This window comes from Bacteroides sp. AF32-8BH (genome assembly GCF_003435205.1).
In the GTDB taxonomy this organism is placed as follows: Bacteria; Bacteroidota; Bacteroidia; order Bacteroidales; family Bacteroidaceae; genus Bacteroides; species Bacteroides ovatus.
Map to the genome: position 1 here is coordinate 5,460 of NZ_QVLZ01000026.1, position 57,671 is coordinate 63,130.

65 protein-coding genes and 5 tRNA genes (1 of these 70 only partly in view) are annotated in these 57,671 nt (G+C 41.7%); 2 read left to right on the top strand and 68 right to left on the bottom strand.

Annotated features, from left to right (window positions below):
• Positions 1-187 (top strand): hypothetical protein (locus DWZ47_RS31055; RefSeq protein ID WP_394815354.1); only part of this gene is annotated, 187 nt, incomplete at its 5' end.
• Positions 188-608: 421 nt separating this feature from the next.
• On the opposite strand, the gene DWZ47_RS18060 is transcribed toward DWZ47_RS31055, so the two are convergent.
• From DWZ47_RS18060 to DWZ47_RS18135, 16 genes are all read right to left on the bottom strand, one after another.
• A complete protein-coding gene (locus DWZ47_RS18060; RefSeq protein ID WP_004307507.1) occupies positions 609-956 on the bottom strand; it encodes a hypothetical protein in 348 nt (115 codons plus the stop codon).
• 1,284 nt (positions 957-2,240) lie between these two features.
• Positions 2,241-3,245: an aldo/keto reductase gene (locus DWZ47_RS18065; protein WP_004307509.1), complete on the bottom strand. Its 1,005-nt coding sequence runs from the start codon at positions 3,243-3,245 to the stop codon at positions 2,241-2,243.
• 86 nt (positions 3,246-3,331) lie between these two features.
• Complete coding sequence (locus DWZ47_RS18070) at positions 3,332-4,819, bottom strand: MBOAT family O-acyltransferase (protein WP_004307510.1); 1,488 nt, start codon at positions 4,817-4,819, stop codon at positions 3,332-3,334.
• A complete protein-coding gene (locus DWZ47_RS18075; protein WP_008646306.1) occupies positions 4,806-5,723 on the bottom strand; it encodes an SGNH/GDSL hydrolase family protein in 918 nt (305 codons plus the stop codon). Before DWZ47_RS18075 ends, DWZ47_RS18070 begins: the two co-directional genes overlap by 14 nt.
• Positions 5,710-7,110 carry an SGNH/GDSL hydrolase family protein gene (locus DWZ47_RS18080; protein WP_004310861.1) on the bottom strand — a complete coding sequence of 467 codons (1,401 nt, stop codon included), beginning with the start codon at positions 7,108-7,110 and terminating at the stop codon, positions 5,710-5,712. Before DWZ47_RS18080 ends, DWZ47_RS18075 begins: the two co-directional genes overlap by 14 nt.
• Positions 7,111-7,225: 115 nt before the next feature.
• Entirely contained in the window at positions 7,226-7,519 is a 294-nt protein-coding gene (locus DWZ47_RS18085) for a PG0541 family transporter-associated protein (protein WP_004307513.1), read from the bottom strand.
• 12 nt (positions 7,520-7,531) lie between these two features.
• A complete protein-coding gene (locus DWZ47_RS18090) occupies positions 7,532-10,690 on the bottom strand; it encodes an efflux RND transporter permease subunit (RefSeq protein WP_004310863.1) in 3,159 nt (1,052 codons plus the stop codon).
• Positions 10,691-10,804: 114 nt separating this feature from the next.
• The gene (locus DWZ47_RS18095) at positions 10,805-11,842 is read right to left on the bottom strand and encodes an efflux RND transporter periplasmic adaptor subunit (RefSeq protein ID WP_004307515.1); all 1,038 of its coding nucleotides are present in this window, start codon (positions 11,840-11,842) and stop codon (positions 10,805-10,807) included.
• Between the two features lie 33 nt (positions 11,843-11,875).
• On the bottom strand, positions 11,876-13,222 hold the full coding sequence (locus DWZ47_RS18100; RefSeq protein ID WP_004310868.1) for a TolC family protein: 1,347 nt from the start codon (positions 13,220-13,222) through the stop codon (positions 11,876-11,878).
• A gap of 55 nt (positions 13,223-13,277) precedes the next feature.
• Positions 13,278-13,928: a TetR/AcrR family transcriptional regulator gene (locus tag DWZ47_RS18105; RefSeq protein ID WP_004323670.1), complete on the bottom strand. Its 651-nt coding sequence runs from the start codon at positions 13,926-13,928 to the stop codon at positions 13,278-13,280.
• A gap of 349 nt (positions 13,929-14,277) precedes the next feature.
• Complete coding sequence (gene hutH / locus DWZ47_RS18110) at positions 14,278-15,777, bottom strand: histidine ammonia-lyase (protein ID WP_117514043.1); 1,500 nt, start codon at positions 15,775-15,777, stop codon at positions 14,278-14,280.
• Entirely contained in the window at positions 15,774-16,403 is a 630-nt protein-coding gene (locus DWZ47_RS18115) for a cyclodeaminase/cyclohydrolase family protein (protein ID WP_004310872.1), read from the bottom strand. Before DWZ47_RS18115 ends, hutH begins: the two co-directional genes overlap by 4 nt.
• A 42-nt stretch (positions 16,404-16,445) precedes the next feature.
• Complete coding sequence (gene hutI, locus DWZ47_RS18120; protein ID WP_004310874.1) at positions 16,446-17,699, bottom strand: imidazolonepropionase; 1,254 nt, start codon at positions 17,697-17,699, stop codon at positions 16,446-16,448.
• Between the two features lie 109 nt (positions 17,700-17,808).
• A complete protein-coding gene (gene ftcD, locus DWZ47_RS18125) occupies positions 17,809-18,711 on the bottom strand; it encodes a glutamate formimidoyltransferase (protein WP_004323668.1) in 903 nt (300 codons plus the stop codon).
• Between the two features lie 165 nt (positions 18,712-18,876).
• On the bottom strand, positions 18,877-20,874 hold the full coding sequence (locus DWZ47_RS18130; protein ID WP_117514045.1) for a urocanate hydratase: 1,998 nt from the start codon (positions 20,872-20,874) through the stop codon (positions 18,877-18,879).
• 377 nt (positions 20,875-21,251) lie between these two features.
• On the bottom strand, positions 21,252-21,896 hold the full coding sequence (locus DWZ47_RS18135; protein ID WP_004307524.1) for a DUF6563 family protein: 645 nt from the start codon (positions 21,894-21,896) through the stop codon (positions 21,252-21,254).
• 318 nt (positions 21,897-22,214) lie between these two features.
• Here DWZ47_RS18135 and DWZ47_RS18140 point away from each other — a divergent pair, with 318 nt between their 5' ends.
• Entirely contained in the window at positions 22,215-24,029 is a 1,815-nt protein-coding gene (locus DWZ47_RS18140) for a MutS family DNA mismatch repair protein (protein ID WP_008646315.1), read from the top strand.
• Between the two features lie 151 nt (positions 24,030-24,180).
• On the opposite strand, the gene DWZ47_RS18145 is transcribed toward DWZ47_RS18140, so the two are convergent.
• The 52 genes from DWZ47_RS18145 to xerC all read right to left on the bottom strand — a co-directional run.
• Positions 24,181-24,723 carry a hypothetical protein gene (locus tag DWZ47_RS18145; RefSeq protein ID WP_004323765.1) on the bottom strand — a complete coding sequence of 181 codons (543 nt, stop codon included), beginning with the start codon at positions 24,721-24,723 and terminating at the stop codon, positions 24,181-24,183.
• A 112-nt stretch (positions 24,724-24,835) separates the two neighbouring features.
• The gene (locus tag DWZ47_RS18150) at positions 24,836-25,231 is read right to left on the bottom strand and encodes a hypothetical protein (RefSeq protein ID WP_117514074.1); all 396 of its coding nucleotides are present in this window, start codon (positions 25,229-25,231) and stop codon (positions 24,836-24,838) included.
• 147 nt (positions 25,232-25,378) lie between these two features.
• Positions 25,379-25,882, bottom strand: coding sequence for a 50S ribosomal protein L17 (rplQ, locus tag DWZ47_RS18155; RefSeq protein ID WP_004307527.1), 504 nt, complete (start codon positions 25,880-25,882; stop codon positions 25,379-25,381).
• Positions 25,883-25,885: 3 nt separating this feature from the next.
• Positions 25,886-26,878 carry a DNA-directed RNA polymerase subunit alpha gene (locus tag DWZ47_RS18160; RefSeq protein ID WP_004296325.1) on the bottom strand — a complete coding sequence of 331 codons (993 nt, stop codon included), beginning with the start codon at positions 26,876-26,878 and terminating at the stop codon, positions 25,886-25,888.
• Positions 26,879-26,889: 11 nt separating this feature from the next.
• Positions 26,890-27,495 carry a 30S ribosomal protein S4 gene (gene rpsD / locus DWZ47_RS18165; RefSeq protein ID WP_004296326.1) on the bottom strand — a complete coding sequence of 202 codons (606 nt, stop codon included), beginning with the start codon at positions 27,493-27,495 and terminating at the stop codon, positions 26,890-26,892.
• Positions 27,496-27,613: 118 nt separating this feature from the next.
• Positions 27,614-28,003, bottom strand: coding sequence for a 30S ribosomal protein S11 (rpsK, locus tag DWZ47_RS18170; protein ID WP_004296327.1), 390 nt, complete (start codon positions 28,001-28,003; stop codon positions 27,614-27,616).
• Between the two features lie 11 nt (positions 28,004-28,014).
• Entirely contained in the window at positions 28,015-28,395 is a 381-nt protein-coding gene (gene rpsM / locus DWZ47_RS18175) for a 30S ribosomal protein S13 (protein WP_004296328.1), read from the bottom strand.
• A gap of 33 nt (positions 28,396-28,428) precedes the next feature.
• On the bottom strand, positions 28,429-28,545 hold the full coding sequence (gene ykgO / locus DWZ47_RS18180; RefSeq protein ID WP_002558051.1) for a type B 50S ribosomal protein L36: 117 nt from the start codon (positions 28,543-28,545) through the stop codon (positions 28,429-28,431).
• An 8-nt stretch (positions 28,546-28,553) separates the two neighbouring features.
• Positions 28,554-28,772 carry a translation initiation factor IF-1 gene (gene infA, locus DWZ47_RS18185; RefSeq protein ID WP_002558052.1) on the bottom strand — a complete coding sequence of 73 codons (219 nt, stop codon included), beginning with the start codon at positions 28,770-28,772 and terminating at the stop codon, positions 28,554-28,556.
• Position 28,773: 1 nt separating this feature from the next.
• Positions 28,774-29,571 carry a type I methionyl aminopeptidase gene (map, locus tag DWZ47_RS18190; protein ID WP_004296329.1) on the bottom strand — a complete coding sequence of 266 codons (798 nt, stop codon included), beginning with the start codon at positions 29,569-29,571 and terminating at the stop codon, positions 28,774-28,776.
• A gap of 15 nt (positions 29,572-29,586) precedes the next feature.
• A complete protein-coding gene (gene secY, locus DWZ47_RS18195; RefSeq protein WP_004296330.1) occupies positions 29,587-30,927 on the bottom strand; it encodes a preprotein translocase subunit SecY in 1,341 nt (446 codons plus the stop codon).
• Between the two features lie 4 nt (positions 30,928-30,931).
• Positions 30,932-31,378, bottom strand: a complete 447-nt coding sequence (rplO, locus tag DWZ47_RS18200; protein WP_004296331.1) for a 50S ribosomal protein L15 — start codon at positions 31,376-31,378, stop codon at positions 30,932-30,934.
• A gap of 32 nt (positions 31,379-31,410) precedes the next feature.
• Positions 31,411-31,587 carry a 50S ribosomal protein L30 gene (gene rpmD / locus DWZ47_RS18205; RefSeq protein ID WP_004296332.1) on the bottom strand — a complete coding sequence of 59 codons (177 nt, stop codon included), beginning with the start codon at positions 31,585-31,587 and terminating at the stop codon, positions 31,411-31,413.
• 9 nt (positions 31,588-31,596) lie between these two features.
• The gene (gene rpsE / locus DWZ47_RS18210) at positions 31,597-32,115 is read right to left on the bottom strand and encodes a 30S ribosomal protein S5 (RefSeq protein WP_004296333.1); all 519 of its coding nucleotides are present in this window, start codon (positions 32,113-32,115) and stop codon (positions 31,597-31,599) included.
• Positions 32,116-32,120: 5 nt separating this feature from the next.
• On the bottom strand, positions 32,121-32,465 hold the full coding sequence (rplR, locus tag DWZ47_RS18215) for a 50S ribosomal protein L18 (protein ID WP_004296334.1): 345 nt from the start codon (positions 32,463-32,465) through the stop codon (positions 32,121-32,123).
• A gap of 21 nt (positions 32,466-32,486) precedes the next feature.
• On the bottom strand, positions 32,487-33,056 hold the full coding sequence (gene rplF, locus DWZ47_RS18220) for a 50S ribosomal protein L6 (RefSeq protein WP_004296335.1): 570 nt from the start codon (positions 33,054-33,056) through the stop codon (positions 32,487-32,489).
• Between the two features lie 15 nt (positions 33,057-33,071).
• A complete protein-coding gene (rpsH, locus tag DWZ47_RS18225) occupies positions 33,072-33,467 on the bottom strand; it encodes a 30S ribosomal protein S8 (protein WP_004296336.1) in 396 nt (131 codons plus the stop codon).
• A 52-nt stretch (positions 33,468-33,519) separates the two neighbouring features.
• On the bottom strand, positions 33,520-33,819 hold the full coding sequence (gene rpsN, locus DWZ47_RS18230) for a 30S ribosomal protein S14 (RefSeq protein ID WP_004296337.1): 300 nt from the start codon (positions 33,817-33,819) through the stop codon (positions 33,520-33,522).
• A 5-nt stretch (positions 33,820-33,824) separates the two neighbouring features.
• Entirely contained in the window at positions 33,825-34,382 is a 558-nt protein-coding gene (rplE, locus tag DWZ47_RS18235; protein ID WP_004296338.1) for a 50S ribosomal protein L5, read from the bottom strand.
• Entirely contained in the window at positions 34,382-34,702 is a 321-nt protein-coding gene (rplX, locus tag DWZ47_RS18240) for a 50S ribosomal protein L24 (RefSeq protein WP_004296339.1), read from the bottom strand. Before rplX ends, rplE begins: the two co-directional genes overlap by 1 nt.
• A gap of 19 nt (positions 34,703-34,721) precedes the next feature.
• Entirely contained in the window at positions 34,722-35,087 is a 366-nt protein-coding gene (gene rplN, locus DWZ47_RS18245) for a 50S ribosomal protein L14 (RefSeq protein WP_004296340.1), read from the bottom strand.
• A gap of 2 nt (positions 35,088-35,089) precedes the next feature.
• A complete protein-coding gene (rpsQ, locus tag DWZ47_RS18250) occupies positions 35,090-35,359 on the bottom strand; it encodes a 30S ribosomal protein S17 (RefSeq protein ID WP_004296341.1) in 270 nt (89 codons plus the stop codon).
• The gene (gene rpmC / locus DWZ47_RS18255) at positions 35,356-35,553 is read right to left on the bottom strand and encodes a 50S ribosomal protein L29 (protein ID WP_004296342.1); all 198 of its coding nucleotides are present in this window, start codon (positions 35,551-35,553) and stop codon (positions 35,356-35,358) included. The genes rpsQ and rpmC overlap by 4 nt, the downstream gene beginning before the upstream one ends.
• Before the next feature lie 5 nt (positions 35,554-35,558).
• The gene (gene rplP, locus DWZ47_RS18260; RefSeq protein WP_004291234.1) at positions 35,559-35,993 is read right to left on the bottom strand and encodes a 50S ribosomal protein L16; all 435 of its coding nucleotides are present in this window, start codon (positions 35,991-35,993) and stop codon (positions 35,559-35,561) included.
• A gap of 23 nt (positions 35,994-36,016) precedes the next feature.
• Positions 36,017-36,748 carry a 30S ribosomal protein S3 gene (gene rpsC / locus DWZ47_RS18265; RefSeq protein ID WP_004296343.1) on the bottom strand — a complete coding sequence of 244 codons (732 nt, stop codon included), beginning with the start codon at positions 36,746-36,748 and terminating at the stop codon, positions 36,017-36,019.
• A gap of 5 nt (positions 36,749-36,753) precedes the next feature.
• The gene (gene rplV, locus DWZ47_RS18270; RefSeq protein WP_004296344.1) at positions 36,754-37,164 is read right to left on the bottom strand and encodes a 50S ribosomal protein L22; all 411 of its coding nucleotides are present in this window, start codon (positions 37,162-37,164) and stop codon (positions 36,754-36,756) included.
• Between the two features lie 36 nt (positions 37,165-37,200).
• Complete coding sequence (gene rpsS / locus DWZ47_RS18275) at positions 37,201-37,470, bottom strand: 30S ribosomal protein S19 (protein ID WP_004296345.1); 270 nt, start codon at positions 37,468-37,470, stop codon at positions 37,201-37,203.
• 20 nt (positions 37,471-37,490) lie between these two features.
• Positions 37,491-38,315 (bottom strand): 50S ribosomal protein L2, encoded by an 825-nt coding sequence (gene rplB, locus DWZ47_RS18280; RefSeq protein WP_004296346.1) that lies wholly within the window; start codon positions 38,313-38,315, stop codon positions 37,491-37,493.
• A 5-nt stretch (positions 38,316-38,320) separates the two neighbouring features.
• Entirely contained in the window at positions 38,321-38,611 is a 291-nt protein-coding gene (gene rplW / locus DWZ47_RS18285; protein WP_004296347.1) for a 50S ribosomal protein L23, read from the bottom strand.
• A 16-nt stretch (positions 38,612-38,627) separates the two neighbouring features.
• Entirely contained in the window at positions 38,628-39,254 is a 627-nt protein-coding gene (rplD, locus tag DWZ47_RS18290) for a 50S ribosomal protein L4 (RefSeq protein ID WP_004296348.1), read from the bottom strand.
• The gene (rplC, locus tag DWZ47_RS18295) at positions 39,254-39,871 is read right to left on the bottom strand and encodes a 50S ribosomal protein L3 (RefSeq protein ID WP_004307533.1); all 618 of its coding nucleotides are present in this window, start codon (positions 39,869-39,871) and stop codon (positions 39,254-39,256) included. Before rplC ends, rplD begins: the two co-directional genes overlap by 1 nt.
• Before the next feature lie 18 nt (positions 39,872-39,889).
• The gene (rpsJ, locus tag DWZ47_RS18300; protein WP_002558075.1) at positions 39,890-40,195 is read right to left on the bottom strand and encodes a 30S ribosomal protein S10; all 306 of its coding nucleotides are present in this window, start codon (positions 40,193-40,195) and stop codon (positions 39,890-39,892) included.
• Between the two features lie 82 nt (positions 40,196-40,277).
• Positions 40,278-42,395, bottom strand: coding sequence for an elongation factor G (fusA, locus tag DWZ47_RS18305; protein WP_004307538.1), 2,118 nt, complete (start codon positions 42,393-42,395; stop codon positions 40,278-40,280).
• A 45-nt stretch (positions 42,396-42,440) separates the two neighbouring features.
• Complete coding sequence (gene rpsG, locus DWZ47_RS18310) at positions 42,441-42,917, bottom strand: 30S ribosomal protein S7 (protein WP_004296352.1); 477 nt, start codon at positions 42,915-42,917, stop codon at positions 42,441-42,443.
• 143 nt (positions 42,918-43,060) lie between these two features.
• Positions 43,061-43,471, bottom strand: a complete 411-nt coding sequence (gene rpsL / locus DWZ47_RS18315) for a 30S ribosomal protein S12 (protein WP_002558078.1) — start codon at positions 43,469-43,471, stop codon at positions 43,061-43,063.
• A 136-nt stretch (positions 43,472-43,607) separates the two neighbouring features.
• Positions 43,608-43,916, bottom strand: coding sequence for a DUF3467 domain-containing protein (locus DWZ47_RS18320; protein WP_004296354.1), 309 nt, complete (start codon positions 43,914-43,916; stop codon positions 43,608-43,610).
• A gap of 146 nt (positions 43,917-44,062) precedes the next feature.
• Positions 44,063-48,346: a DNA-directed RNA polymerase subunit beta' gene (gene rpoC / locus DWZ47_RS18325; protein WP_008997825.1), complete on the bottom strand. Its 4,284-nt coding sequence runs from the start codon at positions 48,344-48,346 to the stop codon at positions 44,063-44,065.
• Positions 48,347-48,450: 104 nt separating this feature from the next.
• Complete coding sequence (rpoB, locus tag DWZ47_RS18330; RefSeq protein ID WP_004307544.1) at positions 48,451-52,263, bottom strand: DNA-directed RNA polymerase subunit beta; 3,813 nt, start codon at positions 52,261-52,263, stop codon at positions 48,451-48,453.
• A gap of 104 nt (positions 52,264-52,367) precedes the next feature.
• Positions 52,368-52,742: a 50S ribosomal protein L7/L12 gene (gene rplL / locus DWZ47_RS18335; RefSeq protein WP_004296358.1), complete on the bottom strand. Its 375-nt coding sequence runs from the start codon at positions 52,740-52,742 to the stop codon at positions 52,368-52,370.
• Between the two features lie 90 nt (positions 52,743-52,832).
• Positions 52,833-53,354 carry a 50S ribosomal protein L10 gene (gene rplJ, locus DWZ47_RS18340; protein ID WP_004296359.1) on the bottom strand — a complete coding sequence of 174 codons (522 nt, stop codon included), beginning with the start codon at positions 53,352-53,354 and terminating at the stop codon, positions 52,833-52,835.
• A gap of 15 nt (positions 53,355-53,369) precedes the next feature.
• The gene (gene rplA, locus DWZ47_RS18345; RefSeq protein WP_004296360.1) at positions 53,370-54,068 is read right to left on the bottom strand and encodes a 50S ribosomal protein L1; all 699 of its coding nucleotides are present in this window, start codon (positions 54,066-54,068) and stop codon (positions 53,370-53,372) included.
• A gap of 15 nt (positions 54,069-54,083) precedes the next feature.
• On the bottom strand, positions 54,084-54,527 hold the full coding sequence (gene rplK, locus DWZ47_RS18350; protein WP_004307548.1) for a 50S ribosomal protein L11: 444 nt from the start codon (positions 54,525-54,527) through the stop codon (positions 54,084-54,086).
• Positions 54,528-54,588: 61 nt separating this feature from the next.
• Positions 54,589-55,131, bottom strand: a complete 543-nt coding sequence (gene nusG, locus DWZ47_RS18355; protein WP_004296362.1) for a transcription termination/antitermination protein NusG — start codon at positions 55,129-55,131, stop codon at positions 54,589-54,591.
• A 17-nt stretch (positions 55,132-55,148) separates the two neighbouring features.
• Positions 55,149-55,340: a preprotein translocase subunit SecE gene (gene secE / locus DWZ47_RS18360; protein WP_004296363.1), complete on the bottom strand. Its 192-nt coding sequence runs from the start codon at positions 55,338-55,340 to the stop codon at positions 55,149-55,151.
• A gap of 14 nt (positions 55,341-55,354) precedes the next feature.
• Positions 55,355-55,427: transfer RNA gene (locus DWZ47_RS18365), tRNA-Trp, on the bottom strand.
• 53 nt (positions 55,428-55,480) lie between these two features.
• Positions 55,481-56,665 (bottom strand): elongation factor Tu, encoded by a 1,185-nt coding sequence (gene tuf / locus DWZ47_RS18370; protein ID WP_004307553.1) that lies wholly within the window; start codon positions 56,663-56,665, stop codon positions 55,481-55,483.
• A gap of 51 nt (positions 56,666-56,716) precedes the next feature.
• Positions 56,717-56,788: transfer RNA gene (locus DWZ47_RS18375), tRNA-Thr, on the bottom strand.
• Between the two features lie 10 nt (positions 56,789-56,798).
• A tRNA-Gly gene (locus DWZ47_RS18380) sits at positions 56,799-56,871 on the bottom strand.
• Between the two features lie 28 nt (positions 56,872-56,899).
• Positions 56,900-56,982, bottom strand: a tRNA-Tyr gene (locus DWZ47_RS18385).
• 85 nt (positions 56,983-57,067) lie between these two features.
• A tRNA-Thr gene (locus DWZ47_RS18390) sits at positions 57,068-57,141 on the bottom strand.
• A gap of 97 nt (positions 57,142-57,238) precedes the next feature.
• On the bottom strand, positions 57,239-57,538 hold the full coding sequence (gene hpf / locus DWZ47_RS18395) for a ribosome hibernation-promoting factor, HPF/YfiA family (protein WP_004296365.1): 300 nt from the start codon (positions 57,536-57,538) through the stop codon (positions 57,239-57,241).
• Between the two features lie 15 nt (positions 57,539-57,553).
• Positions 57,554-57,671: the 3' end of a tyrosine recombinase XerC gene (gene xerC, locus DWZ47_RS18400; protein ID WP_004307555.1), read on the bottom strand. Its footprint extends 764 nt past the window's final position; the window shows 118 of its 882 coding nt (coding positions 765-882); its start codon lies beyond the right edge, outside the window; its stop codon occupies positions 57,554-57,556.

Consider the following 57,671-nt stretch of genomic DNA (forward strand, 5'->3'; position numbering starts at 1 on the left):
TAGTTTTTCTTTTTACGCTGGTTTCTCTGGCTCTCTATGCGAAAGGGAAAGAAGGTATGAAAGAATAACTCTTGCCAATTTTCTTTGCGAATCGGACTGCAAAGATAAGAACTTTAGTTATTATAATCCAAACTTTTTCGGAAGTTTTTTGTTCTTTTCTTTAAGTGGGATTCCACTTTTTCACTAAGTCAATTTGTCAAGGCTTTCTTCTCTTGGAAAGCGGGTGCAAAAGTACGCCCTTTTGATATATACTCCAAATATATCAAACTATTTTTTCTAATTATTTTTGAATACATTTGCTAAAGTGCTGACGCATAACGATGTTGTAGAACATATTTTTTATGTATAGGGAAATTGTGCGCGGAAACGACGAGAGGGATACACATTATTATATCACACGCGGGCGAGTGAAGGCGTGAAAAGAGAATGAAAAGAAAAAGACGAAAAAGAAAACTACAAGAAAATAGATATTAGAAAAAAGCAAGAGGATTTAGAATCAACCGTCAGAATACTTTTTCTAAGCGGTCTAACGGTTGACTATTCCATAGGTATAGATCGGATAAATACAGAGTGGGTACTAATCAGATTCTAACTATAAAATCAGAATGTCATTCTTTTTTAGAGTTCTCTATTCGCAGGCTGACAAGTTCAACCCACTTCTTTATGCCCAAATCAAAGCCGCCTTTTTCTAACAGATGAAGGGCGCCCGCATAATGAAGGGCAGTCTCCTCCCTACTACAGCTTATCTTACAAGACAGTTTACCCAGATAGTATTCCAGCCGGGCCATTTGGATATAGTCCAATAAAGTATAATCCCCTTCGATTGACAAATCAATCAACTCCCGTATCAAAGCATAGGCTAGTTCACATTCCGTATAGGTTAAATCCGAGAGGGGTTTGTACATAACAGGATGCTGAGTCAGCTGAACAACAATTCGATTAAAGTCTCCGTACATAGGTTGCGTTTATTACCGCATCAGTTCCCGGTGGTGCGAGGGTTATAAAAAAAGAGAGCGTGGAAACTATCTATTCATGCCATATATAGGTATCCGCTAAGACCCCTTTCGTGAACATGAATGATAGCCCCACGCCCAATTGGATATATAACAAGGTTATACAGACAATAGTGCGTGAGACCTGTCATTCATTCCATTCACGAAAGTTAAAATTTAGCGGATTTTATATATGAATGTAACAAATAACCGTTCTCAATAAAATTATTAAAAAACTACTTCCTTCGCTCGAAAGTAAGTTATCACAAAAGTAGAAATAAATATCTATTAAACAAACAATTTTGACAGGAAAAACATGATAGATCAATTAATTCAGTCTATATCGCATAAAAAACACAAACCCAATATCCTACTAGAAACAATTTCTCATTTTCATTTCTCATATTCCATAACATGCACAATAATTTTCTGTAAATCAACAATATAACACAATGAGAATAAAAATACAAAACGGCATTTCTCATAGTATGACCCGCATTTTGTACATAAAACAACCTATTTCATAACTTATCAAGGTATTTCTCATAGTATTTTGACTATTTATCCTATAAATTCTCAAGCTAGATCCTAAGCTAAAGACCAAGTTGAATACCAGACCATGCACCTATTTACAATATATCATCAGTGCTTATTGGAAGTATATAGAGCAGGTATCCGCATATTTTTCTACCGGCATCTATATCGTTCCACTCCAGTGGACAGGCCTGTGCACTAGAGTAGAAAGAACCGTCCACTAGAGTGGAACGATCTGTTCACTCGAGTGCAATGATACAGATAGTAGCAGGAAGAAATAGCAGTGAGTAAGGGAAAACAGTAAGATATAAGGTGAATGATACACAGGAAAGCAGTAAACAATAGGAAGTTGATTAATAAACGACATAGGGAAAGGAATAATCGTAAGTCCGGCGAGAGTCCGGGAAAAGCTGCAGCCATCATGTATGAGAAATGAGCAAAACAAATAAGAAGGAGTATGAGAATAAGATGAGAAATGATTTGAAACCTATGAAAAATGCATCTTTTTTAGGGGTAAATGATGGAAATACTATGAGAAATGCCATTTCACAGTTCATTTCTCATAGTATTATATCATTGATTTACAAACTATTATCATATCATTTATGAGAACATGAGAAATGAATATGAAAAAACATTTGCAGAAGCTGAATTCAGCGGAGACTGCTGAATTCAAATTGTAAATACGACACCTCCTTATGAATCAGGCTGAATTTATCCGGGTAAAATTTGCTCTATTTCTTTCAACTCGTCTGCCGTGAACTCCAAATGTTCCAGCGCTTTCAAATTGTCGGCTAACTGATTCACAGAACTTGCACCTACAATCACTGATGTCATTCTTTCGTCTTTCAGCACCCATGCCAAAGCCATTTCAGCCAGCGTTTGCCCACGGCGGCGGGCTATTTCATTTAATTGACGGGCAGCTTCTACCTTTTCATGCGTCACTTGAGATTGTTGAAGAAAACCCGAAGAACGGGCAGCACGGGAACCTTCCGGAATGCCGTTCAGATATTTATCGGTCAATAATCCTTGTGCCAAAGGAGAGAAAGCTATGAAGCCGGAACCGTACTCCGCTGCTAAAGGAAGTGATTCAGCCTCAACCGCACGATCGAACATACTATATCGATATTGGCTGATAAGACAGGGAACACCGGCTTTTGCCATCATCTCATAGGCAACACGGGCTTGTTCGGGAGGATATTTAGAAATTCCGATATACAATGCTTTACCTTGCTTCACAATATCAATCAATGTCTGAATGGTTTCTTCAACTGGAGTGACTCCGTCATAACGATGACTATAAAAGATATCAAAATACTCCAAACCTGTCCGGCAGAGACTTTGGTCAATGCTCGCCATCAGATTTTTTCGAGAGCTATTTCCGCCATAAGGACCTGCCCACATGTCATGACCGGCCTTGGAAGAGATAATCATTTCATCCCGGTAGCCTTGAAAGTTCTCTTTCAAGATTCGTCCGAAATTTACTTCGGCACTTCCGGGAGCAGGACCGTAATTATTTGCCAAGTCAAAATGAGTAACACCGTGATCGAAAGCATACTTAATCATGTCGGTTGCTACATTGAAATTGTCCACACTACCGAAATTATGCCACAATCCCAAAGAGATTAGAGGTAACTGCAAGCCACTCTTGCCACAATATGTATAAGGCATCTGTTCGTAACGATCAGCTGCCGGCTGATAACTGAAAGAGTTTTCCATAAAGCAGAATGTTTATATTTTCCTTTCACAAAGAAAGGAAAAATATTCCAATTACGGCTTCAACCGGATATTAAAAAGAAGGCGGATCAGAACTGGAAATAGATAAACGGCTGAATCTCCGAACTCTTCATCTGAATAACAAGGTAAATCAAAGCTATCATCAACACTGCTTTTCCTACGAACGGTAGACGGATCACTCCCCGGCAAGCTGCATTTTCCCAGCTATCGGGAGCAAAATGAAGCAGGAAGCCGAGCAACATTAATGCGAATACTTTCCAATATCCTTCAAGTAACTGTGGGAACAGTTGCGGACGGAAAGTAGTGAATATCTGTCCCAGCATATCCATTGAGTTCTGAAAATCGGCATTACGGAAGAAAATCCAGCAGAAGCAGACAAAATGGAAAGTAATAACCACTCCGAATACACGCCGCCAACCATGACTTTGTTCTCCTTTCTTACGCCCGGTGATGGTCATCCACATTTTATGCAATGCTAAAGCAACTCCGTGGAAGGTTCCCCAAAGAACGAAGTTCCAAGATGCGCCATGCCATAATCCACCCAGAAACATGGTAATGATAAGATTCAGATATTGCCGGAACTTACCTTTTCGGTTTCCTCCTAAAGAAATATACAGATAATCCCGCAGCCAACTGGACAAAGAGATGTGCCAACGACGCCAGAATTCGGTAATGGAGGCAGACTTATAAGGAGAATTAAAGTTGAGATTAAAATGAAAGCCCAACAATAAAGCGATACCGATAGCCATGTCACTATATCCGGAAAAGTCGCAGTAAATCTGTAAAGCATAACCATACACTCCCATCAGATTCTCAACACCCGAATAGAGAGTAGGATTATCAAAAATACGTTCTACAAAGTTGATGCTGATATAGTCGGAGATAATGGCTTTCTTGAAAAGACCGGATACGATCAGGAAGATTCCGCGGCCGAACATCTCCTGCGAAACAAAGAGAGGTTTCCGGATTTGCGGGATAAAATCGCGGGCACGCACGATAGGTCCTGCCACCAACTGGGGGAAGAAAGATACGTAGAAAGCATAGTCCAAAAGATTCGTCAATGGCTTTATGTCCCTCCGGTAAACGTCGATGGTGTAGCTTAGCGACTGGAAAGTAAAGAAAGAGATACCGACCGGCAGGAATATATCAAGGGCGGTAAACTCTCCTCCCATCAATGACGCTATCACTCCACCCAGGAAATTGGTATATTTGAAATAGACAAGAAGTCCCAGATTGATACTCAGACTCAAAACTACTAATCCTTTACGTTTCCAATACCCTTCTGCACGATCCATTAGCTGTGCAAGAAAGAAGTCGGCAACGGTGACTATAGCAAGCAGAAAGAAGTATGTGCCGCTACTCTTGTAGTAGAAATAATAGGAAAAGAGGGTGACAAACAAGATGCGGGCAGTGTATTTACGTTGTAACAACACATACACTACCATGAAAGCAGCGAACAGCCAAAGGAAGATACCGCTGCTGAATATCATCGGGGCTTGCGGATCGTAGGTAAGTACCTCTTTTAGTCTACTGAAATCTATATCAATGGGAAACATAGTCATTATATGCTTGTATAAGTGCTTGGTATAATAAATTTCCTTGCAGGATGTATCCTTCAGGTAAATAATGTACATGATCGGGACGCATCAGGTTTGCCTCCGTCCAGTTGGTGCAGGCACGACGCTTCCCTCCGACTACATCATACATATCCCACACGAGCAGGCGATGGTCTTTGGCATAACGGCGGATAGTTTCCGCTGCTGTTGCCGTACGGGGATTGATGGCATACGTGCGTCTACGCCTCCGTTGCCGGAAACTTTCATAGGAACCGGGAGGGGTAGTCAGAAGAATGGGGATGTTAGGAAGACTGTCGCGCAACAGTTTCACAAGTTCATCCATCTGATTGTAGTGCACATTTATATTATAACGCCGGTTATGGCTTTCATTGGTTCCGAAAGAGAGAATCAGCAATTCGGGTTTCAAGGCAGCGATTTCGGTAATACGATCCGGATGGGTAAATGTTAGGCAAGTAGCTCCGTTGACGCCTTTATCAATATAAGAAATGGCACCAAAGGTTTCTGCCAAACGGGCACCGGTGGTTTGGGGATAGATATGTCCACGCACGTGGCTATCGCCAATATGAACGATGCGGACTGTATCTTCGGAGAGTCCGGCACGTACCTGGCGGAGATGTTCAAAGACGGGAGCCAGCAGAGCAATGCTGTCAATAATCTCATTCCGTCCGGTTTCGCGAAAAGCAGCAGGGAAGGCTACTTGTACGTTGATCGTATCATTCGCCCAGTTCATTTCCCGTAAAGGCTTTATCCGCTTTGCAGTCTTTCCCAATGGAGAGCATACAGGCATACGGTCTTGCGCGATTGTTTCTGTAAGAAAACAAGGGACACTCAACATACCGGCGAGAATGAGAATAAAGATGGACAGCAGGTTACTCTTTCTCATAAGCACGCCTCCTGTCGTATTGTTCCTTACCATAGATCATGGTTTCATAAAGCAATCCAGCCAAATGCTTACCGCCACGGAAGTTTATATGCGTATAATCGTAGTTTGCCATAGAGGGTTTGGCATGGACGAGTTTTGCCATACTGCCTTCTCCGCCCATTGCTTCAAACATATTCCAGAATGCAATACCGCTTTCAGCAGCAATGTTCTGCTGATAACGAATCAGATTCTTAACACCGGGCATGGTACGGAGTTCGCCGTTTTCGTTCTTATAATCACGGTCGCCAACGCTCAATAACAGAATTCCGGCTTGTGGGAAACATTCTTTCAGATGCTCGATAGCTGTAATCAATCCTTTCTGGTAATTATCATAATTGCGTCCCCGTTCGGTAGCTACATTCAATCCATATTCGAGGATAATCAGGTCGTAAGGACGCTGGCGGTTAAACTGCTTCAACGTTTGTACCGGAATACCGCGCAGGGAAAGACCGGAACTGCCACGCAACGAGAAGTTATCGAGAATGATTCCTTTCTTTCCATCCATTGCCAAGCCATAGAACAGGGCAGAGTCCGCACGATCTACTGTCCAACGGATAGAACCGATGCGTCCGTCCACCTGAACTTGTTGTAATCCATCAGAAGGGCCTAAAGAGTAATTCTTGCTTTCTCCTTTGTTCACACGGGCAGAAAGAAGAACGGAATCTTTATTATAGAAGAAGATAGAAGCACGTTGGCAAGTATCGAGCAGGGAGGCGTATTTATTTTGTCCGCGTAGTTCTACATAAGCTCCGTTCCGGGGGACAAAATAGTGTCCGGAAATGCCTTGTTTCTTCTTATCGAAATAGATACTGTCTGTTACTGCATGGCTGGACCATCCGCCAAATGTATGCCGTACCGTAGGACGGTAACCGCTTGTCATGGAAGTGATGGTAACAAAACCTACACCACAACCGCCGAATTGTTTCTGAAGCATTTCGCGCAAGTCGGCTGTAAATATATCCGCTTCGATAAAAGAGTCTCCGAATACGGCAATGCGTACCTGTTTGTCATCAGAGTCATCTGAATCACTGGAAGAGATACGATTGAGTGCTTCATAAAAAGGAGCCATCCCCCGGAGAGTGGAATCACTGTAATCTTCAATGCAAGTCATACCTGCACGACAAGTATCTACAAAGACCGGCTTTACAACTGGAGGCAAAGGGATACTGTCCGAATCAGCTGTGGCAATCTCCGATTCCGGATAACGAAGGTCGCTCAAAAGGTCTACACGCCTCATCGTGTGCCCGTCAATGGTCAGTACCGGAAGCCAATGAAGCCCGAGTAAGGCTGCAAATACAATCAGTACGAACCACAACGAATATTTCAAATAATTCTTTATTATCTCCATAATGTTTCTAAAATCCCAAACGACCGCAAAGATAGACAAAAGCCACAAAAAGAAAGGAGAATCTACATTATTTATTAGATTCTCCTTTCCTTTTTATCTATCTACCGGATCACATTTAAATGGTCCGTTCAATGTTCCACACAAATGCACGCAAACCTAATTGTTCCGTCTGCAAATCCATTTTATGCAAGGTGTCGAGCAATGAATCGACTTTGTTATCTTCTACCACTGTCAGGATAGCCGAGCACATACTTGGCCAGGCATGGCTTCCGAAATGCGGATCGCCTGTTTTCGAACCACGTCCCTGTACTTTTTCAAGGTATGTAAAGCCACGACAACCCAAACGGTCGAGCAACGCCATGATTCGTTCGTAATAAGCCTGGTCGAATGTTATCAATACTGATTTCATATTTCTTTTCTGTTATTTCTTAATAATGTTATCTTTATTCGCCTGGAAATAAACGTCCAATTCACGTTGACGGCGGAGTTTACGACGACGGTTCTTGATACCAGTTCCCGCGAATACACAATATAGAGTAGGAATCAAAATCAATGTCAAAACAGTAGATATCGTCAAACCACCGATTACGGCAATTGCCATCGGACTCCACATTTCCGAACCTTGACCGCCACCGATAGCCATCGGAATCATACCGAGAACGGTAGTAGCGGTGGTCATCAGTACCGGACGAAGACGGCTCTTACCTGCTGTTACCACAGAGTTCAAAACAGCCAATCCACGTTCTCGACAAAGGGTAATGTAGTCAATAAGCACAATACCGTTCTTCACCACAATACCAATCAACATGATACCTCCCAATAAACTCATGACACTCAATGTGCTGTTCGTAAAGAATAGTGCCATCAAGACACCACTAAACGCAAACGGCAGGGAGAACATGATGATAAACGGATAAGTCAGTGACTCGAACTGCGCTGCCATCACGATAAATACCAGAACAACAATCAGGATGGCAAGTGTTCCCAAATCGCGGAATGAATCCTGCTGATCTTCGTACGAACCGGAAATCTGGATGGTGACTTCTCCCGGAAGATCCATTTTATCTATCACCTTATTTCCGGCAGCCACTACGTCGCCCAGCGGAGCTCCGGAGATTACAGCGGAAACGGTCACGATACGTTCGCGGTCTTTACGTTCGATGGTAGGAGGTGCAAAACGTTCGACTACCTTTCCGACGTCTTTCACACGAACGGATTGTCCCTGTGCATTGTAAATGAGGATATTTTCGAGACTCTCCAGGCTTGTACGGTATTCAGGTGCGTAACGCACTTTGATATCATATTCATCTCCGTCCTCACGATATTTAGATGCTACCGCACCATTGACACGGTTACGCAGATAGTTACCAGCAGTTGAAAGATTCAAGCCATGCATCGCCAGTTTTTCACGGTCGAAGTCTACCTGGTATTCCGGTTGGTAGTCACTACGGCTGATATTTACCTCGGTCACGCCTTTTACTTTCAATAATTCACGTTTCAGACGGGCTGCTACGCTATCGGTTACTGTCATATCGTATCCGTAAACCTCAAAGTCGGCACTTGCCTGCGCGGACATACCCGTGTTACTACCTCCGAGGATTACCTGTGCTTTACTGAATTCCGGATAGGCTTTCAAATCTTCACGCATCTCATCACAGACTGCTTCCAAAGTGATGTCACGATCACCCGGGTCTACCAAACTGATGTTGAACGAGATTATATGTGAGCCATTGTCCTGCATGGATGCCCAAGTGTTGTCAGAATCAGCCTGACCGACTGTATAGTTACAGACTTTCATTATGTCTTTATACTTCGTCAGCCATTGGTTGGTTAACTTCTGAGATAATTCCTGCGCTATCTCTTTTCGTGTACCGATTGGAAGTTCCAACTGTACGGCAATACGGGCATTATCCTGTGCCGGGAAGAACTCCGTACCGATGCCCTTTGCACACAGCAAACTGACAACGAAGAAAGCAATACATCCCACAATCACAATCGGACGATGACGTACAGCCCAGTTCAACATCTTCGCATACCAAGTATCAAGTCCGTCGAGCGCTTTCTCAATCGGAGTAAAGAAGAGCTTGAACATTTTCGATGGTTTCTTCTGCAAGCGAAGTAACTGAGAACAGAGCATCGGAGTCAAAGATAGTGCGGCGACCGTAGAAATAAACATGATGGCACACATCATCCAACCCAACTGTTTGAAAAGCACACCGGACATACCGCTTACCATCGTCAACGGGAAGAACACGGCAATCATGGTCAACGTAGAAGCAATTACAGAGATTGCCACCTCATTTGTTCCGTGCACGGCTGCCTGTTTCGGATCGGAGCCACGCTCGATATGGGTCGTTACGTTTTCAAGTACCACAATCGCATCATCCACCACCATACCGATAGCAATAGAAAGTGACGAAAGCGAAATAATATTAATCGTATTTCCACTAATCGCCAAGTAAATGAACGAAGCAATCAACGAAAGCGGAATAGTGATACAGATAATCAGCGTCGCACGCCAACGTCCCAGGAAGAGGAACACGACGATGACAACAAAGAGCAAGGCATAAACAACGGTTTCCGTCAAACTGTCGATGGTGTTCAAAATGTTGTCCGAGGTATCGACAATGACACCAATCTTCACGTCGCTCGGCAGGTTCTTTTGAAGCCTCGGCAGCGCGTCGGCCACTTTCTTGGAGATTTCTACCGAATTGGCTCCCGACTGTTTCTGAACTACAATCATAGCACCTTGCACACCATTATTATAGGTTTCCTGTGCACGTTCTTCCACGGTATCGACAATACGGGCTACATCACGCAAAAAGACATTCGCCCCATTGTGTGTACCCACCACTACATCTGCCAACTGACGGGAATCATCAAACTCACCTTCTACACGCAGTGCATAGGTTTCGCTACCAATATCGAAGTTACCACCGGGAATGTTCTTATTCTCGGCTCCGATAATGGAGCTGATTGTTTCAATAGTCAGGTGATAGGCTTCCAGTTTGTTGGGGTCGCAATATACCTGAATCTCACGTTGCGGTGCACCACTGATGGAGACGGTTCCGACTCCCGGAATACGTGCCAGCGGATTTACCACACGGTCGTCCAATATCTTATAAAGCGCTGACTGACTCTCATTGGCCTGTACGGAAAGCAACACGATCGGAATCATGTCCGTACTAAATTTGAAGATGATCGGATTCTCGACATCATCGGGAAGCTGTGAGCTTACCATGTCGAGTTTATCGCGCACATCATTGGTGAGAACGTCAATATCGTTACCAAACTCGAACTCCAATGTAATTAATGACATATTCTCGGAAGAACGGGAGGTGATATGTTTCAGGTTGCTCACCGCATTCAACGTATTTTCGAGCGGGCGAGTCACATTATTTTCTATATCCGAAGCACTTGCTCCGGGATAAGCGGTCATTACCATGATTGTATTCGTGTCAATGTCCGGATACAAGTCGATAGGTAACTTGGACAAAGAGAAAAGACCAAAAATCACCACTGCCAGAAAGCAGAGGGAGGTCATAATCGGTTTCTTAACCGCACCTTCGTATAAACTCATGTTGTTTTATTTAAAAGCCTCTCCCCGCTCCTCTCCCAAGAAGAGGAAGCCGGAAGATCGTTTTGAAATCAGGTTAATTAATAAAAGCATTGGGAGAAAGGTACTGTACATCTCTCATTTGGAAGAAAGTTGAGAAGAGGCTTCCACCTCTACTTCCATACCGTTCACCAAACGTGACTGTCCGGCAACTACAACCTGTGAGTTATCGGGCACACCGGATTTCAACTCGTACTCCGTACCCATGCGTCTACCCAGTTCAACCTTATTATAAGATACTTTACCGTCTTTATAAACGAATACATAACGGTCGCCGGAACCTGCCTGCTTAACGATAGCCAAATCAGGAACAACTACGTTTTCTGCTGTACCGAAGTTCAATGTCGCACGGGCAAACATTCCCGGACGCACACGCTGGTCTTTATTATCCAGTCTGATCTCCACCTGGAATGTACGGGTAGTAGCATCTATGGTAGGGTAAATCAGGTTGATGGTTCCTGTAAAGACTTCATCACCATATACATCGAGTTTCACGTCGACAGGAGTACCTTTTTTCACTTTCGTGAAGTAGGTTTCAGACACGTTAATCAGGAGTTTCACGGGAGTGATCTGTTCTACTACCAGAACCGGTTCTCCACCACTGTACATATCGCCATTATCATAGTTGCGCGCAGTGACTACACCATTGATAGGGCTTTGCAAAGAGGTATTCTCCAGCAGATTCTTATAAGCGGTTTTCTTCACATCGAGTTGCATCTTCGAAGCATCCCACTCTGATTTGGACGCACCGCCCACTTTATATAATTCGTCGATACGGTTGAATTCTATTTCCTGATTATCTAGTTGCAGCTTCGTCTGTTTCAGGTTGGCTGCATCCATCTGCACAAGTTTCTGTCCTTTGGATACGCGGTCGCCCACTTCTACGAAAATCTGATCGATACGTACGGGAGACGAAGGCGCAATATTATTCTTTACTTCGGCTTCCACCGTTGCTGTGTAATCCTGTATTTGATCTACGGGGCGGGCTTTTACGTCTGCCAGCTTCACAATAGGCTTTGCGTCCACATGTTCCGCAGCAGCTTTGTCTTTTCCACCTGTACATGAGCCCATAAACACAGTTAACAGCAGGGCTACCAATTGGATACTTCTTTTCATATTCCTTACTTGTAATTTTTTAGTTGTCTATCTTTATTCTTTTCCCAGAACCTGATCGAGGTCTGCCTTAGCAACCAGGTAATCGTATATGGACTGATTGTAGGTGAGTTGCGCCTGTGTCAGTGACACTTGGGAACTGTTCAGTTCGAGCACCGTGCCCTTACCTACATCATAACGTTTTTCGGCAATCACCACCGCTTTCTTTGCCTGCATCACATTTTCCTTGTTGCTGACTACCTGCTCTGTGCTGGCACTCATATTATTGCGACAACTGACAATCTGCATATTCAACTGTCTTTCCGTATCGATACGATTCCAATCGAGCTGGCGCATCTGGATACGGGCAGATTTCACTTTCGTAAAATTGCTTGCCTTATATAAAGGTATGCTGATATTGAACATCAGGCTGGAACTGTTGCTCCAGTTATAATCGAAGAAATTGATATTCGGATTATACAATGACTGATATTGATAGGAGAAGCTCATGGAAAGAGTCGGCATAAAGTTCGTCTTTAAAGACTTTACATTCTTTTCGAGCAACTTCATGTTCAAGTCCAACTGCTTCATGGTGGTATTGTTGTTCAGATTCACATTCTCTTCTTTCAACTGATTGGCAAACATGGTCGTCTCATAGTTGGTCAGATTATCATTAATCTTTATCTCCACATCGGCAGTGATGCCCATCAGAACTTTTAACTGTAATTTAGCCAAAGTCACCGCATTGGCTGCCGCAATCAGGTTCGGCTTAATGCTGCGCATCTGTACTTCCGCACTGATCTTGTCATATTCGCTCACAGTTCCCTGCTGATATTTGGCATTCACTACATTGTAATTATCTTCTGCCAGTTTATAGCTGCCTTGAAGCACTTCATAGCTATCCTGTGCAAGCATTAACTGATAATAAGCCTTGCTTACCTGATTCACCAGATCCAGTTTGGAAGCACGTGACTTCTCTACTGCCAGTTCAATATCCGTCTTTGTCATCGACATAGCACGGTAAACACCCGGCACAAAGAGTGGCAGGTTAATACTCAACCCGGCATTGGCGGTGTTCGAACCGTCTTGCCCCATCTTGAACGACATATCGTTCAATTTCATTTCAGCCGCTTTAATTGTATGGTCTAAGGAACCGGCAATGCTGGCCTCCGGCAACAGACTTTGCCAGGCTTCCTTGCTGGCAACTCTCTTTAAGGCGATTTCTTCCGCTGCCACTTTCATTGTCGGATTCTCATCCAATGCAATTTCCAAGGCTTTGTCTAAGGTTAAGGTTAGGGTATTCTTCTCCGTCTGCGTGTCCTGCGCCTTTGCAAAACCAAATGCACAGAATGCCACAGCTACCAGAAGGATCTTCCGACCTGTCAATCTTTTCATCTTGTTCATAAACTGAATTTCTAATTTAATCTTAATTGTTTGTCAATAGAACCTCACTTTTACTCTAGTCTTCGATGCGGTTCTTGCGATATTCTTGTATAAAGTCTTCCAGTACCCTTGCTCCTTTTTCGGTGGAGATACCGCGTATATAAGTAAACATGATGGATTCGTACACTTCAATGAAAGGGTATTCATTACAGATGTCCGTATTCAAAAGCACATCAAATTGCTCACGTACCAGCAAATTGACAATAGCGAAGTTTACATCCGAACGAAAGATGCCCTGCTCTACTCCTGTTTTGAAGAAGGACATGGTTTTCATCGAATCGCTGTCCTGCCGATTCTTCATCATCTCATATACTTTGGGATATTTCTTAATGTCTTCAAAAAAGCGTTTGTTCGTCTGATGAAACATCTCAATGCTTTTCTGAAAGACTGCAAGTATCACTTCCAACACATTGTGCGACTGTTCAAAGACTTTCTGCAAATACTTGTCTCTGTCTGCCTGTGCCTTCAGTATGCATTCTTTCAACAACGATTCTTTATCCGAAAAGACTTCGTAGAGCGTACGTTTGGAAATTCCTAATGCTGCTGCAATGTCATCCATTGTAATACTCTTGATGCCTTTTGAAGTAAAAGCTTCTGTTGCCGCCGTTATGATCCGTTCTCTTAACTCTACCCGTTGGGAAGCGTCCTTTCCATGCTCTGTCATCATCCGTTTTTCTATTTTATTAAAATGCAGTTTTCGTTTTCTCTTCATTTCCAAAGGAAAAACGGAACAAAGATATATAGAAAACTCAATTAACAAATTAAGTTTCCAGCTATTTATAGTCCATTTGGGATTTATTATCATTCAATAGAGTGAAATGAAAACAAGTGTTAATAGGAAATTTGGAACAAACACAAAGGAAAGGTAAAAGGAGGGAATATAGGAAGTAAAGTTTTATCGCTAATAGAAGAGATGGGAGCCAATAAATGCCGGATAAATATCGATAAGAATCGACACTTACCCGGCAATAACAGTCACCATTATTAACGAAAAGCAAAAAAGGGTCAATTTATTGTCAGTATTCAATCTGTGTCCTCTTCAGGAAGGCGACTGTTTTATGTATTTCCTTGTACATCACAATGTCATCTTTTACAAAAGGCACTTCTTTCCGATAGGCATGGAGGAAACGCTCAAGAACGGGAGAGGTTTTCTGCGGGCGGCGGAAGTCGATGCCTTGTGCGGCGTTCATCAGTTCGATGGCAAGGATATGTTCCAGGTTGTCCATCACTTTATAGAGTTTGGTGGCGGCATTGGCACCCATGCTTACATGGTCTTCCTGTCCGTTGGAGGAGACTATGGAATCGCTAGAAGCTGCATAGCAGTACATTTTATTCTGGCTGACCATGGAGGCGGCGGCATACTGGGGAATCATGAAGCCGGAGTTCAGACCGGGGTTGGCTACGAGAAATTCAGGTAGTCCACGGAGTCCCATAATCAGTTGGGAGACACGGCGTTCGGAGATATTTCCCAATTCGGCCAGGGCGATGGCGAGGAAGTCATAAGAGATGGCAAGCGGTTGCCCGTGAAAGTTTCCACCGGAGATGATCCGGTCTTCATCGGGGAAGATGGTGGGGTTGTCCGTGACGGAATTGATTTCGGTCAGCAGTACGGAGGCAACGTAGCGGATGGCATCTTTGGTGGCGCCATGTACTTGTGGGATGCAGCGGAAGGAATAGGGATCTTGCACATGTTCCTTGTGGCGTTCGATTAGTTCGCTGCCTGCCAGTAGTTTGCGGAAGGCTTCGCCTGTCTCAATCTGTCCCTGATGGGGACGGATTTGCTGGATGCAGTCTATAAACGGGTCGATACGGCCGTCAAAGGCTTCGAGGGAAAGGGCGGCTATCAGGTCGGCCTTTTTCGAGAGGCGAAAGGCTTTGAGCATAGCAAACACACCGTTGGCACTCATAAATTGGGTGCCGTTCAGCAGGGCTAGTCCTTCTTTGCTCATTAGTTTGACCGGTTCCCAGCCAAACTCGTCGAGTACGCTGATGGCTTCGCACTTTTTTCCTTTATAGTAAACATCACCGACACCTATCAGAGGAAGGAAAAGATTGGCGAGCGGTGCCAGGTCGCCGGAGGCTCCAAGGGAACCGCGGTCGTAGACAATTGGCATGACGTCATTATTGAAAAAATCGAGGATGCGTTGCACGGTGATAACTTGTACGCCGCTATGTCCCAATGAGAGGGCGTGGGCTTTGAGAAGCATCATCAGTTTGATGATGACGGGGCGGATTTCTTCGCCTACGCTGCAAGCATGGCTTTTTATCAAGTTCTCCTGGAGGGTTCCCAGTTCATCGGGAGATATATTTTTAGTGCATAGAGAGCCGAAACCTGTTGTTATGCCGTATAATGGTTCTTCGGAAGAAGCTATTTTTTGGTCGAGGTAGTCACGGCATTTCTGGATGCGTAACTTGGCTTCGGGGGCTAGTTCCAGTTTCAGGTTTTCGTTTATAATTCGTTCGATGATTTCGAAGGTCAGTGCTCCGGAACCGATATGGTATACATTCTTACTCATACGCGCAGGTCTTGATTTACGGCATCCAACAATTCTTTTTCTCTCTGACAGGCGGTTTGCTCGATGGCATCGGCTTCGGTTTGCAGCTGGAGGACAAAATCTCTGTCTTTGAGCGAACCGAGGTTAATACGAACATTCAGCAAGGCTCCCAATACGGCGGAACGGGCAGACATCATGGCTACACAGGCGTCTGTGACGGCATTACGGTTACCCAAACGGGCAACATCTGCTATGACGGACATCATATCCAGTGCTTTGCGGGCTACTTCTAACGGGACGAGGGCAGCTTGTTTGGTTGCTTCCTGAATGGCGGCACTTCGGACAGCTTTCTCTTCGTCGGTTGTTTTAGGAAGTTTGAAGCAGGCAAAGACTTCGTTGTAGGCAGCGGAATCTTTATCAATAAGTGCAATAAATTCGTCCAGTAAGCGGAGTGTGATTGTTTGTGCGTGTTGCATTACTTCTTCACTGGCTTCGTATCCTTTTTTTCCTACGGTGAGCCGTGCCACCATCGTGGAAAGCGCGGAAGCCAGTGCTCCATTCAAAGCGGCAATACTGCCACCACCGGGCACAGGGTCACTGCAAGCTACTTTATCTAAGAAATCTTTTACGGTTAAATCTGCTAACATGGTATTCAGTTTTAAGTGATTAATGAATGAGTGGGGTAACTATTAAGCGACGGGATATAACATGCCGCCTTTAATAGTCATGATTACACAGTTCATGCCTATATAATAAGGTAGAATATGATAGTTGTCGGAATTGAGAATGATGAAATCGCCTTGTTTGCCAACTTCGATACTTCCAATACGGTCGGCTCGTTGAAGGGCGGCGGCTCCGTTCAGGGTCAGGGCGGTGATGGTTTCTTCGATGCTCATTTGCATATAGATGCAGGCCAAAGCAATGGTCAGCGGGATGGAACCGGAGAAACAACTGCCGGGATTCAGGTCGGTAGCGAGTGCCACAGCACAACCGGCGTCAATCATTTCACGACCTCGTGCGTAGGGTTCTTTCAGGGCAAAAGCTGTCAAAGGCAACAGGGTAGCCACAACTCCGGCATCAGCCATTGCACGGATGCCGGCATCGGAAGCATGCAGGAGGTGGTCAGCAGATAGTGCTCCCAGTTCGGCTGCCAGTTCGGCCCCACCGAGGGAGACGATTTCATCAGCATGGAGTTTCAATATGAAACCGTGCTCCTTGGCTGCCTGAAGCAGGCGACGGGATTGTTCGATAGAAAAAACACCTTGTTCGCAAAAGACATCACAACATTCTGCCCACTTACCGGAATGGATAAGGGGAAGCATTTCACGAATCAGGAAGTCGATGTATTCGTCGCTTCTCCCTGCATATTCTTCGGGAAGGGCATGGGCGCCGAGGAAAGTGGAGACTATATCGACGCGTTTATGCTCAGCGTTATTCAGGCTGCGCATTACTTTTAGTTGTAGTAATTCTGTGTCCCGGTCCAGGCCATAGCCACTTTTACCTTCTACGGTGGTTACTCCCATAGTACTCATCTTCTTCAGGAAGCTTTCGGCGGCTGAACGAAGTTTAAGGTAGTTCATTTGCCGGGTGGCTTTTACGGTACTTGCAATTCCCCCTCCCCGCTCCATGATTGACATATAGCTTTCGCCTTTCAGACGCCAGGAGAATTCTTCGGAACGTTCTCCACCAAATACAAAATGGGTATGGGAATCGACGAAACCGGGTAAAAGGCAATGTCCGCGAGCGTTATAATGCCAATAGTGCTGGTAGTAACCATCCCGGTCTTCACCACGGTTTTCACCAACGTAAGTAATGATTCCTTTGGTCACTTCCACGGTTCCGTTTTCTATGATTTGCAGTTGAGACATTTCCTCTCCTTTACGGGCGGAAAAGCCGATGGGGGTTACGATACGGGCGTTAAATATGATTAGGTTTTCACTCATAAATAGTTCATCATAATTAGTTCATATAATAAATGGAGATATGAATAGCACGTTTTTTAGAATGATGTTTGCCATAAAGCAATTGTGATTCATTTTATTTTCTTATTGACTATTCCATGATACGAGCTTCGAGAACTTGCTGCATGGTAAAGTTTTCGAGTCCGAGATAGTAGGAAGCGGTATCAATCAAAGCTTCCATCGGTACAAGGCCGATTATTTCGCTACCTACAATCGTAACACCGTAACGACGGGCTTCGATACGTACTAATTCGAAGGCACGGTAAAGTGCGGTACGGGTATAGTCGGTCATGTTAATGGATACTTGGGTAATGTTTCGCTCTTTCAGTTCCACCCCCATTGCTTTTACATAACGAAGTCCTCCATTGATATGGCGGATACTTTTCGCAATCTTAGTGGCTATCTCCAGATTATCTGTACTTAGATTAATATTGTAGGCTACGAGTGGCATACGGGCTCCGATTGCTACGGTACCTGCGGTCGGATGTCGTTCAGCAGGTCCGAAGTCAGGTTGCCATTCGGGTAGTTTGATCTTTTCGGCCATTCCTTCAAATTCACCTTTACGAACGGAGGCGAGATTTTCCCGATGTGGCGCAGTAGCGGACTTTTCATACAGGAAGACGGGAAGATTATATAGCTCCGCAACTTTCGCTGCTACTTTTTTAGAGAGTTCGATGGCTTCTTCCATACTGGTATTCTTAATCGGGATGAAAGGGATCACATCTACCGCTCCCATACGAGGATGTTGCCCGGTGTGCTGATTCAGGTCGATCAAACAGACAGCTGCACCGACGGCTTCAACTATTGCTTCATACAGTGCTTCCGGTTCTCCCACAAGTGTGACGACCAGACGATTATGGTCTTCATCATTACTATAATCAAGCAGTTTTACTCCGGCTTTAGCACGGAAAGGGGCTACTATCTGATCTATTTTCTCCAAATCACGTCCCTCGCTAAAATTGGGGACGCATTCAATAATCTTATTCCAACTCATACCAAATATCTATTATTATAGAGGTTATACTTTACTGAATAACTATATGTTTTACATCAAATAGCCACATGGTTTATTCAAAATAACCGCATGTTTAAACTGTTCCATATATTGTGGGAATTTACTCCCTCATATTATGGGAATGTTTTCTCTTATATTGTGAGACTACTTTCCCACAATAGATGTAACCATCTTCTTTATTAATTCTTCGTCCGCCACATACGGCATTGTTATCTGATAATCTCCAGCATGGGACTCATTAAATGCCTCACTCGTTTCCATCGCATGCGGATTACGCGCCCACGAACGGCGGGCTACTCCTCCCATTACGTCCCAAAGCATTGCCGAACGAAGTATTTCATCTACCCGTTCGCTACCGTCGCATACCATACCAAAACCGCCATTGATTGCTTTACCAATGCCGACGCCACCTCCATTGTGTAAGGCTACCAGACTCATTCCACGGGCACAATTTCCGGCAAAACATTGCACAGCCATATCTGCCATCACATTACTTCCGTCTTTGATATTCGACGTCTCCCGGAAAGGAGAATCCGTACCGCTTACGTCGTGATGGTCTCGTCCCAGCATAATAGGGCCTACTTCACCCCGGCGAACCATCTCATTGAAATGGAGGGCTATCTTCATTCTTCCAACTGCATCCTGATAAAGAATACGTGCCTGTGTACCCACCACGAGTTGATTCTTTTCTGCATCCCGTATCCAATTATAGTTGTCCAGATCCTGACCGCGCCGATTGACGTCAATACACTCCATAGCCGCATGGTCTGTTTTTATCAGATCTTCGTGTTTACCACTCAAGCAGACCCACCTGAACGGACCGTAGCCGTAATCAAAGAGTTGGGGTCCCATAATATCTTCGACATAACTCGGCCAGATAAATCCGTCTTTTTCATCAACACCATTATAGGAGATTTCTTTTACTCCGGCATCGTATATGGCTTTCATGAAAGAGTTTCCATAATCAAAAAAATAAGTTCCGCGGGCTACCAATTTCTTGATGACCTCGAAATGACGGTGCAAAGATATGTCTACCAAGTGACGGAATTCCTCCGGCGATTCGTGAAGAAGGCGTGTGCGTTCCTCGAAAGTCAGTCCGGCTGGGCAGTATCCACCTTCGTAAACGGCGTGACAGGAGGTTTGATCGGATAATAGTTCGATCAATATCTTTTCACGCTCGGCATACTCGAGCAGGTCTACTATATTTCCATGATAGGCAATGGAACAAGGTTCACGGCGTCGCATTGCTTCAGCTGCCATCCGGTATGCTTCTATGATATCTGCAGTCACACGCCCCACCCATCCCTGGCGGTAACGTGTTTCAATGCGTGAACGATCTACTTCGGCTATGATGGAGACTGCTCCTGCTATTTCGGCTGCTTTAGGTTGTGCACCACTCATTCCTCCCAAACCGGAAGAAATAAATAAGTGTCCCCGCAAATCTTGGTCTTGTGGAATGCCGAGTTTCAATCGTCCGGCATTCAGGAGGGTGTTGAAAGTGCCATGCACAATGCCTTGAGGACCGATATACATCCAGCCTCCGGCTGTCATCTGTCCGTAATTGGCAACTCCCATCTGGGTGGCAATATGCCAATCATGTTGATTGTCGAATTGTCCGATCATCATCGAATTGGTAATTATAACGCGGGGAGCATCGGGACGGGAGCGGAAAAGCCCCAATGGATGTCCGGATTCAATAACCAGTGTCTGTTCCTGGGTAAGTTCTTCCAGATATTGCTTAATCAGTCGATATTGCATCCAATTTTGGCAAACTTGCCCGGTTTCACCATAAGTAACAAGTTCGTAGGGATATAAGGCTATATCGAAGCAAAGGTTATTGTCAATCATTACCTGAAAGGCTTTGCCTTCAATACATTGCCCCTGATATTCATCAATCGGCTTTGCTTTCAAGTCTCCGGCAGGACGGAAACGGTATCCGTAAATCCGCCCGCGAGTGCGTAGTTCTTCCATAAATTCAGGAGCCAGTTGTTCGTGCCACTCGGAGGGAATATAACGCAAAGCGTTTTTTAAAGCTGTGATGGTCTGCGCCGGGGTAAGTGTATAACCACGGTCGGGAGCTCTCCGGATACCTTCTACAAAATCCGGATAAGGAGGTAGCGTGTTGCCAAGAGTTATTCTCATAATAAACAGAATTAAGGATTACAAACTGTAAGCAATACAGTCTTATAACTCTTCGCAATATAGAAAAAAAGAAGATAAAAGACAAGAGAAATAACAGATTTATTATCAGAAAGGCATTATTACATTTACTGCTTAATAGAATGGTAAGATACAGGCAATGTCAGGAGTCTCTTATGCTTTTATACAGATACAAATGCAGGTCTTTTATCCAAACGGATTAATAGGGCTTTTATTAAAATGGATAGCGGATTTTTCCATTAAATCAAAGCTATGAGTTCTGTGTTATTTGCATAATCCGCACCCTAATCATATCACTATGACCATGATTGTATTATGAACATACTCTTTCTCTGCTATACCAACAGAGATCGACAAAATTACTTTTTTTGTTTATTCCGCAACTCCAACAAATATTTAAAGGTATGCTTCGCCTCCTGACTATCATCTTTCAAATATGCCTGTTTCAGTTCCGGATAATTCTTCAATAATTGAAGCATTTTATCTTTTCCTAGAAAATCGACTTTTCCTGTTTCACCATTTAGCTCATAACAGACGCGTTTCGTAACCAAACTTGAAGCGGCAAGAGCATCGCCAATATTCCCTCCCAGTTTTACGTCATCCTCTTCTACAAAGTTTCCTCCGATAACCGAACCTAGAGGCATGGCACAAAAATAGATATTTTTACCCAATTGAACGGCAGGGGCATACCATGCTCCAAAGCGTAACTTTTTATAGCGCAACTTACGACAATTCAAATATAAATCTCCTTTTTCGTCACGCACGGCAAAACAACGCTTCTTCAAGCGTCGACACATCGACTCGTCATCACCGGCCGTTATCCGGTAATCAGCCCCTCCTGTCAATACAATCTGATTTCTGGAACGTTTTTCTACACGCAACACGGCTGTTGTATCACCATGTTGAGCCAGCAACTCTTTCAGGTTGGAATAAATAATATTCTGCGCAATTAACGGAAGGCTAATCACGCTTATCAGCAAACATAAGATACATCCTTTCTTCATAAGCATCCTCCTTTCCTGTCTAACGCCTTTTCGAGTGGAAAGTTATAAATTTTAGCGGATAAATGCAAGAATGAGGAAAGAAATATTGAAAAAAAGCCGCTACCAGGAAATGCCCCCTACTCTTATTAAACGGAAACAGAACTTATATACCCCATTCCTTACAGCTAGTAAAGGCATTATCCAGACAAGTCATAATATGAGCTTGTTATTCCTTTCTATCTTCCGTTAATAAACAGTAAATCTGCTCTCGACAAAAACAAGCTCTTATCCCGACCGTCATGAATTATATTACCTTTGTGGAAAAGAATTAAATTTGTCATGGAAAAACAAGAACAGATCATTACTACATATCAGCAAATCATTCAGAAAACAGAACTGGAGTTACAGAATGCACGGAAACGTATCTATTATATCAGTCTTCTCCGCCTGATCTTATTCGTAGGAGCTGTAGCAAATGTCATTATCTTTTGGTCTGATGGGTGGCTATGTCTCTCTGCTTTCGCTATCTTACCTTTTATCTTATTCATCTGGCTGGTAAAACGCCATAATTTCTGGTTCTACCGAAAAGACTTTCTGAAAAAGAAAATAGAAATCAATGAGCAGGAGCTACGTGCCATGCAATATGACTTTTCTGATTTTGATGATGGAAAAGAATTTGTTAATCCATCTCATCTCTACACTCTTGATTTAGACGTATTTGGCGAACATTCTCTTTTCCAATACATCAACCGCACTGCAACGCCTATTGGCAAACTGCATCTTGCAAACTGGTTCAATGCACATCTGGAAAACAAAGAAGCTATTGAACATCGCCAGGAAGCTATACATGAATTGTCCACAGACTTAGAATATCGCCAACAAATCCGCTTACTCGGCTTACTCTATAAAGGAAAACCTGCCGATACCACCGAAATCAAAGAATGGGCAAACAGTCCAAGTTATTATCGGAAGCGTACACTTCTACGCATCCTCCCGACAGCGGTAACGATCATTAATTTCTTATGTATAGGTCTAGCCATTTTAGGTATTATCTCGGCCAGTATTGCAGGAGGAGTGTTTGTTGGCTTTGTATTATTCAGCACTATTTTTTCTAAAGGAATCACTAAACTACAAACGACCTACGGAGAAAAGCTACAAATTCTTTCGACATACGCTGACCAGATTCTTCTCACTGAACAGAAAGAAATGCAAAGTCATATACTGCAAAAGTTAAAAACGGAACTTACAAGTCAGAATCAAACCGCTTCTCAAGCAGTACGCCAGCTTTCAAAACTGATGAACGCACTCGATCAACGAAGCAATCTGCTAATAAGCACGATACTCAATGGACTGATATTCTGGGAGCTGCGCCAAGTGATGCGAATCGAGAAGTGGAAAGAAATCCACGCATCTGACCTTCCCCGCTGGATAGAAACCATCGGAGAAATTGACGCTTATTGTTCTCTGGCAACATTCGCATATAATCATCCGGATTACATCTATCCTACCATTGCTGCTCAATCTTTCCATCTGCAGGCTGAAGCTTTGGGGCATCCTTTAATGGATCGCAACAAATGTGTACGCAACGGAATAGACATTGAAAGACGTCCTTTCTTTATTATTATCACAGGAGCCAATATGGCAGGAAAAAGCACGTATTTACGTACTGTAGGAGTGAACTATCTACTAGCATGTATAGGGGCTCCCGTTTGGGCAAAGCGGATGGAAATATATCCGGCTCGCCTCGTCACCAGCCTTCGGACCAGTGACTCCTTAGCCGACAACGAATCTTATTTCTTTGCCGAACTCAAGCGACTTAAATTAATCATAGACAAGCTTGAAGCAGGAGAAGAACTTTTCATCATCCTTGATGAAATATTGAAAGGTACAAACTCTATGGATAAACAGAAAGGTTCTTTCGCCCTCATCAAACAATTCATGCACATGAACACCAATGGCATCATCGCCACTCATGACTTGTTGCTAGGAACTTTAGTGGACTCTTTCCCACAAAATATCCGGAATTACTGTTTCGAAGCTGACATCACGAACAACGAACTCACCTTCTCTTACCAAATGAGAAACGGAGTTGCGCAAAATATGAATGCCTGCTTTTTAATGAAGAAAATGGGGATCGCCGTCATTAACGACTAATCCCCATCCTTGTATGAAAATCAAAGTTTTCTATTGCAGTAACATCCAAAACCGGCTTTATTTAGTAGCAGCAAACTGAATATAAAATTTCAAGCTACCTGTTTTAATGTGTCGGAAAAAACAAAGTTAAACAGGTTTTGTAGATATACTTTTACTGCATTTTACTTTTTGCCAGAAATGCTATTACCGCTGAAGCTTGTTCATCAGTGAAATACTGCACTGATGTTATTGGCTGATATGTATAAGGTATAAACTGGAATAACTGTACAGCTGCAAACTTTTTATCAGCAGAAAGTATCACATCCATACGTATATTACCACTAGCCTCACTCTTTATATTCGAACCTGCAGAGAATGAACCCGAATTCACAAGATTCCTCAAAGCATCCATGTGTTTCAAATCAAAGAATATACTATGCTCTTTAGCCACACTTTTGGTTGGCAAATAAATAACTTCTTTTGATTTCCAGAAGAGACGGAAAATCCCCATAAGGAATAAACCTGTTCCCAGAACCATCAAAGCCATACTAACCGTAGAAGACTTATCTTCCAATTCGAAAGTAGAAGCAAAAGCTAAAATACCGACCAATAACATTACAGAAGAAATTAAAACTCCTGAAACACTTGTACGTTTTGCGATATCGGGGTGTGAAGATGCGAAGATAGTAGCATCAATCGTTTGAATAGTTGCCATAATATTTAAAGTTTAAATTATTAGTAAAAATATAAAGATAAAAAGGATATAGTCACCGGTATTACAGAAGATACCAGTAACCACAAAATAAACAATACCAATAAATAGACTACTAAATAATTATACGCCTCAAAGTATATACATAGTATTCACTTGATGGCTGGCAATAATAGGAAGTTGTTGTACCATAAATCCGCCCCCAGTGTTGTGAAAGTGAGTTATCACGATCAGCACAACATTGTAGCGCATTTTTTAAAGAAAAGAAATATTCTCCAAGTTGCACACGTTGAATACGTGTTACAGATATCTGATGGCTTTGCAAGTTGTTCAATTCAGCCACTGGCTTACCAGGAAGATCCGGTGCGCTGATTTCCCCATGCTGTCTCATTGCATATGTAATAGCACGCTCCTGTTCATCCACCACTTTCGCAGTAGAAACATTGCCTGCTATGCTATGAAAAGCAACAGTCAGCAACAGAAACAATATTATCTTTACAAATTTTGCCATATTCACCTGCAAATATAACAGATTCTCTCTATGAAAAGTTCTATTAAGATATATTTTAATGTATCTTAGTATTAGTAAACGGCAGACAAACAAAAAAAGCTACCCCCACAGGTAGCCTTTTTTATATCTATAAGAATAACTGTAAAATTATTCAGCTGATTCAGCTTTTGGTTCTTCAGCCTTAGGAGCTTCAGTTGCAGGAACTTCAACAGCAGCAGGAGCAGCTTCAGCAGCTTTCTTCGAACGACGAGTACGAGTAGCTTTCTTAGCAACTTTTTCTTTAGCCATGTTTTCATTGTAGTCAACCAACTCGATGAAGCACATTTCTGCATTGTCACCCAAACGGTTACCAGTCTTGATAATACGAGTATAACCACCCGGACGATCAGCAATCTTAACAGAGATTTCTTTGAACAGCTCTGTTACTGCAATCTTATCTTGCAAGTTGCTAAATACAACACGACGAGAGTTCGTAGTATCTTCTTTAGACTTAGTAATCAAAGGCTCAACAAACTTTTTCAAAGCTTTCGCCTTTGCAACAGTCGTAGTGATTCTTTTGTGCTTGATCAAAGAGCAAGCCATGTTAGATAACATAGCGCTTCTATGAGAAGCAGTACGACCTAAATGATTGAATTTTTTATTATGTCTCATTTTTTATTCTTTATCTAATTTATATTTAGAAATGTCGGTTCCAAACGACAGATTCAGACTTTCCAGCAAATCATCAAGCTCGGTAAGCGATTTCTTTCCGAAGTTTCTGAATTTTAGCAGGTCAGTTTTGTTGAATTGTACCAAGTCGCCGAGAGTTTCTACGTCAGCAGCCTTCAAGCAATTGAGGGCACGAACTGACAAGTCCATATCAACGAGTTTAGTTTTCAACAGCTGACGCATGTGCAATACTTCTTCATCAAACTCTTCATTGCCATCAGTATCATTACTTTCAAGCGTGATCTTCTCGTCAGAGAACAACATGAAGTGATAAATCAGAATTTTTGCAGCTTCTTTCAGCGCTTCTTTCGGATGTATAGAACCGTCGGTACTAATTTCAAGTACTAGCTTTTCGTAGTCAGTCTTCTGTTCTACACGGAAGTTTTCTACAGCATACTTGACATTACGTATCGGTGTATAAATAGAGTCGATTGGAATTACATTAACATCCGTGCAATACTCGCGATTCTCATCAGCAGGTACATAACCACGGCCTTTGTTAATTGTAATATCAATCTGCATAGTTGACTTAGAATCTAAATGACAAATAACTAATTCCGGATTTAACACTTCAAATCCAGTCAAATACTTACCTATGTCACCTGCTTTAAATTCACTGGAATTCTCGACAGTGATGCTCACTTTTTCGCTCTCGAACTCTTCAACTACTTGCTTGAATCTCACTTGTTTCAGATTCAAGATAATGTTGGTAACATCCTCTTTTACTCCAGGTACACTAGAAAATTCATGCTCCACACCATCGATTCTGATAGTAGTGATAGCAAAACCCTCTAATGAAGAAAGAAGGATTCGGCGTAATGCATTACCTACAGTAATACCAAAACCCGGTTCCAACGGACGGAATTCGAATTTACCGAATCTGGAGTCCGCCTCCAACATTAATACTTTATCAGGTTTTTGAAATGCTAATATCGCCATGAAATTAATTATTATTTAGAATACAATTCAACGATCAAATGTTCTTTAATGTTCTCAGGAATGTCTGCTCTTTCAGGTATGTGCAACATTTTACCAACCTTAGAAGCTTCGTCCCATTCCAACCAAGCATACTTGCTATGATTGAAACCTGCAAGAGAATTAGCAATTACTTCCAAAGATTTAGATCTTTCACGAACACCAATCAATTGTCCTGGTTTTACTGCAAATGAAGGGATGTTTACCACTTCACCATCTACAGTAATGTGCTTGTGACTAACCAACTGACGAGCAGCAGCACGTGTAGGAGCAATTCCCAAACGGAATACTACGTTGTCAAGACGGCCTTCCAGCAATTGAAGGAGTACCTCACCGGTAATACCTTTAGCAGTAGCTGCTTTTTCAAACAAATTGCGGAATTGTTTTTCTAAAACTCCATAGGTGTATTTAGCTTTCTGCTTTTCACGAAGTTGCACACCATATTCAGAAGTTTTTCTTTTTCTTGAATTACCATGTTGTCCGGGAGGATAGTTCTTCTTTGACAAAACTTTGTCAGCTCCAAAGATTCCTTCACCGAATTTACGGGCGATTCTCGATTTTGGTCCAGTATATCTAGCCATTTCTTTTAAATATTTAATTGTTTATTCATGAACTTAATTTGTTGCAGCCGCGATTACAGAGAGAAATTAAATGTAATCCAAAAACAAAATCAAGATCATTGTGTAAGTTAAAGGTAAATTAAACTCTACGTCTTTTCGGAGGACGACAACCATTATGTGGAAGCGGAGTCACGTCAATGATTTCAGTAACTTCGATACCAGCACCGTGGATAGTTCTAATAGCAGACTCACGTCCGTTACCTGGACCCTTCACATATGCTTTTACCTTTCTCAGGCCAAGATCGAATGCAATCTTTGCACAATCCTGGGCAGCCATCTGCGCTGCATAAGGAGTATTCTTTTTAGAACCTCTAAATCCCATTTTACCAGCAGATGACCAAGAGATAATCTGCCCTTCACTGTTTGCAAGAGAAACAATAATATTGTTGAAAGATGAATGAACATGCAACTGTCCATTAGCGTCTACTTTCACATTTCTCTTTTTAGCTGCAACTGTTTTTTTTGCCATATCAACAATTATTATTTAGTAGCTTTTTTCTTATTAGCAACGGTTTTCTTTCTACCTTTACGAGTACGTGCATTGTTCTTAGTGCTCTGACCTCTAACAGGCAGACCAATACGGTGACGTACACCACGATAGCAACCAATATCCATTAATCGCTTAATGTTCAATTGGATTTCAGAACGAAGATCACCTTCCACTTTATACTCTGCACCGATAATCTCACGAATCTTAGCAGCTTGATCATCTGTCCAGTCTTTAACCTTCAGATCTTTATCTACACCAGCTTTATCTAAAATTTTTGCTGAACTACTGCGACCTATTCCATATACATAGGTCAACGCAATTTCACCTCTTTTGTTCTGAGGTAAATCTACACCAACTATTCTTATAGCCATATACTTAATTATTTTTTTTGCAAAAATAACAAATTATCCTTGACGTTGTTTATACTTAGGATTTTTCTTGTTAATAACATACAAACGGCCATTACGTCTAACGATCTTACATTCTGGCGTGCGTTTCTTTAATGATGCTCTTACTTTCATATCTTATTTTATTTATATCTAAACACAATTCTTCCTTTCGATAAGTCGTAAGGAGACATTTCGACTCTCACTTTATCTCCCGGCAAAATCTTGATGTAATGCATCCGCATCTTACCTGAAATATGTGCAGTAATCTCATGTCCGTTTTCTAATTCAACACGAAACATTGCATTTGACAATGCTTCAACTATAACTCCATCTTGTTCTATTGCAGATTGCTTTGCCATATTATATTGCTTTATCTCCTAAAACTTCTTCTATGAATTTGAATGAAGACAAAATATCAGCTTCACCAGCTCCAACAGCTATCGTATGTTCAAAATGTGCAGCACATTTACGATCTCTGGTCCTCACAGTCCATCCATCACGTTCCATAATCACTTGTCGATCTCCCAATGTTATCATCGGCTCTATCGCTATGCAAAGGCCTCTTTTCATCAAAGGTCCATATCCTCTTTTACCATAATTAGGCACTTGAGGATCTTCGTGCATCTCTTTACCAATGCCATGACCAACAAACTCACGCACTACACCATAAGAGTGAGACTCACAATATTGCTGAATAGCATACCCGATGTCTCCGATTCTTTTGCCTTGCACTGCGTTCTGAATGCCAATATATAACGCTTCTTTAGTTACCTTCAACAAGTTACGAATTTCTTCGTCCACCTCTCCTACACAAAAAGTATAAGCAGAATCACCACAAAAACCATTCATGTAAGTTCCGCAATCCACTGATACGATATCGCCATCTTTCAGTACAATATCCCCTGGGATTCCATGTACAACCTGCTCATTAACAGAAGTACAAAGAGATGCGGGAAATGGTTCTCCATATTGATTCGGAAATCCTTTGAAAGTTGGAGTTGCCCCATGATCTCTAATGAACTCTTCAGCAACCTTATCCAACTCACGTGTAGTTACACCAGGCTTCACCAGTTTGGCAACCTCTGCAAGAGTTTTACCAACAAGCAGGTTACTCTGACGGAGCAATTCTATTTCATCTTCTGTTTTAAGAAATATCATTTCTAATCTAAAGAATTAATATGCCGCTACACCAGCGCGTCCTTTAATACGACCAGACTTCAACAGACCATCATAGTGTCTCATCAACAAATGACTTTCAACCTGTTGCAGTGTATCAAGAACAACACCTACAAGAATTAACAAAGATGTACCGCCGAAAAATTGAGCAAATCCTGCTTGCACTCCGAATATACCGGCAAAAGCAGGCATAATAGCAACTAAAGCCAAGAAGAAAGAACCCGGCAAAGTAATACGAGACATTATATCATCAATATACTCTGCTGTTTTCTTTCCCGGTTTAATACCAGGGATGAAACCATTATTTCTCTTCATATCCTCAGCCATCTGAGTCGGATTAATTGTAATTGCAGTATAGAAATATGTAAATAATATAATCATTACCGCAAAAACAAAATTATACCAGAAACTTGTATGATCTGTAAACGCATGCAAGAAACCGCCCGCATCATTTACATTTGAAAAACCGATAAACGTAATTGGAATAAACATGATTGCCTGAGCAAAAATGATAGGCATAACACCAGCAGCATTCACTTTCAAAGGAATGTATTGTCTAGCACCACCATATTGCTTGTTACCAACAATTCTTTTTGCATACTGTACAGGAATCTTTCTTGTACCTTGTACCAAAAGAATAGCAGCACCAATCACTAATAACAAGAATACGATTTCAATTATAAACATGATCAAACCACCACTCTTATTTGCTACTCTGGATACAACTTCTTGCAACAAAGCATCAGGGAAACGAGCGATAATACCAATCAAGATGATAAATGAAATACCGTTACCAATACCTTTATCAGTAATTCTTTCACCAAGCCACAAAATAAACATACTACCTGCTGCCAAAATAATGGTAGAGGTAACCATAAACAGAGTCCAATCTAATGAAGCATTTAAGGAAGGGCCAGCCTGCATTTTAAGATTGAGCAAATAAGAAGGGGCCTGAACTAACAATATAGCAATCGTCAAATAACGAGTATATTGATTCATTTTTCTTCTGCCGCTCTCACCTTCGCGTTGCAGCTTCTGGAAATACGGCACAGCGATTCCCAACAACTGGATTACGATAGATGCAGAGATATAAGGCATGATTCCTAATGCAAAAATAGAGGCATTAGAAAATGCTCCTCCAGAGAACATATTTAACAAGGCTAAAAGGCCTTCACTTGTTTGTTCGTGCAATTTTGCCAGCATTGCCGGATTGATACCTGGTAATACGACATATGATCCGAAACGGTAAATTGCCACAAACAATATGGTGATGAGGATCCGCTGTCTCAGATCCTCAATCTTCCATATATTCTTTAATGTTTCAATAGCTTTTCTCATTGAATCAGAGTTTTACTACAGTTCCACCAGCAGCTTCAATAGCAGCAGTTGCAGTCTTAGAGAATGCATGAGCTTCTACTTCCAGCTTGTTAGTCAGAGTTCCGTTACCCAATACTTTTACCAACTGATTTGAAGATATAAATCCTGCTTCGATAAAGTCGTTTACACCAATTTTTGCCAAGCTCTTAGCTTCAGCAAGTTTCTGGATAGTATCCAGATTGATGGCTTTATATTCTACACGATTGATATTCTTGAAACCAAATTTAGGAACTCGACGTTGAAGAGGCATCTGACCACCTTCAAAACCGATCTTCTTAGAGTATCCAGATCTTGATTTAGCTCCCTTATGACCTCTTGTAGAAGTACCGCCTAAGCCAGAACCAGTTCCACGTCCAATTCTTTTTCTTGTCTTAGTAGATCCCTCTGCAGGTTTTAAATTACTTAAGTTCATATTGTAATTTCGTTTTATTATTCAACAAATAATTACTTAACAATGGCAACCAAGTGTTTTACTTTATCTACCATCCCAAGAATTGAAGGAGTACTTTCGTGTTCAACCACACGGTTCAGTTTACGAAGTCCCAGTGCATCGAGAGTTCTTTTCTGATCAGCTGGAGCACCAATTCTACTTTTAACTTGTTTAATCTTTATAGTTGACATATCTCCTCCTTATCCTCTAAATACTTTTTCAACACTAATACCTCTGTTCTGAGCAACCATTCTTGCATCACGCATTTCACTTAAAGCTTCGATTGTAGCTTTAACAAGGTTGTGCGGATTTGAAGAACCTTTAGATTTAGCCAAAACGTCAGTAACACCAACACTTTCCAATACAGCACGCATAGCACCACCAGCTACAACACCAGTTCCGTGAGATGCAGGTTTGATGAATACTTCAGCACCACCAAATCTAGCTGATTGTTCATGAGGAACAGTACCTTTCAAAATAGGCACTTTCACCAGGTTCTTTTTAGCTGATTCAACACCTTTAGCGATAGCAGCTGTTACTTCACCTGCTTTACCAAGTCCCCAACCAATGATACCTTCTTCGTTACCTACAACAACGATTGCAGAGAAACTAAAAGTTCTACCACCTTTGGTAACTTTAGTAACACGATTAATAGCAACTAATCTATCTTTCAGTTCTATATCGTTAGTAATCTTAACTCTATTATTAACTCCTGCCATAATGATTAAAATTTAAGTCCACCGTTACGAGCAGCATCAGCTACTTCTTTTACTCTCCCATGATACAAGTAACCATTACGGTCGAAAACAACAGTAGTTATACCTGCTTCCTGAGCCTTTTTAGCAATCATTTCACCCACTTTAGCAGCTTGTTCTTTTTTAGCAACTTTATCAGTCAAACCTAAAGAAGAAGCGGCAGCCAGTGTCTTACCAGAAAGATCATCGATAATCTGGACATAAATTTGCTTGTTACTTCTAAATACACTCATACGCGGACATTCAGTAGTACCTGAAATTTTGTTGCGTACTCTATATTTGATCTTAACTCGTCTTTCTATTTTTGTTGTCATAATAATCTAATTTTATATGAATTACTTAGCGCCGGCTGATTTACCAGACTTTCTACGAATTACTTCGCCAACAAACTTAATACCTTTACCCTTGTATGGTTCAGGCTTACGGAAAGAACGTATTTTAGAGCAAACTTGACCAAGCAATTGTTTGTCACACGATTCCAATATAATAAGAGGATTCTTATTTCTTTCAGACTTAGTTTCAACTTTTACCTCAGCAGGTAATTGAATGAAAATATTGTGTGTATAACCTAAAGCAAGCTCAATGATGTTACCTTGGTTAGAAGCACGATAACCTACACCAACAAGTTCCAGTTCCTTCTTGTATCCTTCAGATACGCCCACAACCATGTTGTGAACCAAAGAACGATACAAACCGTGGAAAGCATGTTTTTGCTTTGGGTTATCAAGCATTTCTTTATCGTTTTCTGTTAAAGTTACGTGTCCGTCTTCAATGGCAACATTGATAGCAGGATTCACATATTGGCTCATTTCGCCTTTGGGTCCCTTTACGGTAACCACATTATCCTTCAGAGTGACTGTCACTCCAGCAGGGATACTAATGGGTAATTTTCCTATTCTTGACATTCTAATTCCTCCTAATTAATATACATAACACAAGACTTCACCACCGATCTTCAGTTCTGCAGCCTCTTTGTTAGTCATTACACCTTTGGAAGTAGATATTATAGCAATACCCAACCCATTAATAACACGCGGCATATCTTTGTAACCAGTATACTTACGCATACCCGGAGAAGATATTCTTTCTAACTTTTTGATTGCGTTAACTTTGTTAACAGAATCATACTTCAAGGCAACCTTAATAGTTCCTTGAGGACCATCTTCTACAAACTTATAATTAAGAATGTAGCCTTTTTCAAAAAGAATCTTAGTGATTTCTTTTTTCAAATTCGAAGCGGGAACTTCAACAACTCTGTGCTTTGCACCAATCGCGTTCCGCAACCTCGTTAAATAATCTGCTATTGGATCAGTCATATAAAAATAAATTAAATTAATCAGGACTACCCTGACAATATTTAAACAATAATTACCAGCTTGCTTTTTTTACGCCTGGGATCAGTCCGTTAGATGCCATCTCACGGAATTGAATTCTCGAAATTCCGAATTGACGAATATAACCTTTAGGACGTCCAGTCAGTTTGCAACGGTTGTGCATACGAATCGGATTAGAATTCTTTGGCAACTCTTGCAACTTCTGTGCAGCTTCAAAAGCATCAGCAGGATCACCTGTTCTTACGATTTGCTTCAAAGCAGCTCTTCTTTCGGCGTATTTGGCTACTAATTTAGCACGTTTTACTTCACGTGCTTTCATTGATTCCTTTGCCATATCTATTAGTCTTTTTTAGCGTTTTTAAAAGGTAAACCGAATTCCTTCAGCAAAGCATAACCTTCTTCATCTGTTTCCGCAGAGGTTACAAAGGTAATATTCATTCCGAGAATTCTTGTAATACTATCGATATTTATTTCAGGGAAAATGATTTGTTCCTGAATACCAAGGGTATAGTTACCTTTACCATCAAACTTACTTTCGATACCTTTGAAGTCACGAATACGAGGAAGAGCTACACGAACCAATTTTTCAAGGAATTCGTACATTCTTTCACGACGTAAAGTTACCATAACACCAATCGGCATTTTTTTACGCAACTTAAAGTTTGCGATATCTTTACGAGAAATGGTAGCTACAGCTTTCTGACCTGTGATAGCTGTCATTTCATTGATTGCAACTTCGATAATCTTCTTATCAGCAACAGCCATACCTAACCCTTGATTGATAACAATCTTCTTAAGTACGGGTACCTGCATTGTAGAAGAATACTGGAACTGTGATTTCAATGCAGGTGCTATACGCTCTGCATATTCTTTCTTAAGACTAGCAGTATTACTCATTACTTAATCTCCTCTCCTGATTTTTTAGAATAACGCACTAAAGTTCCTTCCGAACTCTTTTTTCTCCCAATACGCGTTGCTTTACCAGTTTTTGGATCAACCGGGTTCAAGTTTGAAATGTGGATAGAAGCTTCCTGCTTCACGATACCACCTTGCGGATTCTTAGCATTCGGTTTTGTGCTTTTAGATACCATATTGATACCTTCTACAAATGCACGTCCTTCTTTAACAAGAACCTTCAATACACGACCAGTTTTGCCCTTATCTTCGCCAGCATTTACGTAAACTGTATCGCCTTTTTTAATATGTAATTTACTCATTACTTAAATCTTTTACAAATTAAAGTACCTCAGGCGCAAGTGACACAACTTTCATGTTTGTAGCACGAAGTTCTCTTGCTACAGGACCGAAAATACGACTACCTCTAATTTCACCTGCATTATTCAACAACACGCAAGCATTATCATCAAAACGTATATAAGAACCATCAGGACGACGGATTTCTTTCTTTGTACGTACAATCAAAGCCTTTGATACTGCACCTTTTTTAACATCACTAGAAGGGATAACACTCTTCACTGAAACTACAATGACATCCCCCACTGAAGCATAACGACGACCTGTACCACCCAAAACGCGGATACACAACGCCTCTTTCGCTCCACTGTTATCACATACTGTAAGTCTGGATTCTACTTGTATCATAATTACTTAGCTCTTTCAATTATTTCTACTAATCTCCATCTTTTAGTCTTGCTCAAAGGACGAGTTTCCATGATGCTTACAGTATCACCGATATTGCATTCATTCTTTTCATCGTGAGCATGGTACTTCTTCGTTTTACTAACGAACTTACCATATATAGGGTGTTTTTCCTTAAATTTGGCAGCAACTGTAATGGTCTTATCCATCTTATTGCTCAACACAACCCCTGTTCTTTCTTTTCTTAAATTTCTTGCTTCCATCAAGCTGATCATTTATTGTTAAGTTCTCTTTCGCGCAATTCTGTTTTCATACGCGCAATAGTCCTGCGTAATTGTTTGATTTGAGCAGGATTTTCCAAAGGAGAAATAGAATGATTAATAACCATTTGGTTATAATTAGCTGTTTCCGCCTCTACTCTTTCTACTAAATCATTAGTAGTCATTTCTTTTATTTCTGCAATTTTCATAACACTTACGCATTTTGATTTTGAATATCATAATCACGTCTTACGACAAACTTCGTTGTAATAGGAAGCTTTTGAGCAGCTAAGCGCAATGCTTCTTTCGCGATTTCGTAAGATACTCCTTCAGCTTCAATAATGATTCTACCTGGAGTCACAGGAGCCACAAATCCCTCTGGAGCACCTTTACCTTTACCCATACGTACATCGGCAGGTTTTCTAGTGATCGGTTTATCCGGGAATATACGGATCCAGATCTGTCCTTGACGTTGCATATATCTTGTTACTGCAATACGAGCAGCTTCGATCTGACGGCCTGTAATCCACTTAGTCTCCAAAGCCTTTATGCCAAAAGAACCAAAGGCCAGCTGGTTGCCTCTCTGGGCATTACCTTTCTGACGACCTTTTTGTTGTCTTCTGAATTTTGTCTTTTTCGGTTGTAACATAGTTTCCTAAAATTCAAATTCGTTTAGCGATTATTTTTCTTTCTTTTGAAGTTCTTTCCGCCGTTGTTTCCACTATTGTTTCCACGACCACTTTCTTTGCTTTGTGTAAAGTTCGGAGCCAATTCTTTCTTACCAAACACTTCACCTCTACAAATCCAAACTTTGATACCTAAAAGACCTACTTTAGTCAATGCTTCTGCATGACAGTAGTCGATATCAGCTCTGAAAGTGTGCAACGGAGTTCTTCCTTCTTTATACATTTCAGAACGGGCCATTTCAGCTCCATTCAAACGTCCTGAAATCTGAATTTTGATACCTTCAGCACCCATACGCATTGTGTTTGCGATAGCCATTTTGATGGCACGGCGATAGGCAATTTTACCTTCAACCTGACGAGCGATGTTGTTAGCAACAATCACAGCATCCAGTTCCGGTCTCTTCACTTCAAAGATATTGATTTGAATATCTTTGTCGGTAACCTTCTTCAACTCCTCTTTTAACTTATCAACTTCTTGGCCACCTTTACCGATAATAATACCCGGGCGAGCAGTGCAAACAGTAATAGTAACGAGCTTCAGCGTACGTTCAATTACGATTCTTGATACACTTGCTTTTGCAAGTCTTGCATTAAGATATTTACGGATTTTGCTATCTTCCAGCAAAGAATCACCGTAATCATTTCCACCATACCAGTTAGAATCCCATCCTCTGATAATTCCTAAACGGTTGCTTATTGGATTAACTTTTTGTCCCATCTACCTTAATTTTGATCTTCGTTATTACTTTTAGCACCAACGAACAATGTTACGTGATTTGAACGTTTGCGAATTCTATAACCTCTACCCTGTGGTGCCGGTCTCATTCTTTTGAGTGTAGCTCCACCATCAACAAAAATCTGTGTTACGAACAACTCGCCACTTTCCGCTTTACGTTCGTTTTTCTGTTCCCAGTTAGCAATTGCAGAGCGAAGCAATTTTTCCACTCTTGCAGCAGCTTCTTTTGAAGAAAATTTCAAAACACCAAGTGCTCTGTTCACTTCCATACCACGGATCATGTCTGCAACCAGACGCATCTTACGCGGAGAAGTAGGAACATTTTGCAATTTTGCAAAATACATGGTCTTAAGGGCTTCTTTTCTCTTTTCAGCCGATATTTTTTTTCTTGCTCCCATTATTATTTATTACTTTATTATTTCAAATAAATCCTGTTATCTTTTCTTGTTACCAGCGTGTCCTCTGAATGTACGAGTTGGAGCAAATTCGCCCAACTTGTGTCCTACCATATTCTCGGTAACATAAACAGGAATAAATTTATTTCCATTGTGAACTGCAACTGTATGGCCTACAAAATCAGGCGAAATCATTGAAGCTCTGGCCCAAGTCTTTACTACGACTTTCTTACCTGATTCATTCATGGCAAGAATTCTCTTTTCAAGCTTAACGTTAATATATGGACCTTTTTTTAATGAACGACTCATAGTTTACTCAATTAATCAGATTACTTTTTTCTTCTCTCAATAATGTACTTAGACGACTGTTTCTTAGGAGCTCTAGTCTTAAGTCCCTTAGCGTACAATCCCTTACGTGATCTTGGGTGACCTCCAGAAGCACGTCCTTCACCACCACCCATCGGGTGATCAACCGGGTTCATTACAACACCACGGTTACGAGGACGACGTCCTTGCCAACGAGAACGTCCAGCTTTACCTGAACTTTCCAATCCATGATCTGAGTTACCTACACTACCGATAGTAGCTTTACAAGTGCTAAGAATCTGTCTAACTTCACCTGAAGGCAACTTAATTACACAATACTTACCCTCACGAGAAGTCAACTGAGCAAAGTTACCAGCTGAACGAACCAGAGCAGCACCCTGTCCCGGACGTAATTCGATATTGTGAATCACAGTACCCACCGGAATGTTTTGAAGAGGAAGAGCATTACCAATCTCTGGCGCTGCTGTTTCACCTGACATCAGAGTCGCACCAACTTGCAATCCATTGGGAGCAATAATATATCTTTTTTCTCCATCAGCGTAAAATAACAGAGCGATACGAGCCGAACGATTCGGATCGTATTCAATTGTTTTAACTACTGCTGGAACACCGTCCTTATTTCTCTTGAAATCAACAATTCTAATCACCTTTCTATGACCGCCACCAATGTAGCGCATAGTCATCTTACCTTCGCTGTTACGACCTCCAGATGATTTCTTACCATATACAAGAGACTTTTCTGGTACTGATGCAGTAATTTCTTCGAAAGTACCAATAATTTTATGTCTTTGCCCCGGTGTTGTGGGCTTAAATTTACGTACTGCCATTTTTATTAAATATTGCTATAAAAATCAATAGTATCTCCTTCTTTCAATGTCACGATTGCTTTTTTGAAAGCATTCGTACGACCATTGATGATACCTGCTTTGGTATAACGGCTCTTATTTTTGCCAGCATACTTCACAGTATTCACATCAACTACTGTAACATTATAAAGAGCTTCAATTTCCTTCTTAATTTCCAGTTTGTTAGCTTCAGGACGTACAACAAAGCCGAAACGATTCAGCTTATCTGTGATTGCAGTCATCTTTTCTGTTACCAACGGTTTAATAATAATTCCCATTATTTAAGCCTCCTTTTTAAATTAAGATATTGTCAATAGCCTTCAGAGAGTTTTCAGTAAGCACAACAACCCCAGCATTCAATACTCTGTAAGTATTTAATCCCGAGATAGTCTGCACATTAGCACCCTCAATGTTACGAGCTGACAAATATACGTTTTTATTTGCTTCCGGTAAAATTACAAGTAGCTTTTTATCGGAAACTTTAAGATTTTTTGTCATTGCAACGAAATCTTTTGTCTTAGGAGCTTCAAATGTGAAATCCTCAACGACAACGATTGCATCGTTTTGAGCTTTATAAGACAAAGCTGACTTACGAGCCAATGTCTTAACTTTTTTATTCAACTTGAAAAAGTAGTCTCTTGGCTTCGGACCAAAAACGCGGGCACCACCTACAAGAACCGGTGAGTTCATATCACCACGACGAGCTCCACCACCACCTTTCTGGCGACCGATCTTACGAGTTGAACCACTGATTTCACTTCTTTCTTTTGACTTATGAGTACCCTGACGCTGATTAGCCATAAATTGTTTTACGTCCAAATAGATAGCGTGGTCGTTGGGCTCAATTCCGAAGATAGATTCGTTTAACGTAACCTTTCTCCCAGTGTCTTCACCTTTAATGTTATATACGTTAACTTCCATTATTTCTCAATTAATACGATTGAACCTTTGCAACCCGGGATAGAACCTTTAATCAAAAGAAGGTTATGATCCGCGATTACTTTTAATACCTGCAAGTTTTGTACAGTGACTCTGTCACCACCAAGTTGTCCACCCATGCGCATTCCCTTGAATACTTTTGCAGGGTAAGAACAAGCACCAATAGAACCCGGTTTACGAGCGCGGTTGTGCTGTCCGTGAGTAGCCTGACCCACACCACCAAAACCATGTCTTTTTACTACACCCTGGAAACCTTTACCTTTAGAAGTTCCAACAACGTCAACAAAGTTAGCATCGTTAAACATCTCTACGGTAATAGTATCACCCAGATTCAATTCTGTTCCAAATTCTTTGAACTCAGCCAAGTGTCTCTTCGGTGTTACTCCTGCTCTTTTAAAATGTCCCATCAACGGTTTAGTTGTATGTTTTTCCTTTTTGTCCTGGAAACCCAACTGAACAGCTGCATAGCCATCTTTTTCTACAGTTTTAACTTGAGTAACAACACAAGGACCTGCTTCGATAACAGTGCATGGTACATTTTTACCATCGGCACTGAAAACGGATGTCATTCCGATTTTTTTTCCTAATAATCCTGGCATTTCACTAATTTTTAATTATCAAACTTTAATTTCTACTTCCACACCACTTGGCAATTCCAACTTCATCAGAGCATCTACTGTCTTAGCTGTTGAGCTATAGATGTCGATCAATCTCTTATAAGAAGAGAGTTCAAATTGCTCACGAGACTTTTTGTTTACGAAAGTCGAACGGTTCACAGTAAAGATACGCTTGTGCGTAGGCAGAGGTATCGGACCGCTAACAATAGCACCTGTAGCTTTTACAGTTCTTACAATTTTCTCAGCTGACTTATCAACCAAGTTGTGGTCGTAAGATTTCAATTTAATTCTAATTTTCTGACTCATTATTTTTTTTTAATTAATACATTTATTAATAAGATAAAGCGGCAGGCTAAGAGTCATTCGCTAGCCTGCTGCTTTAGATATTTTAGAGTAAATCAGCACGTCCTTTTACTTCTTCCAATACAGCCTTAGCAATAGAAGAAGAAAGTTGAGCGTGATGAGAGTAAGTCATTGATGAAGTTGCACGACCAGAAGTGATAGTACGTAAAGCTGTTACATAACCAAACATTTCTGCCAGCGGAACCATCGCCTTCACGATACGGGCACCAGAACGACTAGATTCCATACCTTCAACCTGTCCACGACGTTTGTTCAAGTCACCGATAACATCACCCATATTCTCTTCCGGAGTTACAACTTCCAGCTTCATGATAGGTTCCATCAAAACAGGACCTGCCTTAGCACATGCATTTTTATAAGCCTGCATTGCACAGATTTCGAATGACAACTGATCAGAGTCAACCGGATGGAATGAACCATCAACCAAAGTAACTTTCAATGAATCCAGCGGATAACCTGCCAAAACACCACTCTTCATAGCATTCGTAAAGCCTTTCTGAACAGCAGGAATAAATTCCTTAGGAATGTTACCACCTTTCACTTCGTCAACAAACTGCAAACCACCCAAAGTGAAATCTGCATCAGCCGGACCAATATTCACGATGATATCAGCAAACTTACCACGCCCACCAGACTGCTTCTTATATACTTCACGCAAATTAACTGTCTTCGTGATAGCTTCTTTGTAGTTAACCTGTGGCTTACCCTGGTTACATTCTACCTTGAACTCACGTTTCAAACGATCAATAATGATATCCAAGTGAAGCTCACCCATACCAGAAATAACCGTCTGACCTGTCTGTTCGTCTGTCTTCACAGTAAACGTCGGATCTTCTTCAGCCAATTTAGCCAAACCGTTAGACAGCTTATCCATATCCTTCTGCGTCTTAGGTTCTACAGCGATACCGATAACTGGTTCCGGGAAGTCCATAGATTCAAGTACGATCGGAGCGTTTTCATCACACAAAGTATCACCAGTGTGAATATCTTTAAAACCTACACCTGCACCGATATCACCAGCACCGATTACTTCAACCGGATTCTGTTTGTTAGAGTGCATCTGGAACAGACGAGAAACGCGTTCTTTCTTACCAGAGCGAGAGTTGTAGATATAAGAACCTGCTTCAATTTTACCTGAATAAACACGGAAGAAAGTCAAACGACCTACATATGGGTCAGTTGCGATCTTAAATGCTAAAGCTGATGTTTTTTCATCATCACTTGGTTTACGATCTTCTTCAGCTCCAGTATTAGGATTTGTACCTATTACATTCTCTGTATCAAGCGGAGAAGGCAAAAAAGCACAAACATAGTCAAGCAATGTCTGAACACCTTTGTTCTTGAAAGAAGACCCACAAAGCATGGGGACTACAGCCATCTGAACTGTTGCATTGCGAAGAGCTCTCAACACTTCTTCTTCAGTAATAGTAGAAGGATCATCGAAATATTTCTCCATCAAAGCATCATCAAATTCAGCTACTTTTTCAAGCATCTTGTCTCTCCACTCGTTAGCTTCATCGACAAGTTCTGCCGGAATTTCCTCAACACTGTAGTCAGCACCCATTGTTTCATCGTGCCAATAAATAGCTTTCATTTTGATAAGATCAACAAGACCTTTGAAAGATTCTTCAGCACCAATAGGAACAACAATCGGACACGGATTAGCTCCAAGCACATCCTTCATCTGGCGAACTACTTCAAAGAAGTCTGCACCAGAACGGTCCATCTTATTAACATAAGCAATACGAGGAACGTTATATTTATCAGCTTGACGCCATACAGTTTCTGATTGGGGCTCAACACCACCAACAGCACAATAAGCAGCCACAGCTCCATCAAGGATACGCAATGAACGTTCTACCTCTGCAGTAAAATCAACGTGCCCCGGAGTGTCAATCAAGTTAATTTTATAAGTATCACCAGCATATTTCCATCTTGTTGTTGTAGCAGCAGATGTAATAGTGATACCACGTTCTTGCTCCTGTTCCATCCAGTCCATAGTAGCAGCACCGTCATGAACTTCACCAATTTTGTGAGTCAATCCAGTGTAGAACAGGATACGTTCAGAAGTAGTTGTTTTTCCGGCATCGATGTGAGCCATGATACCGATATTACGAGTTAAATGTAAATCATGTTTAGCCATCTTCTAATTCCTTTACTTTAAGTTTATATTTGGTTTCTTACAGTATTAGAATCTAAAATGAGCAAATGCACGGTTAGCTTCTGCCATTCTATGCATGTCTTCTTTACGTTTGTATGCACCGCCTTGTTCATTGAAGGCATCCATAATTTCAGCAGCCAACTTGTCAGCCATTGATTTACCACCTCTTTTACGAGCAAACAGAATCAGATTCTTCATTGAAATTGATTCTTTACGATCCGGACGGATTTCAGTAGGAACTTGGAAAGTAGCACCACCTACACGGCGAGACTTTACTTCCACTTGCGGAGTTACATTATCCAAAGCCTTTTTCCAGATTTCGAGAGCAGATTTTTCTTCGTTAGGAAGTTTAGCTTTCACTGTTTCCAGAGCGGCATAAAAGATTTCATAAGATGTATTTTTCTTTCCATCATACATCAAGTGGTTCACGAACTTGGAAACCTTTTGGTCATTAAACACGGGATCCGGAAGAATCAGGCGTTTTTTTGGTTTTGCTTTTCTCATTTGTTTGAAAAATAATGTTTTTGTTCTTGGTTGTCTACTTCTTGACTTCTTCAACTCTCCCTCCGGAGAATTTACTCAACCTTTAGCATTTCCAACAAACTAAAACGTAAGTTATTACTTTAATTTTAATTAGGTCTTAATCCTTATTTTTTCTTACCCTTAGCAGGAGCAGCAGCTTGTCCTGGTTTCGGACGCTTAGCACCATACTTTGAACGTCTTTGAGTACGACCAGCAACACCTGCTGTATCAAGTGTACCACGTACAATGTGATAACGCACACCCGGAAGGTCTTTTACACGACCACCACGTACCAAAACGATTGAGTGTTCCTGCAAGTTGTGTCCTTCTCCCGGAATGTATGAGTTCACCTCTTTTTGGTTAGTCAAACGTACACGAGCTACTTTACGCATTGCAGAGTTCGGCTTCTTCGGAGTAGTAGTGTATACTCTCACGCAAACGCCACGTCTTTGAGGACATGAATCCAAGGCTGGAGATTTACTTTTCTCCACCAGCACTTCGCGTCCTTTTCTTACTAATTGCTGAATTGTAGGCATTTTAATTGTTTTTTGATTTATATTATTGTTATATTAATTTCGTAACTATACATTTTGGGCTGCAAAAATACGAATAATATTTGAATATTCAATGCGCTACAACTTTTTTTTCTTTTTTAATGTTTTTATATCATCCTCACGCTTCGCCTTTTACACCCGTCAAAGGAGAAATAGGGGGTTCATCCGAAGTACGAATCGGACCGAATACGCGCTCATACTTTGCTATATTATCTTCTAATGCCCGCAGCAGGCGTTTTGCGTGCTCTGGAGCCACAATAATACGAGATTGCACACCAGCCTTCGGTATGCCCGGCATTACGCGCACGAAGTCAAGGATGAATTCAGAACTCGAATGAGTAATAATAGCAAGATTTGCATAAGTTCCCTGTGCAACCTCTTCTCTCAATTCAATCTGTAATTGTCCGTTGTTATTTTGTTCTTCCATATTTAATATGATTAAAAAGTTATCCTGCAAAATAACACATTTTTCCTGAAACTAATGGTAATACACGCGAGTAAAAAAGAAATAAAAAAAGGAGCAATTACCCAATCTGGCAATCGCTCCTTCTCATATAGTCAATTGAATTGTATTTATTCTACTTCATTGTAGTCAAGTACTGTTTTCTTGTTGGCCAAGATACGGTCATACTCTTCTTTTGATCCAACGATGAGCTTTTCGAACTCGCGCTGTCCGGTACCGGCAGGAATCAAGTGACCACAGATCACATTTTCCTTCATACCTTCCAACTTATCGATCTTACCGTTGATAGCAGCCTCATTCAAGACTTTCGTTGTTTCCTGGAAGGAAGCAGCCGACATAAAGCTTGAAGTCTGCAAAGCAGCACGTGTAATACCCTGAAGGATCTGAGTAGAGGTAGCAGCAACAGCATCACGAACCTCAACCGGTTTCAAGTCACGACGTTTCAACATACTGTTCTCATCACGCAACTTGCGGGCAGTTACAATCTGACCAGCTTGCATATTTTGAGAATCACCAGCATCCACTACGACTTTCTTACCCCAGATACGATCATTTTCTTCCATGAATTCCAGTTTGTCTACGACTTGCTGTTCGAGGAAACGAGTATCTCCCGGTTCATCAATCTGAACCTTGCGCATCATCTGACGAACGATAATCTCGAAGTGCTTATCATTGATCTTCACACCCTGCAAGCGGTATACATCCTGAACTTCATTCACGATATATTCTTGTACAGCTGTAGGACCTTTAATTGCCAAGATGTCTGCTGGAGTAGTAGCACCGTCAGACAACGGAGTACCTGCACGTACATAGTCATTTTCCTGTACCAGAATCTGCTTAGACAGTGCAACCAAATATTTTTTAACCTCACCAGTCTTGGAAGTTACAATGATCTCACGGTTACCACGCTTGATCTTACCCATTGTTACCTCACCGTCGATTTCAGAAACGACAGCCGGATTTGACGGGTTACGAGCTTCAAACAATTCAGTAACACGAGGAAGACCACCCGTGATATCACCCGCTTTACCTACGGCACGCGGAATCTTCACGATTACTTCACCAGCTTTTACCTTCTGACCATTCTCGATGATTACGTGACCACCTACCGGTAAGTTATAAGTACGGATCAAATCACCGTCCTCTGTCAAAATATGAGCTGTAGGAACTTTGGTTTTATCCTTGGATTCAATAATAATAATTTCACGAAGACCTGTTGCTTCATCCGATTCAACCTTATAAGTAACGTTTTCAATTACGCCCTCAAATTCGATCTTACCGGTTGCTTCTGTAATAATAACAGCATTGAACGGGTCCCACCTAGCGATCAGTTTGCCTTTTTCTACCAAGTCGCCGTCACTTACATACAGTGTTGAACCATAAGGTACGTTATGAGTAGAAAGAACAATACCGGTATTTACATCCACAAAACGTACTTCGGCCAAACGACCTACTACCACTTTTGCAGATTCACCCATCTCGTCAACGATATCTACTGTACGCAACTCTTCAAATTCAAGACGTGCATTATTTTTAGCAACGATACTGGCGTTAGCTGCAATATTTGCAGCAGTACCACCGGCGTGGAATGTACGCAATGTCAACTGTGTACCCGGCTCACCAATAGACTGAGCAGCGATTACACCGACAGCTTCACCCTTCTGAACCATGCGGCTCGTTGCCAAGTTACGTCCGTAACATTTAGCACAAACACCCTTCTTAGCTTCACAAGTCAATACCGAACGGATTTCAACACTCTCGATCGGAGACTCCTGAATCTTCTTGGCTACTTCTTCTGTGATTTCTTCACCACCGGCAACAAGCAATTCACCTGTGGTAGGATGAATAATATCATGTACGGAAACACGACCTAAGATACGTTCGTACAGAGTAGCAATAACCTCATCGTTATTCTTAAGGTCCGTACAAACCAATCCGCGGAGTGTACCGCAGTCTTCTTCTGTAATAATCACATCGTGTGATACGTCCACCAGACGACGAGTCAAATAACCAGCATCGGCAGTCTTCAAAGCGGTATCCGCCAAACCTTTACGAGCACCGTGGGTAGAGATAAAGTACTCCAACACCGAAAGTCCTTCTTTAAAGTTTGACAAAATCGGGTTCTCGATGATCTGACCACCTTCAGCACCTGCTTTCTGCGGTTTTGCCATCAAACCACGCATACCTGACAACTGACGAATCTGTTCTTTAGAACCACGAGCACCAGAGTCAAGCATCATATATACAGAGTTGAATCCCTGATCATCCGAAGAAATTGTCTTCATCAGGATATTAGACAACTCAGAGTTTACATGTGTCCAGATATCGATCACCTGGTTGTAACGTTCGTTGTTGGTAATGAAACCCATGTTATAGTTGTTTACGACTTGTTCTACTTCGTCGTAACCTTTCTGTACCAACGTTTCTTTTTCCTTCGGAATGATAATATCACCCAAGTTGAATGATAAACCACCCTTGAACGCCATCTGATAACCTAAGTTCTTGATTCCGTCCAGGAAGTCGGCAGCCTTAGCCACACCACATACCTTAATTACATCACTAATAATATCACGAAGAGATTTCTTAGAGATAATTGTATTGATATAACCAGCTTCAGGCGGAACGATTTCATTAACAATCACACGTCCTACCGAAGTTTCGCGCATTACGTCTACAATGTTACCATTTTCATCAACGTCTTTCACGATAACTTTCACCGGAGCATGAATATCTACCTTACCTTCATTGTAAGCGATCAACGCCTCTTCCGGTCCGTAGAATGTCAGACCTTCACCTTTCGCACCAGCACGCAACTTAGTAATATAGTACAAACCAAGAACCATATCCTGTGCAGGCACAGTAATAGGCGCACCGTTTGCCGGATTCAAGATATTATGTGATTGAAGCATCAACATTTGTGCTTCCAGAATTGCTTCATTACTCAAAGGCAAGTGAACAGCCATCTGGTCACCGTCAAAGTCGGCATTGAATGCCGTACATGCCAACGGGTGCAACTGAATAGCTTTACCTTCGATCATCTTAGGCTGGAAAGCCTGAATACCCAGACGGTGCAATGTCGGAGCACGGTTCAACAGTACCGGATGTCCTTTCATTACATGTTCCAGAATATCCCAGATCACCGGTTCCTTGCGGTCAACGATCTTCTTGGCAGACTTAACAGTCTTAACGATACCACGTTCGATGAGCTTACGAATAATAAACGGCTTGTACAATTCGGCAGCCATCAATTTAGGAATACCGCATTCACCCATTCTCAATTCCGGACCTACGACGATTACCGAACGAGCAGAGTAGTCAACACGTTTACCCAGCAAGTTCTGACGGAAACGTCCTTGTTTACCCTTCAAGCTGTCAGACAATGACTTCAACGGGCGGTTGGCATCTGTCTTCACAGCACTTGACTTACGTGAGTTATCAAACAAAGAATCGACAGATTCCTGAAGCATACGTTTTTCATTACGTAAAATCACTTCCGGAGCCTTGATTTCAATCAGTCGTTTCAGACGGTTATTACGGATAATCACACGACGATAAAGGTCGTTCAAGTCAGATGTAGCAAAACGACCACCATCCAACGGAACCAACGGACGAAGTTCGGGTGGGATAACCGGTACGATACGTACAATCATCCATTCCGGTTTGTTGCGTCCACGTGATGCACGGAACGATTCTACTACCTGAAGACGTTTCAAAGCCTCATTCTTACGTTGCTGTGAAGCATCGTTACCTGCACGGTGACGCAATTCGTAAGACAAAGCATCCAGATCCAGACGAGCCAGCAAATCATAGATAGCTTCAGCACCCATCTTTGCAACAAACTTGTTCGGATCATTATCTTCAAGATATTGATTATCTTTTGGAAGCGTATCCAGGATATCCAGATATTCTTCTTCCGAAAGCAAATCATATTCAGCTACACCGTCTTCAGCTTTTACACCCGGCTGAATAACAACATAACGTTCGTAGTATATAATCGAATCCAGTTTCTTCGTCGGCAGTCCGAGCAAATAACCGATTTTATTAGGGAGCGAACGGAAATACCAGATATGAGCCACCGGCACAACCAACTGGATATGTCCCATACGTTCACGGCGTACTTTCTTTTCAGTAACTTCCACACCACAACGGTCGCAGACGATACCTTTATAACGGATACGTTTGTATTTACCGCAATGACATTCATAATCCTTGATAGGACCAAAAATGCGCTCGCAGAACAAACCATCACGTTCGGGTTTGTACGTACGGTAATTAATGGTTTCAGGCTTCAAAACTTCACCACTCGAATTCTCAAGGATTTCTTCCGGAGAAGCCAGACCAATTGAGATCTTCGAGAAATTACTTTTCGTCTTATTTTCTTTTCTAAAAGCCATACTCTATATAATTGAGATTTGATAATTGAATCATTGGAAATTGAAAAGACACGGATGTCAACAGACCGTCATCGGCTTGTTGACACCACGTATTCTTTATTATTTTATTCTAGGTTGATACTCAAACCTAATCCTCTCAACTCGTGCAACAATACGTTCAAGGATTCCGGAATACCAGGTTGCGGCATCGGTTCACCTTTCACAATTGCTTCATAAGCTTTCGAACGTCCTACCACGTCATCAGACTTGATAGTAAGGATTTCCTGCAGGATATGAGCAGCACCAAAACCTTCGAGTGCCCAAACCTCCATTTCTCCAAAACGCTGACCACCGAACTGTGCTTTACCACCAAGAGGTTGCTGAGTAATCAATGAGTACGGACCGATAGAACGAGCATGCATCTTGTCTTCAACCATGTGGCCCAACTTCAACATGTAAGTCACACCCACAGTAGCTGCCTGGTCAAATTGCTCACCTGTACCACCATCACAAAGATAAGTTTTACAGTAGCGAGGCAATCCTGCCTTGTCTGTCCACTGATCCAGATCTTCCATTGTAGCACCGTCGAAAATAGGAGTTGCAAATTTCACACCCAATGTTTTTCCGGCACGTCCTAATACAGCTTCAAAAATCTGACCAATGTTCATACGAGAAGGCACACCCAACGGATTCAATACGATGTCAACCGGAGTACCATCCGACAAGAACGGCATATCTTCCTGACGAACAACGCGGGATACAATACCCTTGTTACCGTGGCGACCTGCCATCTTATCACCCACACCAATCTTACGCTTCTTAGCAATATATACTTTTGCCATCTGGATAATACCAGCTGGAAGTTCATCACCAATTGTAATAGCAAACTTCTTACGTTTCAATTCAGCATCCAGCTCTTTGTATTTCTTAATGAAATTCATCACCAGATCACGAATCATACCATTAATATGGTCATCACTAGTCCAGTTGCTTAACTGAATAGAAGTAAAGTCAAGTGAATCAAAATCAGAAGCACTGAACTTAGAACCTTTCGCAATTACTTCCGCACCCAGATAATCCTTCACACCTTGAGAAACCTTACCTTCAGTCAAAGTCATCAGTTTCTTAACCAGGATACGTTTCAGATCAGCTACCTTAGATTCAAATTCATCATCGATCTTAGGCAACAATGCTTTATCGGCCAGTTTTGAGCTACGATTCTTAATCACACGTGAGAAAAGTTTCTTATCGATCACAACACCTTTCAAAGAAGGAGAAGCTTTCAATGAAGCATCTTTCACATCACCTGCCTTATCACCAAAGATGGCACGAAGCAATTTTTCTTCCGGAGAAGGATCAGATTCACCCTTCGGTGTAATCTTACCAATCATGATATCACCCGGCTCGATACGAGCACCGATTCTTACGATACCATTTTCATCCAGGTCTTTAGTAGCTTCTTCACTTACATTCGGGATATCAGAAGTCAACTCTTCCATACCACGTTTTGTTTCACGAACTTCCAGAGAATATTCCTCTACGTGAACCGAAGTCAACAAGTCTTCGCGTACCACACGTTCGTTCAATACGATAGCATCCTCATAGTTGTAACCTTTCCAAGGCATGTAAGCAACCAACAGGTTCTTACCCAATGCCAATTCACCCTTTTCAGTAGAATAACCTTCAGTCAAGATGTCACCTTTCTTCACACGCTGGCCTCTGTCGCAAATCGGACGCAAGTCAATCGTCATGTTCTGGTTAGTCTTACGGAACTTAGGTATTCTATATTCTTTCAAAGCAGGTTCAAAACTTACGAACTCTTCGTCTTCTGTACGGTCATACAAAATACGGATAGTAGTAGCATCAACGTAGTCAACAACACCATCTCCTTCCGCAGTAATCTGCGTACGAGAGTCTCTTACCAACTGACGTTCGATACCTGTACCTACGATCGGCGCTTCACTCCTCAACAAAGGAACCGCCTGGCGCATCATGTTTGATCCCATCAATGCACGGTTAGCATCATCATGTTCCAGGAACGGAATCAATGAAGCCGCGATTGATGCAATCTGCTGAGGAGAAACGTCCATCAAATCAACCTCTGTCGGTTCAACAACCGGGAAGTCGGCATCCTGACGAGATTTAACTTTGTTACGCACAAATGTACCGTCATCATTCAACGGAGCATTTCCCTGTGCAATAACCTTTTCTTCCTCTTCTTCAGCAGTCAGATAAATCAGACCGTTATCAGAAAGATCCACTTTTCCGTTTTCCACCTTACGGTACGGAGTTTCAATGAATCCCAGATCATTAATCTTAGCAAATACACACAATGAAGAGATCAAACCGATGTTCGGACCTTCAGGAGTCTCAATCGGACAAAGACGACCATAGTGTGTGTAGTGAACGTCACGAACCTCAAATCCGGCACGTTCACGGGAAAGACCACCAGGACCAAGGGCAGACATACGACGCTTGTGCGTGATTTCAGCCAAGGGGTTTGTCTGGTCCATGAACTGCGACAATGCGTTCGTTCCGAAGAATGAGTTGATTACAGAAGAGATTGTCTTCGCGTTAATCAAATCAATCGGAGTAAACACTTCATTGTCACGAACGTTCATACGTTCGCGAATCGTACGAGACATACGAGCCAGACCAACAGCAAACTGATTAGAAAGCTGCTCACCTACTGTACGTACACGACGGTTACTCAAGTGGTCAATATCATCCACATCTGCTTTTGAGTTAATCAGCTCAATCAGATATTTGATGATTTCAATGATATCTTCCTTCGTGAGGACACGCACGTCCATATCAGTCGTCAGATTCAACTTTTTGTTGATTCTGTAACGACCTACATCACCAAGGTCATATCGTTTTTCAGAGAAGAACAAGTTGTTGATAACCTCCCTTGCACTTGCGTCATCAGCCGGATCGGCGTTACGCAACTGACGGTAGATATACAACACAGCTTCTTTTTCCGAGTTACTCGGGTCCTTCTGCAACGTATTATATATGATAGAGAAATCGGACTGGTTCGGTTCATCTTTATGTAAAAGGATGTTTTGAACTCCCGACTCCAAAATTTCATCAATATGCACCTCTTCCAGTACGGTTTCACGATCGATAATAACTTCGTTACGCTCGATAGAAACCACTTCACCGGTATCTTCATCAACGAAATCTTCAATCCATGTTTTCAAGACACGTGCAGCCAATTTACGACCTAGCACTTTCTTCAGATTTGTCTTGTTCACCTTTACATCTTCTGCAAGGTTGAAAATCTCAAGAATATCTTTGTCATTCTCGAAGCCAATTGCACGCAACAAAGTCGTTACCGGCAATTTCTTCTTACGGTCGATGTATGCGTACATCACATTATTGATGTCAGTAGCAAACTCAATCCACGAACCCTTAAACGGAATAATACGAGCCGAATAAAGTTTCGTACCATTGGCATGTACACTCTGACCGAAGAACACACCCGGAGAACGGTGAAGCTGTGACACAACTACGCGTTCGGCACCGTTAATGACGAAAGTAGCCTTATCAGTCATATAAGGAATCGGGCCGAGGAATACGTCCTGAATCACTGTATCAAAATCCTCATGATCGGGGTCCGTACAGTAAAGCTTAAGTTTCGCTTTTAAGGGAACACTATAAGTAAGCCCACGCTCTATACAATCATCGATGGTATAACGCGGCGGATCAATATAATAGTCCAGAAACTCAAGAACAAAATTGTTTCTTGTATCGGCAATAGGGAAGTTTTCAGCAAATACTTTATACAATCCCTCATTCTTGCGCTTTTCAGGTGGGGTATCTAATTGTAGAAAGTCTTGGAATGACTTCAATTGTACTTCCAGGAAATCCGGGTATTCGAGCGGATTCTTAGTCGAAGCAAAATTAACTCTTTGATTTACAGTATTTGAAGACATCTGTCAATGAATTTGGAGAACTTAATTTGAAATATATACACAAAAAGGTTAAGAATCCTCTTGTGAAGGATTCCTAACCGAATTACCTGATTACCAGGCCAATGTTATTTAAGTTCAACTTCAGCTCCAGCTTCTTCCAATGTTTTCTTCAATGATTCTGCTTCGTCTTTAGCCAAACCTTCTTTTACTGTGCTAGGAGCACCGTCTACCAAGTCTTTAGCTTCTTTCAAACCAAGACCACAAGCTTCCTTAACGGCCTTAACTACCTGAAGTTTAGCTGCACCAGCGCTCTTCAATACTACGTCGAAAGAAGTTTTTTCTTCTGCGGCAGCAGCACCAGCTGCAGGACCAGCAGCAACAGCTACAGCTGCAGCAGCAGGTTCAATACCGTATTCTTCTTTAAGGATAGTTGCAAGTTCATTAACTTCTTTTACTGTCAAGTTAACTAATTGTTCTGCAAAAGCTTTCAAATCTGCCATTTTTTGTATGATTTTAATGTTTAAATACTTGTTGATTTTTGAAAATTATTCGGGATGTTATTCCCAAGGCTGTGACGCCTTTTTCCATTTTTACGCTTCGGTACGTTCACCAAGAGTCTTGAGAACTCCGTGAAGGGTGTTACCACCTGATTGAAGAGCAGAAATAACATTCTTGGCCGGAGATTGCAACAGTGCAACGATATCGGCGATAACTTCATTCTTACTCTTGATTGCAACGAGAGCATCCAATTGGTCTGCACCAACATAGAAGCTTTCTTCTGCATACGCAGCTTTCAGTCCGGGAATACCGTCTTTCGCTTTGTCTTTGATTAACTTAGCAGGTACGTTTGCAGTGTTAGTAAACATAACAGCAGTAGTACCTTTCAAAGAACCGTAAAGAGGTGAGAAGTCTTCTTCCAGGCTTTCAAGTGCTTTGTGAAGCAGAGTGTTTTTAACCACCATCAATTTGATGTCTGATTTAAAGCAATCTCTTCTCAATGCGCTGGTAGCAGCAGCGTTCATCGCTGTAACGTCTACCAAGTAGAAGTGACCATATTCCTTTACTGTAGCAGCAATTTGCTCTATAATCGTACTTTTATCTTCCTTTCTCATTATTTCTCTGTTTTATTAGATTTCATCCACTGATTTCGGGTCGATTTTAATACCCGCACTCATTGTACTAGAAAGATAAATACTCTTAATATATGTACCCTTTGCTGCGGTCGGTTTCAGCTTGTTCAGAGTAGAGATGAACTCTTTCGCGTTGTCGCGAATCTGATCAGGACTGAATGATACCTTACCGATAGAAGTGTGAACGATACCGCTCTTATCAACTTTAAAGTCAATCTTACCTTGTTTTACTTCTTTTACAGCCTTAGCAACATCCATAGTTACAGTACCACTCTTAGGGTTCGGCATCAATCCACGAGGACCGAGTACACGACCGAGTGCACCAATTTTACCCATGATAGATGGCATAGTGATGATTACATCAATATCAGTCCATCCACCTTTGATCTTTTCAATATATTCGTCAAGACCAACATAGTCAGCACCAGCTTCTTTTGCAGCAGCTTCAGCATCCGGTGTACAAAGTACCAACACACGCACTTCTTTACCAGTACCATGAGGAAGTGAAACAACACCTCTCACCATCTGGTTAGCTTTACGCGGGTCAACCCCTAAACGTACATCAATATCCAGTGAAGCATCGAATTTGGAAAAAGTGATTTCTTTTACCAAAGATGCAGCTTCTTTCAGTGAGTATGCTTTCCCTGCTTCAATTTTTTCTGCAGCTAACTTTTGATTTTTTGTCAGTTTACCCATTACAATTGAAGTTTATTAATTATTAACCGGGAACTCCCCTTTTACAGCGATACCCATACTTCTAGCTGTACCTGCAACCATTCTCATGGCAGCTTCCACAGTAAAACAGTTTAAGTCAACCATTTTGTCCTGAGCGATCGTACGAATCTGTTCCCAAGTAAGCTCGGCAACTTTCTTACGGTTAGGCTCAGCAGAACCACTCTTTACCTTAGCTACTTCAAGTAATTGAATAGCAACGGGAGGAGTCTTGATTACAAAATCGAAAGACTTATCTGCGTAGTAAGTAATGATAACAGGTAAAATCTTACCTGCTTTGTCTTGGGTTCTGGCATTGAATTGCTTGCAAAATTCCATGATATTGATACCCTTAGAACCCAAAGCAGGTCCAACGGGAGGTGATGGATTTGCAGCGCCTCCTTTAATCTGTAACTTGATTAGTCCAGCAACTTCTTTAGCCATTTTTTTATTGATTTATATATAAACATTAAACGAAGAACAACAACAGCGTAACAATTCCGTGTTATTCCTTTTCCACTTGCATAAAGCCCAATTCAAGCGGTGTTTTGCGCCCGAATATCTTCACCATGACCTTTAGTTTCTTTTTTTCACTATTCACTTCTTCAATGATGCCACTGAATCCACTGAAAGGTCCAAAAGTAACTTTTACAGTTTCTCCCACTACGTACGGAATATTGAGTTCTTCACCCGTTTCCTGCAGTTCATCCACTGTACCAAGTATACGATTCACTTCTGATTGTCTGAGAGGCACCGGTTTTTCGGAGCCGCCTAAAAAGCCTATCACATTCGGAGTATTGCGCAGGTGATGAGCAACCTCACCAACCAAAGCAGCCTCCACTAAAACGTAGCCAGGAAGATAACTTCTTTCCTTCACAATTTTTTTACCATTGCGAACCTGGTAAACTTTTTCAGTAGGAATCAATACCTGAGATACATATTCACCAAGGTCACTGTTCTTAAGATCAGCTTCAAGATATTCCTTTACCTTAGCTTCTTTACCGCTAATAGCACGTAGAACGTACCATTTCTTTTCAATCTCAGCCATTTTCAATTCCTAATTTTTTAATGTGGATAAACGATTTTTTCCATGAAGTTCTGGAAACAGACATCCATACCCCATACTACCAATGCAATAAGCAGGGAAGCATATAAAACAACTACTGCACTGTTAGCAAGTTCAGAATACGTAGGCCACGATACTTTATGTACAAGTTCGTCGTAAGATTCTTTAATATAAGCTATTACCTTTTTCATTTCAATAATATTAGCACGGGAGGAGAGGCTCGAACTCCCGACACCCGGTTTTGGAGACCGGTGCTCTACCAACTGAGCTACTCCCGTGTGTACATAATCAGTTCCCGATGGAAAACCGGGAACTGATTAATTATTGTGTATTAGTCGATAATTTCAGTAATCTGACCAGCACCTACCGTACGTCCACCTTCGCGGATAGCGAAACGAAGACCCGGGTTCAATGCTACTGGGTAGATCAACTCAACTGTAATAGTTACGTTATCACCCGGCATTACCATTTCTGTTCCTTCCGGCAAAGTGATTTCACCTGTACAGTCCATAGTACGCAAGTAGAACTGAGGACGGTATTTGTTGTGGAACGGAGTGTGACGACCACCTTCTTCTTTCTTCAAGATATAAACCTCAGCTTTGAATTTAGAGTGCGGTTTAATCTGACCTGGTTTACAAAGAACCATACCACGTTTGATTTCGTTCTTGTCAATACCACGAAGCAAAAGACCTACGTTGTCACCAGCTTCACCTTGATCCAACAGTTTACGGAACATTTCAACACCAGTTACAACTGATTTCTTATCTTCACCTAAACCAAGGATTTCGATTTCATCACCAACGTGGATAACACCAGTTTCGATACGACCTGTTGCTACAGTACCACGACCTGTGATAGAGAACACGTCTTCAACCGGCATCAAGAATGGTTTATCAACATCGCGCGGAGGCAGTGGAATCCAGTTATCAACTGCATCCATCAGTTCCATAACTTTATCTTCCCATTTTTCAACACCGTTCAATGCGCCAAGAGCAGAACCACGGATGATAGGAGTATTGTCACCATCGAAATCATAGAATGAAAGAAGTTCTCTCATTTCCATTTCAACGAGTTCCAACATTTCTTCGTCGTCTACCATATCGCATTTGTTCAAGAATACAACCAGACGAGGTACGTTTACCTGACGAGCCAACAGAATGTGTTCGCGAGTTTGAGGCATCGGACCATCAGTTGCAGCACAAACGATGATAGCACCGTCCATCTGAGCAGCACCTGTAACCATGTTCTTTACGTAGTCGGCGTGACCCGGGCAGTCTACGTGTGCATAGTGACGGTTAGCTGTTTGATATTCAACGTGAGAAGTATTGATAGTAATACCTCTTTCTTTTTCTTCAGGAGCGTTGTCGATAGAATCGAAAGAACGCAATTCTGAAAGACCTTTTTTTGCCAACACTGTAGTGATAGCAGCTGTCAACGTTGTCTTACCGTGGTCTACGTGACCGATTGTACCAATGTTTACATGCGGTTTGGTACGTTCAAATTTCTCTTTAGCCATAGCTTTACTTGTTATTTATTTGATTAATAATCAGCATTTACATCCTTTATGAGCTGTTACCGGGACTTGAACCCGGGACCTCTTCCTTACCAAGGAAGTGCTCTACCACTGAGCTATAACAGCAAGAAAAGAGAGCGGAAGACGGGGCTCAAACCCGCGACCCTCAGCTTGGAAGGCTAATGCTCTATCAACTGAGCTACTTCCGCATTCTTGCCAAAGTTGTCACTCTGATTGTGGGCAAAGATGGATTCGAACCACCGAAGGCGTAAGCCAGCAGATTTACAGTCTGCCCCATTTGGCCACTCTGGTATTTGCCCTTTTCAAAATCAAGAAATAAAAGAACTATTTTCAAACAATATGATAAAGACAGATGTTCTATCTTTGTTCTTCGGTTTCTTTTTGAGCCTCTTGTCGGATTCGAACCAACGACCCCGAGATTACAAATCACGTGCTCTGGCCAACTGAGCTAAAGAGGCAAACTTACTAAAAAATGCAACCGTCACGTTCTAACGCGAGCGAAACGGCTGCAAATTTAGTTATTTATTTCTTTCCCGCAAAATATTTGGGATTTTTTTATTTGCTACGTTGCTTTTCCTTGTATTTAACCAGCTGTTTTACGAGTGCTTCCACATCTAAATCAATTGCCTCTTCAAATGTATCACACACTTTGCTTGCATAAAACTCCCCATTGGGGATTAATATTTTAATGCCTGCTTCTTTATTTTCAGCAACTTCTGGTTTTACTACCTTTAATGACACCTCTACTTTCTTTATATCTTCGTAATATTTTTCCAACTTGGACACTTTCTTCTGAATAAATGCCTGCAATTGCTCTGACGCATCAAAGTGAATTGATTGAATTCTAACATCCATACTTACCTCCTTTTTTTAAGCTCTTGGATGAGCTTGTTTATACACTTTTTTAAGTTCTTCAAATGTGGCATGCGTATAGATCTCGGTAGTCGTAATGCTCTCGTGACCCAAAAGTTCTTTTACCGCGCCCAGC

Coding starts and splice junctions, on each gene's coding strand:
- DWZ47_RS18060 (WP_004307507.1), bottom strand. CDS start 956: ATGTACGGAGACTTTAATCGAATTGTTGTTCAGCTGACTCAGCATCCT.
- DWZ47_RS18065 (WP_004307509.1), bottom strand. CDS start 3,245: ATGGAAAACTCTTTCAGTTATCAGCCGGCAGCTGATCGTTACGAACAG.
- DWZ47_RS18070 (WP_004307510.1), bottom strand. CDS start 4,819: ATGTTTCCCATTGATATAGATTTCAGTAGACTAAAAGAGGTACTTACC.
- DWZ47_RS18075 (WP_008646306.1), bottom strand. CDS start 5,723: ATGAGAAAGAGTAACCTGCTGTCCATCTTTATTCTCATTCTCGCCGGT.
- DWZ47_RS18080 (WP_004310861.1), bottom strand. CDS start 7,110: ATGGAGATAATAAAGAATTATTTGAAATATTCGTTGTGGTTCGTACTG.
- DWZ47_RS18085 (WP_004307513.1), bottom strand. CDS start 7,519: ATGAAATCAGTATTGATAACATTCGACCAGGCTTATTACGAACGAATC.
- DWZ47_RS18090 (WP_004310863.1), bottom strand. CDS start 10,690: ATGAGTTTATACGAAGGTGCGGTTAAGAAACCGATTATGACCTCCCTC.
- DWZ47_RS18095 (WP_004307515.1), bottom strand. CDS start 11,842: ATGAAAAGAAGTATCCAATTGGTAGCCCTGCTGTTAACTGTGTTTATG.
- DWZ47_RS18100 (WP_004310868.1), bottom strand. CDS start 13,222: ATGAACAAGATGAAAAGATTGACAGGTCGGAAGATCCTTCTGGTAGCT.
- DWZ47_RS18105 (WP_004323670.1), bottom strand. CDS start 13,928: ATGATGACAGAGCATGGAAAGGACGCTTCCCAACGGGTAGAGTTAAGA.
- hutH (WP_117514043.1), bottom strand. CDS start 15,777: ATGAGTAAGAATGTATACCATATCGGTTCCGGAGCACTGACCTTCGAA.
- DWZ47_RS18115 (WP_004310872.1), bottom strand. CDS start 16,403: ATGTTAGCAGATTTAACCGTAAAAGATTTCTTAGATAAAGTAGCTTGC.
- hutI (WP_004310874.1), bottom strand. CDS start 17,699: ATGAGTGAAAACCTAATCATATTTAACGCCCGTATCGTAACCCCCATC.
- ftcD (WP_004323668.1), bottom strand. CDS start 18,711: ATGAGTTGGAATAAGATTATTGAATGCGTCCCCAATTTTAGCGAGGGA.
- DWZ47_RS18130 (WP_117514045.1), bottom strand. CDS start 20,874: ATGAGAATAACTCTTGGCAACACGCTACCTCCTTATCCGGATTTTGTA.
- DWZ47_RS18135 (WP_004307524.1), bottom strand. CDS start 21,896: ATGAAGAAAGGATGTATCTTATGTTTGCTGATAAGCGTGATTAGCCTT.
- DWZ47_RS18140 (WP_008646315.1), top strand. CDS start 22,215: ATGGAAAAACAAGAACAGATCATTACTACATATCAGCAAATCATTCAG.
- DWZ47_RS18145 (WP_004323765.1), bottom strand. CDS start 24,723: ATGGCAACTATTCAAACGATTGATGCTACTATCTTCGCATCTTCACAC.
- DWZ47_RS18150 (WP_117514074.1), bottom strand. CDS start 25,231: ATGGCAAAATTTGTAAAGATAATATTGTTTCTGTTGCTGACTGTTGCT.
- rplQ (WP_004307527.1), bottom strand. CDS start 25,882: ATGAGACATAATAAAAAATTCAATCATTTAGGTCGTACTGCTTCTCAT.
- DWZ47_RS18160 (WP_004296325.1), bottom strand. CDS start 26,878: ATGGCGATATTAGCATTTCAAAAACCTGATAAAGTATTAATGTTGGAG.
- rpsD (WP_004296326.1), bottom strand. CDS start 27,495: ATGGCTAGATATACTGGACCAAAATCGAGAATCGCCCGTAAATTCGGT.
- rpsK (WP_004296327.1), bottom strand. CDS start 28,003: ATGGCAAAAAAAACAGTTGCAGCTAAAAAGAGAAATGTGAAAGTAGAC.
- rpsM (WP_004296328.1), bottom strand. CDS start 28,395: ATGGCTATAAGAATAGTTGGTGTAGATTTACCTCAGAACAAAAGAGGT.
- ykgO (WP_002558051.1), bottom strand. CDS start 28,545: ATGAAAGTAAGAGCATCATTAAAGAAACGCACGCCAGAATGTAAGATC.
- infA (WP_002558052.1), bottom strand. CDS start 28,772: ATGGCAAAGCAATCTGCAATAGAACAAGATGGAGTTATAGTTGAAGCA.
- map (WP_004296329.1), bottom strand. CDS start 29,571: ATGATATTTCTTAAAACAGAAGATGAAATAGAATTGCTCCGTCAGAGT.
- secY (WP_004296330.1), bottom strand. CDS start 30,927: ATGAGAAAAGCTATTGAAACATTAAAGAATATATGGAAGATTGAGGAT.
- rplO (WP_004296331.1), bottom strand. CDS start 31,378: ATGAACTTAAGTAATTTAAAACCTGCAGAGGGATCTACTAAGACAAGA.
- rpmD (WP_004296332.1), bottom strand. CDS start 31,587: ATGTCAACTATAAAGATTAAACAAGTTAAAAGTAGAATTGGTGCTCCA.
- rpsE (WP_004296333.1), bottom strand. CDS start 32,115: ATGGCAGGAGTTAATAATAGAGTTAAGATTACTAACGATATAGAACTG.
- rplR (WP_004296334.1), bottom strand. CDS start 32,465: ATGACAACAAAAATAGAAAGACGAGTTAAGATCAAATATAGAGTACGC.
- rplF (WP_004296335.1), bottom strand. CDS start 33,056: ATGTCAAGAATAGGAAAATTACCCATTAGTATCCCTGCTGGAGTGACA.
- rpsH (WP_004296336.1), bottom strand. CDS start 33,467: ATGACTGATCCAATAGCAGATTATTTAACGAGGTTGCGGAACGCGATT.
- rpsN (WP_004296337.1), bottom strand. CDS start 33,819: ATGGCAAAGGAATCAATGAAAGCACGTGAAGTAAAACGTGCTAAATTA.
- rplE (WP_004296338.1), bottom strand. CDS start 34,382: ATGAGTAATACTGCTAGTCTTAAGAAAGAATATGCAGAGCGTATAGCA.
- rplX (WP_004296339.1), bottom strand. CDS start 34,702: ATGAGTAAATTACATATTAAAAAAGGCGATACAGTTTACGTAAATGCT.
- rplN (WP_004296340.1), bottom strand. CDS start 35,087: ATGATACAAGTAGAATCCAGACTTACAGTATGTGATAACAGTGGAGCG.
- rpsQ (WP_004296341.1), bottom strand. CDS start 35,359: ATGATCAGCTTGATGGAAGCAAGAAATTTAAGAAAAGAAAGAACAGGG.
- rpmC (WP_004296342.1), bottom strand. CDS start 35,553: ATGAAAATTGCAGAAATAAAAGAAATGACTACTAATGATTTAGTAGAA.
- rplP (WP_004291234.1), bottom strand. CDS start 35,993: ATGTTACAACCGAAAAAGACAAAATTCAGAAGACAACAAAAAGGTCGT.
- rpsC (WP_004296343.1), bottom strand. CDS start 36,748: ATGGGACAAAAAGTTAATCCAATAAGCAACCGTTTAGGAATTATCAGA.
- rplV (WP_004296344.1), bottom strand. CDS start 37,164: ATGGGAGCAAGAAAAAAAATATCGGCTGAAAAGAGAAAAGAAGCCCTT.
- rpsS (WP_004296345.1), bottom strand. CDS start 37,470: ATGAGTCGTTCATTAAAAAAAGGTCCATATATTAACGTTAAGCTTGAA.
- rplB (WP_004296346.1), bottom strand. CDS start 38,315: ATGGCAGTACGTAAATTTAAGCCCACAACACCGGGGCAAAGACATAAA.
- rplW (WP_004296347.1), bottom strand. CDS start 38,611: ATGGGAATTATTATTAAACCGTTGGTAACAGAAAAGATGACTGCAATC.
- rplD (WP_004296348.1), bottom strand. CDS start 39,254: ATGGAAGTTAACGTATATAACATTAAAGGTGAAGACACTGGGAGAAAG.
- rplC (WP_004307533.1), bottom strand. CDS start 39,871: ATGCCAGGATTATTAGGAAAAAAAATCGGAATGACATCCGTTTTCAGT.
- rpsJ (WP_002558075.1), bottom strand. CDS start 40,195: ATGAGTCAGAAAATTAGAATTAAATTGAAATCTTACGACCACAACTTG.
- fusA (WP_004307538.1), bottom strand. CDS start 42,395: ATGGCTAAACATGATTTACATTTAACTCGTAATATCGGTATCATGGCT.
- rpsG (WP_004296352.1), bottom strand. CDS start 42,917: ATGAGAAAAGCAAAACCAAAAAAACGCCTGATTCTTCCGGATCCCGTG.
- rpsL (WP_002558078.1), bottom strand. CDS start 43,471: ATGCCTACAATTCAGCAATTAGTAAGAAAAGGACGCGAAGTGCTGGTG.
- DWZ47_RS18320 (WP_004296354.1), bottom strand. CDS start 43,916: ATGGAAGAACAAAATAACAACGGACAATTACAGATTGAATTGAGAGAA.
- rpoC (WP_008997825.1), bottom strand. CDS start 48,346: ATGGCTTTTAGAAAAGAAAATAAGACGAAAAGTAATTTCTCGAAGATC.
- rpoB (WP_004307544.1), bottom strand. CDS start 52,263: ATGTCTTCAAATACTGTAAATCAAAGAGTTAATTTTGCTTCGACTAAG.
- rplL (WP_004296358.1), bottom strand. CDS start 52,742: ATGGCAGATTTGAAAGCTTTTGCAGAACAATTAGTTAACTTGACAGTA.
- rplJ (WP_004296359.1), bottom strand. CDS start 53,354: ATGAGAAAGGAAGATAAAAGTACGATTATAGAGCAAATTGCTGCTACA.
- rplA (WP_004296360.1), bottom strand. CDS start 54,068: ATGGGTAAACTGACAAAAAATCAAAAGTTAGCTGCAGAAAAAATTGAA.
- rplK (WP_004307548.1), bottom strand. CDS start 54,527: ATGGCTAAAGAAGTTGCTGGACTAATCAAGTTACAGATTAAAGGAGGC.
- nusG (WP_004296362.1), bottom strand. CDS start 55,131: ATGGCTGAGATTGAAAAGAAATGGTACGTTCTACGTGCTATTAGCGGT.
- secE (WP_004296363.1), bottom strand. CDS start 55,340: ATGAAAAAGGTAATAGCTTATATTAAAGAATCTTACGACGAACTTGTA.
- tuf (WP_004307553.1), bottom strand. CDS start 56,665: ATGGCTAAAGAGAAATTTGAACGTACCAAACCGCATGTAAACATTGGT.
- hpf (WP_004296365.1), bottom strand. CDS start 57,538: ATGGATGTTAGAATTCAATCAATTCACTTTGATGCGTCAGAGCAATTG.